This is a genomic window from Blastococcus sp. SYSU DS1024, from assembly GCF_054050795.1.
On the sequence record NZ_JBJHAA010000012.1, the window covers coordinates 57,546 to 111,745 of the forward strand.

General features: G+C 74.6%; 62 protein-coding genes and 1 pseudogene (1 of these 63 only partly in view). 38 read left to right on the forward strand and 25 right to left on the reverse strand.

The window, feature by feature from the left end; all coding sequences use genetic code 11:
• The 7 genes from dop to pafA all read left to right on the forward strand — a co-directional run.
• Positions 1 to 125, forward strand: the end of a protein-coding gene (gene dop / locus ACI79S_RS12585) for a depupylase/deamidase Dop (protein WP_456593775.1). It extends 1,381 nt beyond the left edge of the window; only the last 125 of its 1,506 coding nucleotides appear in the window; its start codon lies beyond the left edge, outside the window; it ends in the stop codon at positions 123 to 125.
• Between the two features lie 115 nt (positions 126 to 240).
• Positions 241 to 450, forward strand: coding sequence for a ubiquitin-like protein Pup (locus tag ACI79S_RS12590; protein ID WP_456593776.1), 210 nt, complete (start codon positions 241 to 243; stop codon positions 448 to 450).
• 205 nt (positions 451 to 655) lie between these two features.
• Positions 656 to 1,120, forward strand: coding sequence for an endonuclease VII domain-containing protein (locus tag ACI79S_RS12595; RefSeq protein ID WP_456593777.1), 465 nt, complete (start codon positions 656 to 658; stop codon positions 1,118 to 1,120).
• 152 nt (positions 1,121 to 1,272) lie between these two features.
• Positions 1,273 to 2,076, forward strand: a complete 804-nt coding sequence (gene prcB, locus ACI79S_RS12600; RefSeq protein WP_456593778.1) for a proteasome subunit beta — start codon at positions 1,273 to 1,275, stop codon at positions 2,074 to 2,076.
• A 3-nt stretch (positions 2,077 to 2,079) separates the two neighbouring features.
• Positions 2,080 to 2,949, forward strand: a complete 870-nt coding sequence (gene prcA, locus ACI79S_RS12605; protein ID WP_456593779.1) for a proteasome subunit alpha — start codon at positions 2,080 to 2,082, stop codon at positions 2,947 to 2,949.
• A gap of 28 nt (positions 2,950 to 2,977) precedes the next feature.
• On the forward strand, positions 2,978 to 3,325 hold the full coding sequence (locus tag ACI79S_RS12610) for a hypothetical protein (RefSeq protein WP_456593780.1): 348 nt from the start codon (positions 2,978 to 2,980) through the stop codon (positions 3,323 to 3,325).
• Positions 3,326 to 3,380: 55 nt separating this feature from the next.
• The gene (pafA, locus tag ACI79S_RS12615) at positions 3,381 to 4,739 is read left to right on the forward strand and encodes a Pup--protein ligase (protein WP_456593781.1); all 1,359 of its coding nucleotides are present in this window, start codon (positions 3,381 to 3,383) and stop codon (positions 4,737 to 4,739) included.
• Between the two features lie 126 nt (positions 4,740 to 4,865).
• On the opposite strand, the gene ACI79S_RS12620 is transcribed toward pafA, so the two are convergent.
• The gene (locus ACI79S_RS12620) at positions 4,866 to 5,996 is read right to left on the reverse strand and encodes a DUF3866 family protein (RefSeq protein WP_456593782.1); all 1,131 of its coding nucleotides are present in this window, start codon (positions 5,994 to 5,996) and stop codon (positions 4,866 to 4,868) included.
• A 76-nt stretch (positions 5,997 to 6,072) separates the two neighbouring features.
• Here ACI79S_RS12620 and ACI79S_RS12625 point away from each other — a divergent pair, with 76 nt between their 5' ends.
• From ACI79S_RS12625 to ACI79S_RS12660, 8 genes are all read left to right on the forward strand, one after another.
• Entirely contained in the window at positions 6,073 to 7,062 is a 990-nt protein-coding gene (locus tag ACI79S_RS12625) for a helix-turn-helix transcriptional regulator (protein ID WP_456593783.1), read from the forward strand.
• A gap of 23 nt (positions 7,063 to 7,085) precedes the next feature.
• Entirely contained in the window at positions 7,086 to 8,042 is a 957-nt protein-coding gene (locus tag ACI79S_RS12630) for a helix-turn-helix transcriptional regulator (protein ID WP_456593784.1), read from the forward strand.
• A gap of 9 nt (positions 8,043 to 8,051) precedes the next feature.
• A complete protein-coding gene (locus tag ACI79S_RS12635) occupies positions 8,052 to 8,258 on the forward strand; it encodes a hypothetical protein (RefSeq protein WP_456593785.1) in 207 nt (68 codons plus the stop codon).
• A gap of 112 nt (positions 8,259 to 8,370) precedes the next feature.
• Complete coding sequence (tatA, locus tag ACI79S_RS12640) at positions 8,371 to 8,703, forward strand: Sec-independent protein translocase subunit TatA (protein WP_456593786.1); 333 nt, start codon at positions 8,371 to 8,373, stop codon at positions 8,701 to 8,703.
• A 25-nt stretch (positions 8,704 to 8,728) separates the two neighbouring features.
• A complete protein-coding gene (gene tatC, locus ACI79S_RS12645; protein WP_456593787.1) occupies positions 8,729 to 9,643 on the forward strand; it encodes a twin-arginine translocase subunit TatC in 915 nt (304 codons plus the stop codon).
• Between the two features lie 5 nt (positions 9,644 to 9,648).
• Positions 9,649 to 10,545, forward strand: a complete 897-nt coding sequence (locus tag ACI79S_RS12650) for a diacylglycerol/lipid kinase family protein (RefSeq protein ID WP_456593788.1) — start codon at positions 9,649 to 9,651, stop codon at positions 10,543 to 10,545.
• A 113-nt stretch (positions 10,546 to 10,658) separates the two neighbouring features.
• Positions 10,659 to 13,496 carry a DEAD/DEAH box helicase gene (locus ACI79S_RS12655; RefSeq protein WP_456593789.1) on the forward strand — a complete coding sequence of 946 codons (2,838 nt, stop codon included), beginning with the start codon at positions 10,659 to 10,661 and terminating at the stop codon, positions 13,494 to 13,496.
• Between the two features lie 92 nt (positions 13,497 to 13,588).
• Positions 13,589 to 14,230 (forward strand): DUF4333 domain-containing protein, encoded by a 642-nt coding sequence (locus ACI79S_RS12660; protein WP_456593790.1) that lies wholly within the window; start codon positions 13,589 to 13,591, stop codon positions 14,228 to 14,230.
• Between the two features lie 18 nt (positions 14,231 to 14,248).
• Here the strand turns inward: ACI79S_RS12660 and ACI79S_RS12665 are convergent, their stop codons facing one another.
• The gene (locus ACI79S_RS12665; protein WP_456593860.1) at positions 14,249 to 15,166 is read right to left on the reverse strand and encodes a 5'-3' exonuclease; all 918 of its coding nucleotides are present in this window, start codon (positions 15,164 to 15,166) and stop codon (positions 14,249 to 14,251) included.
• Positions 15,167 to 15,299: 133 nt separating this feature from the next.
• On the opposite strand from ACI79S_RS12665, the gene ACI79S_RS12670 reads away from it, so the two are divergent.
• From ACI79S_RS12670 to ACI79S_RS12680, 3 genes are read left to right on the forward strand one after another with little or no spacing between them, the layout of a single operon-like run.
• Positions 15,300 to 16,454 (forward strand): M24 family metallopeptidase, encoded by a 1,155-nt coding sequence (locus ACI79S_RS12670; protein ID WP_456593791.1) that lies wholly within the window; start codon positions 15,300 to 15,302, stop codon positions 16,452 to 16,454.
• On the forward strand, positions 16,429 to 16,902 hold the full coding sequence (locus tag ACI79S_RS12675) for an Lrp/AsnC family transcriptional regulator (protein WP_456593792.1): 474 nt from the start codon (positions 16,429 to 16,431) through the stop codon (positions 16,900 to 16,902). Before ACI79S_RS12670 ends, ACI79S_RS12675 begins: the two co-directional genes overlap by 26 nt.
• Positions 16,903 to 16,933: 31 nt before the next feature.
• Positions 16,934 to 18,070 (forward strand): Rv2578c family radical SAM protein, encoded by a 1,137-nt coding sequence (locus ACI79S_RS12680; RefSeq protein ID WP_456593793.1) that lies wholly within the window; start codon positions 16,934 to 16,936, stop codon positions 18,068 to 18,070.
• Between the two features lie 5 nt (positions 18,071 to 18,075).
• Here ACI79S_RS12680 and ACI79S_RS12685 read toward each other — a convergent pair whose 3' ends face one another.
• Complete coding sequence (locus tag ACI79S_RS12685) at positions 18,076 to 18,921, reverse strand: hypothetical protein (protein ID WP_456593794.1); 846 nt, start codon at positions 18,919 to 18,921, stop codon at positions 18,076 to 18,078.
• Positions 18,922 to 19,078: 157 nt separating this feature from the next.
• Here ACI79S_RS12685 and ACI79S_RS12690 point away from each other — a divergent pair, with 157 nt between their 5' ends.
• Positions 19,079 to 20,257, forward strand: a complete 1,179-nt coding sequence (locus tag ACI79S_RS12690) for a carboxylate-amine ligase (protein ID WP_456593795.1) — start codon at positions 19,079 to 19,081, stop codon at positions 20,255 to 20,257.
• Between the two features lie 9 nt (positions 20,258 to 20,266).
• Positions 20,267 to 21,127, forward strand: a complete 861-nt coding sequence (locus ACI79S_RS12695; RefSeq protein WP_456593796.1) for a lysophospholipid acyltransferase family protein — start codon at positions 20,267 to 20,269, stop codon at positions 21,125 to 21,127.
• A gap of 9 nt (positions 21,128 to 21,136) precedes the next feature.
• Here ACI79S_RS12695 and ACI79S_RS12700 read toward each other — a convergent pair whose 3' ends face one another.
• Positions 21,137 to 21,664, reverse strand: a complete 528-nt coding sequence (locus tag ACI79S_RS12700; protein WP_456593797.1) for a GNAT family N-acetyltransferase — start codon at positions 21,662 to 21,664, stop codon at positions 21,137 to 21,139.
• A gap of 119 nt (positions 21,665 to 21,783) precedes the next feature.
• On the opposite strand from ACI79S_RS12700, the gene ACI79S_RS12705 reads away from it, so the two are divergent.
• From ACI79S_RS12705 to ACI79S_RS12720, 4 genes are all read left to right on the forward strand, one after another.
• The gene (locus ACI79S_RS12705) at positions 21,784 to 23,298 is read left to right on the forward strand and encodes an amidohydrolase (protein ID WP_456593798.1); all 1,515 of its coding nucleotides are present in this window, start codon (positions 21,784 to 21,786) and stop codon (positions 23,296 to 23,298) included.
• Positions 23,299 to 23,815: 517 nt separating this feature from the next.
• The gene (lnt, locus tag ACI79S_RS12710; RefSeq protein WP_456593799.1) at positions 23,816 to 25,465 is read left to right on the forward strand and encodes an apolipoprotein N-acyltransferase; all 1,650 of its coding nucleotides are present in this window, start codon (positions 23,816 to 23,818) and stop codon (positions 25,463 to 25,465) included.
• Positions 25,462 to 26,247 (forward strand): polyprenol monophosphomannose synthase, encoded by a 786-nt coding sequence (locus ACI79S_RS12715; RefSeq protein ID WP_456593800.1) that lies wholly within the window; start codon positions 25,462 to 25,464, stop codon positions 26,245 to 26,247. The genes lnt and ACI79S_RS12715 overlap by 4 nt, the downstream gene beginning before the upstream one ends.
• Positions 26,248 to 26,298: 51 nt before the next feature.
• Entirely contained in the window at positions 26,299 to 26,805 is a 507-nt protein-coding gene (locus ACI79S_RS12720; protein WP_456593801.1) for an FxsA family protein, read from the forward strand.
• Positions 26,806 to 26,908: 103 nt separating this feature from the next.
• Here ACI79S_RS12720 and ACI79S_RS12725 read toward each other — a convergent pair whose 3' ends face one another.
• From ACI79S_RS12725 to ACI79S_RS12745, 5 genes are all read right to left on the reverse strand, one after another.
• The gene (locus tag ACI79S_RS12725; RefSeq protein ID WP_456587822.1) at positions 26,909 to 27,253 is read right to left on the reverse strand and encodes an RNA polymerase-binding protein RbpA; all 345 of its coding nucleotides are present in this window, start codon (positions 27,251 to 27,253) and stop codon (positions 26,909 to 26,911) included.
• Between the two features lie 192 nt (positions 27,254 to 27,445).
• Positions 27,446 to 28,195, reverse strand: a complete 750-nt coding sequence (locus ACI79S_RS12730) for a thymidine kinase (RefSeq protein WP_456593802.1) — start codon at positions 28,193 to 28,195, stop codon at positions 27,446 to 27,448.
• On the reverse strand, positions 28,192 to 29,547 hold the full coding sequence (locus tag ACI79S_RS12735) for an MFS transporter (RefSeq protein WP_456593803.1): 1,356 nt from the start codon (positions 29,545 to 29,547) through the stop codon (positions 28,192 to 28,194). The genes ACI79S_RS12730 and ACI79S_RS12735 overlap by 4 nt, the downstream gene beginning before the upstream one ends.
• Before the next feature lie 52 nt (positions 29,548 to 29,599).
• Entirely contained in the window at positions 29,600 to 30,496 is an 897-nt protein-coding gene (locus ACI79S_RS12740) for a lysophospholipid acyltransferase family protein (protein ID WP_456593804.1), read from the reverse strand.
• Positions 30,478 to 31,257 carry a glycerophosphodiester phosphodiesterase gene (locus tag ACI79S_RS12745; protein ID WP_456593805.1) on the reverse strand — a complete coding sequence of 260 codons (780 nt, stop codon included), beginning with the start codon at positions 31,255 to 31,257 and terminating at the stop codon, positions 30,478 to 30,480. Before ACI79S_RS12745 ends, ACI79S_RS12740 begins: the two co-directional genes overlap by 19 nt.
• 262 nt (positions 31,258 to 31,519) lie before the next feature.
• Here ACI79S_RS12745 and ACI79S_RS12750 point away from each other — a divergent pair, with 262 nt between their 5' ends.
• Complete coding sequence (locus ACI79S_RS12750; protein WP_456593806.1) at positions 31,520 to 31,825, forward strand: hypothetical protein; 306 nt, start codon at positions 31,520 to 31,522, stop codon at positions 31,823 to 31,825.
• 6 nt (positions 31,826 to 31,831) lie between these two features.
• Here the strand turns inward: ACI79S_RS12750 and ACI79S_RS12755 are convergent, their stop codons facing one another.
• Positions 31,832 to 32,062: a hypothetical protein gene (locus tag ACI79S_RS12755; protein ID WP_456593807.1), complete on the reverse strand. Its 231-nt coding sequence runs from the start codon at positions 32,060 to 32,062 to the stop codon at positions 31,832 to 31,834.
• A 471-nt stretch (positions 32,063 to 32,533) separates the two neighbouring features.
• Positions 32,534 to 32,896 carry a type II toxin-antitoxin system prevent-host-death family antitoxin gene (locus tag ACI79S_RS12760; protein WP_456593808.1) on the reverse strand — a complete coding sequence of 121 codons (363 nt, stop codon included), beginning with the start codon at positions 32,894 to 32,896 and terminating at the stop codon, positions 32,534 to 32,536.
• A gap of 136 nt (positions 32,897 to 33,032) precedes the next feature.
• Here ACI79S_RS12760 and ACI79S_RS12765 point away from each other — a divergent pair, with 136 nt between their 5' ends.
• The gene (locus ACI79S_RS12765; protein ID WP_456593809.1) at positions 33,033 to 33,473 is read left to right on the forward strand and encodes a hypothetical protein; all 441 of its coding nucleotides are present in this window, start codon (positions 33,033 to 33,035) and stop codon (positions 33,471 to 33,473) included.
• Complete coding sequence (locus tag ACI79S_RS12770; RefSeq protein ID WP_456593810.1) at positions 33,463 to 33,765, forward strand: transcriptional regulator; 303 nt, start codon at positions 33,463 to 33,465, stop codon at positions 33,763 to 33,765. The genes ACI79S_RS12765 and ACI79S_RS12770 overlap by 11 nt, the downstream gene beginning before the upstream one ends.
• A 2-nt stretch (positions 33,766 to 33,767) precedes the next feature.
• Here the strand turns inward: ACI79S_RS12770 and ACI79S_RS12775 are convergent, their stop codons facing one another.
• Positions 33,768 to 34,856 (reverse strand): DNA glycosylase AlkZ-like family protein, encoded by a 1,089-nt coding sequence (locus ACI79S_RS12775; protein WP_456593811.1) that lies wholly within the window; start codon positions 34,854 to 34,856, stop codon positions 33,768 to 33,770.
• A gap of 52 nt (positions 34,857 to 34,908) precedes the next feature.
• Here ACI79S_RS12775 and ACI79S_RS12780 point away from each other — a divergent pair, with 52 nt between their 5' ends.
• Positions 34,909 to 35,499 carry a hypothetical protein gene (locus ACI79S_RS12780; protein ID WP_456593812.1) on the forward strand — a complete coding sequence of 197 codons (591 nt, stop codon included), beginning with the start codon at positions 34,909 to 34,911 and terminating at the stop codon, positions 35,497 to 35,499.
• Positions 35,500 to 35,601: 102 nt separating this feature from the next.
• Here ACI79S_RS12780 and ACI79S_RS12785 read toward each other — a convergent pair whose 3' ends face one another.
• The 4 genes and pseudogenes from ACI79S_RS12785 to ACI79S_RS12800 all read right to left on the reverse strand — a co-directional run.
• Complete coding sequence (locus tag ACI79S_RS12785; protein ID WP_456593813.1) at positions 35,602 to 35,787, reverse strand: hypothetical protein; 186 nt, start codon at positions 35,785 to 35,787, stop codon at positions 35,602 to 35,604.
• The gene (locus tag ACI79S_RS12790; RefSeq protein ID WP_456593814.1) at positions 35,753 to 36,385 is read right to left on the reverse strand and encodes a hypothetical protein; all 633 of its coding nucleotides are present in this window, start codon (positions 36,383 to 36,385) and stop codon (positions 35,753 to 35,755) included. The genes ACI79S_RS12785 and ACI79S_RS12790 overlap by 35 nt, the downstream gene beginning before the upstream one ends.
• Positions 36,382 to 36,882, reverse strand: a complete 501-nt coding sequence (locus tag ACI79S_RS12795) for a hypothetical protein (RefSeq protein ID WP_456593815.1) — start codon at positions 36,880 to 36,882, stop codon at positions 36,382 to 36,384. The genes ACI79S_RS12790 and ACI79S_RS12795 overlap by 4 nt, the downstream gene beginning before the upstream one ends.
• 50 nt (positions 36,883 to 36,932) lie before the next feature.
• Positions 36,933 to 37,346 (reverse strand): annotated as a pseudogene (locus tag ACI79S_RS12800) (ATP-binding cassette domain-containing protein); the annotation flags it as partial.
• A gap of 103 nt (positions 37,347 to 37,449) precedes the next feature.
• Here ACI79S_RS12800 and ACI79S_RS12805 point away from each other — a divergent pair.
• The 4 genes from ACI79S_RS12805 to ACI79S_RS12820 are packed head-to-tail and all read left to right on the forward strand — an operon-like array spanning position 37,450 to position 39,252.
• Complete coding sequence (locus ACI79S_RS12805; protein WP_456593816.1) at positions 37,450 to 38,073, forward strand: DUF7134 domain-containing protein; 624 nt, start codon at positions 37,450 to 37,452, stop codon at positions 38,071 to 38,073.
• Positions 38,070 to 38,531: a sensor histidine kinase gene (locus tag ACI79S_RS12810; protein WP_456593817.1), complete on the forward strand. Its 462-nt coding sequence runs from the start codon at positions 38,070 to 38,072 to the stop codon at positions 38,529 to 38,531. The genes ACI79S_RS12805 and ACI79S_RS12810 overlap by 4 nt, the downstream gene beginning before the upstream one ends.
• Positions 38,528 to 39,070, forward strand: coding sequence for a response regulator (locus ACI79S_RS12815; protein ID WP_456593818.1), 543 nt, complete (start codon positions 38,528 to 38,530; stop codon positions 39,068 to 39,070). Before ACI79S_RS12810 ends, ACI79S_RS12815 begins: the two co-directional genes overlap by 4 nt.
• 17 nt (positions 39,071 to 39,087) lie before the next feature.
• Positions 39,088 to 39,252: a response regulator transcription factor gene (locus ACI79S_RS12820; protein WP_456593819.1), complete on the forward strand. Its 165-nt coding sequence runs from the start codon at positions 39,088 to 39,090 to the stop codon at positions 39,250 to 39,252.
• Between the two features lie 19 nt (positions 39,253 to 39,271).
• Here the strand turns inward: ACI79S_RS12820 and ACI79S_RS12825 are convergent, their stop codons facing one another.
• Positions 39,272 to 39,700, reverse strand: coding sequence for an iron chaperone (locus ACI79S_RS12825; protein ID WP_456593820.1), 429 nt, complete (start codon positions 39,698 to 39,700; stop codon positions 39,272 to 39,274).
• Positions 39,701 to 39,869: 169 nt separating this feature from the next.
• Here ACI79S_RS12825 and ACI79S_RS12830 point away from each other — a divergent pair, with 169 nt between their 5' ends.
• Complete coding sequence (locus tag ACI79S_RS12830) at positions 39,870 to 40,064, forward strand: hypothetical protein (RefSeq protein WP_456593821.1); 195 nt, start codon at positions 39,870 to 39,872, stop codon at positions 40,062 to 40,064.
• Positions 40,065 to 40,087: 23 nt separating this feature from the next.
• On the opposite strand, the gene ACI79S_RS12835 is transcribed toward ACI79S_RS12830, so the two are convergent.
• Entirely contained in the window at positions 40,088 to 40,684 is a 597-nt protein-coding gene (locus ACI79S_RS12835) for an antibiotic biosynthesis monooxygenase (protein ID WP_456593822.1), read from the reverse strand.
• A gap of 120 nt (positions 40,685 to 40,804) precedes the next feature.
• On the opposite strand from ACI79S_RS12835, the gene ACI79S_RS12840 reads away from it, so the two are divergent.
• Positions 40,805 to 41,509, forward strand: a complete 705-nt coding sequence (locus tag ACI79S_RS12840) for a M50 family metallopeptidase (protein WP_456593823.1) — start codon at positions 40,805 to 40,807, stop codon at positions 41,507 to 41,509.
• A gap of 88 nt (positions 41,510 to 41,597) precedes the next feature.
• Here the strand turns inward: ACI79S_RS12840 and ACI79S_RS12845 are convergent, their stop codons facing one another.
• Together ACI79S_RS12845 and ACI79S_RS12850 are read right to left on the reverse strand one after the other, a co-directional pair.
• Positions 41,598 to 43,958: a glycoside hydrolase family 65 protein gene (locus ACI79S_RS12845; protein WP_456593824.1), complete on the reverse strand. Its 2,361-nt coding sequence runs from the start codon at positions 43,956 to 43,958 to the stop codon at positions 41,598 to 41,600.
• A gap of 58 nt (positions 43,959 to 44,016) precedes the next feature.
• Positions 44,017 to 44,760: an HAD family hydrolase gene (locus ACI79S_RS12850; protein WP_456593825.1), complete on the reverse strand. Its 744-nt coding sequence runs from the start codon at positions 44,758 to 44,760 to the stop codon at positions 44,017 to 44,019.
• A gap of 168 nt (positions 44,761 to 44,928) precedes the next feature.
• Between ACI79S_RS12850 and ACI79S_RS12855 the strand changes: the two genes are divergently transcribed.
• Positions 44,929 to 45,474 (forward strand): YbhB/YbcL family Raf kinase inhibitor-like protein, encoded by a 546-nt coding sequence (locus ACI79S_RS12855; RefSeq protein ID WP_456593826.1) that lies wholly within the window; start codon positions 44,929 to 44,931, stop codon positions 45,472 to 45,474.
• Positions 45,475 to 45,569: 95 nt separating this feature from the next.
• Positions 45,570 to 46,502, forward strand: coding sequence for a serine hydrolase (locus ACI79S_RS12860; protein WP_456593827.1), 933 nt, complete (start codon positions 45,570 to 45,572; stop codon positions 46,500 to 46,502).
• A 10-nt stretch (positions 46,503 to 46,512) separates the two neighbouring features.
• On the opposite strand, the gene ACI79S_RS12865 is transcribed toward ACI79S_RS12860, so the two are convergent.
• Positions 46,513 to 47,322: a GNAT family N-acetyltransferase gene (locus tag ACI79S_RS12865; RefSeq protein ID WP_456593828.1), complete on the reverse strand. Its 810-nt coding sequence runs from the start codon at positions 47,320 to 47,322 to the stop codon at positions 46,513 to 46,515.
• 101 nt (positions 47,323 to 47,423) lie between these two features.
• On the opposite strand from ACI79S_RS12865, the gene coaA reads away from it, so the two are divergent.
• Positions 47,424 to 48,386 (forward strand): type I pantothenate kinase, encoded by a 963-nt coding sequence (coaA, locus tag ACI79S_RS12870; protein ID WP_456593861.1) that lies wholly within the window; start codon positions 47,424 to 47,426, stop codon positions 48,384 to 48,386.
• Between the two features lie 201 nt (positions 48,387 to 48,587).
• Complete coding sequence (locus ACI79S_RS12875; RefSeq protein WP_456593829.1) at positions 48,588 to 48,791, forward strand: DUF5999 family protein; 204 nt, start codon at positions 48,588 to 48,590, stop codon at positions 48,789 to 48,791.
• 71 nt (positions 48,792 to 48,862) lie between these two features.
• Here ACI79S_RS12875 and gcvP read toward each other — a convergent pair whose 3' ends face one another.
• The 4 genes from gcvP to ftsR form a co-directional block, all read right to left on the reverse strand.
• Entirely contained in the window at positions 48,863 to 51,895 is a 3,033-nt protein-coding gene (gcvP, locus tag ACI79S_RS12880; protein ID WP_456593830.1) for an aminomethyl-transferring glycine dehydrogenase, read from the reverse strand.
• A gap of 105 nt (positions 51,896 to 52,000) precedes the next feature.
• Entirely contained in the window at positions 52,001 to 52,576 is a 576-nt protein-coding gene (locus ACI79S_RS12885; RefSeq protein WP_456593831.1) for a MerR family transcriptional regulator, read from the reverse strand.
• Positions 52,577 to 52,822: 246 nt separating this feature from the next.
• Positions 52,823 to 53,311, reverse strand: coding sequence for a bifunctional nuclease family protein (locus tag ACI79S_RS12890; RefSeq protein WP_456593832.1), 489 nt, complete (start codon positions 53,309 to 53,311; stop codon positions 52,823 to 52,825).
• Positions 53,312 to 53,421: 110 nt separating this feature from the next.
• Positions 53,422 to 54,156 (reverse strand): transcriptional regulator FtsR, encoded by a 735-nt coding sequence (gene ftsR / locus ACI79S_RS12895; RefSeq protein WP_456593833.1) that lies wholly within the window; start codon positions 54,154 to 54,156, stop codon positions 53,422 to 53,424.
• Between the last annotated feature and the right edge of the window lie 44 nt (positions 54,157 to 54,200).

Below are 54,200 nucleotides of genomic sequence, written 5' to 3' on the forward strand. Positions count from 1 at the left end.
GCCGGGAGAACCTGGTGCGTATCCCGACGCTCGAGCCACTGCGGGGCACGCGGGAGCACGTGGGCGCGCTGTTCGAGGCGTCGGCGACGGCCCAGGAGCTCGTCGACACGATCACCGGCCCCTGACCGGTCGTCCACAGACCGGGAGGCATCCACCGCACCCGGTCGGCGGACGCCACATGTCGGTGGCTGCGGGTACTTTCCTGAGCAGCAGCAGCCACTTGAAGGACCGGAGGGCAGCATGGCCACCAGGGACACCGGCGGGCAGCAGAAGGCGACGCGGTCGCGCGAGGAGAACGAGGAGATCGAGGCGTCGGTCGACTCGGAGGTGGCCGAGCGCCACAAGGAGATGACCGAGGACGTCGATTCCCTCCTCGACGAGATCGACGACGTCCTCGAGGAGAACAGCGAGGAATTCGTCCGCTCTTATGTGCAGAAAGGGGGCCAATAGTCCATTCCTTGCGGAAATCGGAATGGTCACGGAAAAGTATTGCCGGGACTGTGGTGAACTGAGGCCGGTCGCCGAGTTCTCCCGCGACCGCCGGAGGGTGGATGGCCTCAGCTTCTACTGCAAGCTCCATGCCAGGCGCCGGCTCCTGTCTTCGAAGGACGCCCGTCAAGGACCACCGAAGCGTCGTCACCGCCGGGAAGTGGTAGTGCCGGAGGGGTCCAGGTGGTGCCCGGACTGCGGATCGGTCAAGCCGCTCGATGACTTCGTCCGCAATGCCGGCCAGCCGTCCGGGCGGGCGCCCTACTGCAAGCCTTGCCACAACGAGCGCGGCAAACGCTCGAAGGAGAAGCTGGAAGGCTCCCGGACTTATCACCTGAAGCGGCGGTACGGCATCACCGCCGAGCGGGCGGACGTCATGCTCGAAGCCCAGGGCGGGCTGTGCGCCATCTGCCGTGCGGCGCCGGCCCAGCACGTCGACCACGACCACGCGACCGGCGCGGTCCGGGCGCTGCTGTGCTTCAACTGCAACGGCGGTCTGGGTCAGTTCCGGGACGACCCGTACCTGCTCCACGTGGCCGCCTTCTACCTCGAGCACCACGCCCAGCGGCAGGCCATCGACTCCCTGGTCGCGGCCACCCAGGCAGGGCCAGCCGCGCCACCCCGCCGGTAGGGTCGCAGCGGGCCCCTGGAACACGCGTCTCACGAGCACGTGCGCCCGGGCAGCAGCAGAAGAGAACGCCGGCACAGGCAGGCGGGAGAGGCGGATGGGTGAACGAGTCGTCAGCTGGCCGGAGCGGGTTCCCCCCCGCGTACCTGGACCGGGTGGGTTCCTCGTTCACCGACTTCCTCGGGTCCACCGCGCCCGACCTGCTCCCAGGCCGGCGCCCGGTCCCGCAGCTGCCCGTGGGTGACATCGCCCCGCACGGCACCACGATCGTCGCCGCCACCTACGCCGGTGGCGTCCTCATGGGCGGCGACCGGCGCGCCACCATGGGCAACCTGATCTCCAGCCGCGACATCGAGAAGGTGTACCCGGCCGACTCCTACAGCGTCATCGGCATCGCCGGCGCCGCGGGCATCGCCATCGAGATGGTGAAGCTCTACCAGGTCGAGCTCGAGCACTACGAGAAGATCGAGGGCCTCACGCTCTCCCTCGACGGCAAGGCCAACCGCCTGGCGCAGATGATCCGCGGAAACCTCGGTGCGGCGCTGCAGGGCCTGGCCGTCGTCCCGCTGTTCGCCGGGTTCGACCTCGACGCCGCCCCCGGCGAGCTCCCGGGCCGGATCTTCAGCTACGACGTCACCGGCGGGAACTACGAGGAGCGCGGCTACGCCACGGTCGGCTCCGGCTCGCTGTTCGCCCGGAACAGCCTCAAGAAGACGTGGCGGCAGGGGCTGGACGCCGCAGCCGCCACCCGCACCGTGGTCGAGGCCCTCTACGACGCCGCCGACGACGACTCCGCCACCGGCGGCCCCGACCCGGTCCGGCGGCTGTACCCGATCGTCTACCGGGTCGACGCCGAGGGCGCCGTGCGGCTCACCGACGCCGAGATCGCCGCCGTCGCCGACGCCATCGTGACCGAGCGCGCGGCCGCCGAGCGCCAGAACGCGGCCGGGGAGGCCTGAGCCATGACCATGCCCTACTACGCCTCGGCCGAGCAGGTCATGCGCGACCGCTCGGAGTACGCCCGCAAGGGCATCTCGCGCGGTCGCAGCGTCGCCGTCCTCACCTACGTCGACGGCGTGCTGCTGATCGCCGAGAACCCCAGCTCGACCCTGCACAAGATCGGCGAGATCTACGACCGCATCGGCTTCGCCGCGGTCGGTCGCTACAGCGAGTTCGAGAGCCTGCGCGTCGCCGGCGTCCGGCTGGCCGATGTCCGCGGCTACTCCTACAACCGGCGCGACGTCACCGGCCGGGTGATCGCCAACGCCTACGCGCAGACCCTCGGCGCCATCTTCACCGAGCAGATGAAGCCCTACGAGGTCGAGCTGTGCGTCGCCGAGGTGGGGGAGACCCCCGACCGCGACCAGCTGTACCGGCTCACCTTCGACGGCTCGGTGGTCGACGAGCCCGACTTCGTGGTCATGGGCGGCCAGGCCGACGCCGTCACCGGGCACCTGCGCGACCACTTCCACGCCGGCATGGGGCTCGCCGACGCGCTCAAGGTCGGCGTCGACGCGCTCTCCGCGGTCAGCCCCGCGACGGCGGGGAGCGGCGACGGCGGGCCGTCGCGGCTGACCGCCCAGCAGCTGGAGGTCGCCGTCCTGGACAGGCGGCGCCCCAAGCGTGCGTTCCGCCGCGTCGTGGGCGCCGCCCTGCACACCCTCCTCGGTGACGGCGAGACCGGCGCCGAAGGGGCGCAGCGTCCGACGTCGGCCCACGTGCCCAGCCACCCTGCCCCGGGCACGCCGGCCGGGCTCGGTGACCCCGCCGCTCCCGACACCGCCGGGGGCACCACGGACAGCGGCGAGGGGCACCCGCAGTCGGGCGAATGACACGCGCGTGCCGGGTAGGGGAGCGAGCATGCCGAACTACGAGCTCAACGACGACGCCCTCGCGCAGGCGAGGAAGCTGATCGACGACGGGAAGTACGACGACGAGACCGAGTGGTCCGACGCCGCACCGTCCGCCGACGACGGCAACGCCGAGATCGACGCGCACGGCTGGGACGGCTACGCCGCCTGGCACCTCGCCGTCGATCCGGACGCCGGCGAGGAGACGAAGAAGCGCTACCACTTCCCGTACGGCGACTTCTCGAAGGTCAACCGGGCCGCGCTGATCCACGGCAAGCAGCGGGCGTCGCAGAACGGGCACGACGAGATCGAGCAGGCGTTCGACGACCTGCTGCAGCGGCTCGACGCGAAGCGGTAGCGCCCCGCCGGTCCGGCGGTGGGCTGGTGTGGCTCCCGGCGCCTAGTCTCGAAGCGTGGACCGACGGATCTTCGGGATCGAGACCGAGTACGGCGTCACGTGCACCTTCAAGGGGCAGCGCCGGCTGTCACCGGACGAGGTGGCCCGGTACCTGTTCCGGCGGGTGGTGTCGTGGGGGCGCAGCTCCAACGTCTTCCTGCGCAACGGCTCTCGGCTCTACCTCGACGTCGGCAGCCACCCCGAGTACGCGACGGCCGAGTGCGACGACCTCTCCGAGCTCGTCGCCCACGACAAGGCCGGTGAGCGGATCCTCGAGGGCCTGCTGGTCGATGCCGAGCAGCGCCTCGCCGAGGAGGGCGTGACCGGCGACATCTACCTGTTCAAGAACAACACCGACTCGGCCGGCAACAGCTACGGCTGCCACGAGAACTACCTGGTCGGCCGGCACGGTGAGTTCGGCCGGCTCGCCGACGTCCTGATCCCGTTCCTCGTCAGCCGGCAGATCGTCGTGGGCGCCGGCAAGGTCCTGCAGACGCCGCGCGGCGCGCTGTACTGCGTCAGCCAGCGGGCCGAGCACATCTGGGAGGGCGTCTCCAGCGCGACCACCCGGTCCCGGCCGATCATCAACACCCGCGACGAGCCGCACGCCGACGCCGAGCGCTACCGGCGGCTGCACGTCATCGTCGGTGACTCGAACATGAGCGAGACGACGACGCTGCTCAAGGTCAGCATGACCGACCTCGTGCTGCGCATGATCGAGGCGGGCACCCCGATCCGCGACATGACGCTGGAGAACCCGATCCGGGCGATCCGCGAGATCAGCCACGACATGACCGGCCGCCGGAAGGTGCGGCTGGCCGGCGGCCGCGAGATGTCGGCGCTGGAGATCCAGGCCGAGTACCACAGCCGCGCCACCGAGTTCGCCGACCGCGAGGGCTGCACCCCGGTGCACCGGCAGATGCTCGAGCTCTGGGGGCGGGTGCTCAAGGCCGTCGACAGCGAGGACCTCAGCCTGATCGACCGCGAGATCGACTGGGCCATCAAGTACAACCTGCTCGAGCGCTACCGCGCCAAGCGCGACCTGCCGCTGTCCTCGCCGCGCATCGCCCAGATGGACCTCGCCTACCACGACATCAGCCGCACCCGAGGGCTGTACTACCTGCTCGAGCGCAACGGCCAGGTCGACCGGGTCGCCCACGAGCCGCGGGTCTTCGAGGCGAAGAACGTGCCCCCGCAGACCACCCGCGCCAAGCTCCGCGGCGAGTTCATCCGCAAGGCGCAGGAGAAGCGGCGCGACTTCACCGTCGACTGGGTGCACCTCAAGCTCAACGACCAGGCCCAGCGCACCGTGCTGTGCAAGGACCCGTTCAAGTCCGTCGACGAGCGCGTCGAGAAGCTCATCGCGTCCATGTGATCCATGCCCCTGGTCGGCCTCCGGCCTCCACCGCGGCCGGGTGCCGTCCCCCGGCTGCGGTGAGCCGTTGCGTCGCGCCTGCGCGGACCCCTCCGGGGCCCACTCGGCACGACAGCGCTGGGTGCGTCAGGTGACCGGCTCGACCTCCGCGACAGGCTCCACCGGCACCTGGAGGGCGGCGTAGCGGCCGGCCGCGGCGGCGGCGAGGAAGTAGGCACGTTCCTCGGGGTAGCCGCGGCCCATCGTGCTCAACGGCACGGGCGAGAGCCCCAGCGCCGCGTCCAGCCCGTCGGTGTCCACCCAGACGACGGTGTTCCGCTCCGGCTGGCTCGCGAGGTCCTCGTCCACCTGCCCGCCGAGCTCGGACGAGAGCCCGCGCGGCGCCACCAGCGCCACGCCGCCCAGTGCCACCCGCCCGAACGCGGTCAGCGAGTGGTGGGAGACCCCCCGGTGCCGCGGCCGGGGATCGGCGTCGGAGATGCGCAGCGCCCCGACCGGCAGGCCGCCCAGCACGCTCACGGCGTTGCACGCCTCGCCCGCGGCCACGCCCGAGAAACCCCACGGCGTCCCCGTGCCCAGGTTGCCGGGCCCCTGGGTGACGATCGCGAGATCCGCGCCGAGCACGTGCCGGGCCGCCAGCAGACCGGTGTGCAGGGTGACCGCCTCCAGGTCACCCCCGTAGGCCTGGCCCACGGTCACCACGCCGGCCAGCGAGCTCTTGAGCGCGCCCACCGTGCGGGAGAACGCCGCCGGCAGCGCCCCGCCGTCGGTCATCACGTAGGCGACCTTGAGGTCGGGGTCGGTGGCGAGCATCCCGATCAGGACGGCCGGCAGCGCCGAGTGCAGGTCGGCCACGACGACCGGCATCCCGCCGAGGTCGTCGGCGGCCGCGATCGTCGCGTGGTGCTCGGTCTCCTGCTCGTCGACGCCCTGCACGATCACCTGCAGCGGCGTGTACCGGGCCTTGACCAGGTGCCCGGGGCCCTCCGGGTCCGGCGGCAGCCGGTCGGGGACGGCGACCACGAGCGCGTATCCGCCGGTGCCCAGCCCCTGCGCCAGCGCGGTGGTGTTCAGCAGCACCTCGTCACCCACCTCGGGGACGCCGACGAGCGACGGGTAGGCCAGCGCCCGCAGCTCGCCGTCGCCGGCCACCTCGGCGGTCAGCTCCAGCGCATCGCGCCAGGCACGGCCGGTGGCGGTGACCCGCCCGCGCCGCCAGCGGATCCGGGACGCGGGCGCAGGGGGAGCAGAACTCATACCCGCAGGCTATCCAGCGGGCCGGCGCACGGCCGGGCGACGACGGGCCGGCGGCGGGCTGACTAGCCTGAGGGCCATGGCGGCCAAGCGGGCGGAGCGACTGGTCAACCTGGTCATCGCGCTGCTCAGCACCCGGCAGTACGTGACGGCGGCGCGCATCCGCGCCACCGTGCCCGGGTACGAGCCCGACGACGGCAGCGACCGGGCCGACGAGGCGTTCAAGCGCATGTTCGAGCGGGACAAGGCCGAGCTGCGCGAGATGGGCGTGCCCCTGGAGACCGGCCGCACCAGCGCCTTCGACACCGAGGACGGGTACCGCATCGCCCGCGCGGACTACGAGCTGCCCGAGATCCACCTCACCGGGGAGGAGGCGGCGGCCGTGGGCCTGGCGCTGCGGCTGTGGGAGTCCGCGCAGCTGGCCGGCACCGCGCAGAGCGCCCTGGTGAAGCTGAAGGCCGCCGGCGTCGACGTCGACTCCTCCCGTGCGCTGCCGATCAAGCCCCGCCTGGACCGCGGTGAGGCGGCGTTCGAACCCTGCTACGCCGCGGCCCGCGACCGGCGCCGGCTGCAGTTCGACTACCGCCGCCCCGACGAGGACACCGCGGCCCGCCGGGACGTCCAGCCGTGGGGGGTCGTGGCCTGGCACGGGCGCTGGTACCTGGTCGGGCACGACCTGGACCGGCGAGCGCCGCGGGTCTTCCGGCTCTCGCGCGTGGTCGGCACGCCGAAGGCCGTGGGCCCGGCCGGGGCGTTCGAGCCGCCGCCCGACCTCGATCTGACCGCGGTCGTCGCCGGGCAGGTGCAGGGGGAGGAGCACCTCGTCGTGGTGCGGGCGCGGCCGGGCACCGCCGTGGGGTTGCGCCGGCACGCCACCTCGCTCGGCCCCGCCGACGACGGCACCGGTCAGGTGGAGGACCGGCTGCAGCTGCGCACCACCGAGCCGTGGGCCCTGGCCGACCAGATCGCCGCCTACGGCGCCGACGTCGTGGTGGAGGCGCCGACCGACATGCGGGAGGCCGTGATCGCCCGGTTGACCCGCCTGGCGGCGATGGGGGCGCGGCCGTGAGCGCCGGCGGAGGGACCGACCGGATGACCCGGTTGCTGGCCCTGATCCCGTACCTGACCGCCCGCCCCGAGGGCGTGGCGCTGGCCGAGGCGGCCCGCGACTTCGGCGTCCCGGAGCGGCAGTTGCAGCGCGACCTGGAGCTGCTGTGGATGTGCGGGCTGCCCGGCTACGGCCCCGGCGACCTGATCGACGTCGCCTTCGAGGGTGACCGGGTCCGGGTCACGTTCAGCGCGGGGATGGTGCGGCCGTTGCGCCTGACCACCGACGAGGCGGTCGCGCTGGTCGTGGCGCTGCGCACGCTGCTGGAGCTGCCCGGCCTGGCCGAGCGCGACGCCGTGAGCCGGGCCCTGGCCAAGGTCTCGGCGGCCACCGGCGACGCGGCGGCCCGGATCGCGCCGCTGGCCGTGAGCGTCGACGCCCGGGAGGAGACCCTGGCCGTCGCCCGGCGCGCCCTCCAGGACGGGCGCGCGGTGCACCTGCACTACTACGTGCCCGCCCGCGACGAGCGCACCGAGCGCACCGTCGACCCGATGCAGCTGCTGTACGTCGACGGTCACTGGTACCTCGAGGCGTGGTGCCGCCGGGCGGAGGGCGTCCGGCTGTTCCGGCTGGACCGGGTGGACGAGGCCACGGTGCTGGACGAGCCCGCCGCGGCGCCGCCGCAGGCGACCAGCCGCAGCATCGACGACGGGCTCTACCAGCCCGGCCCCGACACCCCTGCCGTGCGCCTGCGGCTGGCCCGCAGCGCCCGGTGGGTCGCCGACTACTACCCGACCGAGGACGTGACGCCGGTCGACGACCCGCCCGGTGGCCTGGCCGTCACGGTCCGCACGGCGGACCTGGCCTGGGCCCGTCGGCTGGTCGCCATCCTGGGCGGCAACGCGGTGGTCGAGGAACCGGCCGAGATCGGCGCGCAGGTCGCCGCCGAGGCCCGGGCCGCCCTGGACCGGTACGGGGTGGCGCCCGACGGCGCGGGCTAGGGTTCGGCCGTGGTGTTCTGGATCGTGCTCGCCGTCGTGGTCGTCCTGGCCCTCGCCGTGCTCGGGGTGCTGGCGCACGGCGTGCTCGGGGCCTTCGGCCGGCTGGCCCGCGAGCTGACCGCGGCCGAGGCCGACGTCGCGCCGGTGCGCGCCGGGCTGCAGGATGCCGCCGACCGGGCCGCGGGGCTGCGCGACGCCCGGTCGTCCGCCGGCTGAACGGCCGGCGAACTCCCGCCCGTGCCACGCATTCCCGCCCCCTCACCCGTCGGGGAACGGCCGGGAGCGGCGTAGCATCGCCCCAGCCACCACACCATTCGGAGGACGCGCCATGGGGTCACTGGGCCCGCTGGAGATCGGCCTGATCATCCTGGCCATCCTGTTGCTCTTCGGCTACAAGAAGCTGCCCGATGCCTCGCGCTCGCTGGGTCGTTCGCTGCGCATCTTCAAGGGCGAGATGAAGGGCATGAAGGACGACGACGTCCGCACCCGCGACGCGGCAAAGACCACGCCGGTGCGCGGCGAGATCGTCGCGCCCGCGTCCTCCGCGGCGGACGACCGGTCCGCGCAGCTGCAGGAGGAGGCGCGGCAGGCCGAGGCTCGGGCCGCGGAGCTGCGCGCCCAGGCCGACCAGGCCCGCGCCGCGGCCGACGGCCCCCGCTGACCGCTCAGCACCCGGGGGAACGGCGGTGAGCGAGGCGGCCCGCGGGGCGCGCCGGCGTCGGCGGCAGCCCCGCGATGCCCAGGCCACCATGAGCCTGATCGCCCACCTCACCGAGCTCCGCAACCGCATCGCCAAGTCCCTGCTGGCGCTGGCGCTCACCACGGTGCTCGCGTTCTGGTGGTACGAGCACGGGCTGGGCGAGTTCATCCGCGCCCCGTACTGCGGGCTGCCGGAGGAGCTGCGCTACGCCGGGGACGACGCCGGTGGCTGCGGGCTGCTCGTCACCAACGTCTTCGGCGGTGTCTTCATCCGCCTCAAGGTGGCCTTCCTCGCCGGCGTCGTCCTCGCGGCACCGGTGTGGCTCTACCAGCTGTGGGCCTTCATCACCCCCGGCCTCAAGCGCAACGAGAAGCGCTACGGCGTCGGCTTCGTCGCCGTCTCCACGCTGCTGTTCGTGCTCGGCGCGGTGCTGGCCTACGTGTCGCTGTCCGCGGGCCTGGAGCTGCTGCTGAGTCTCGCCGGCGACGGGGTCGTGGTGGCGCTGACGGCCCAGGACTACATCGGCTTCGTCCTGTCGCTGCTGGTCGCGTTCGGGGTGAGCTTCGAGGTGCCGCTGATCGCCATCGCGCTCAACCTGGTCGGCGTCGTGAGCTACGAGGCGCTGCGGAGCAGCCGCCGCTGGATCTTCTTCCTCACCGTCGTCTTCGCCGCGTTCGTGACGCCGACGCAGGACCCGTTCACCATGCTGCTCATGGCCGGGCCGATGATCGTGCTGTTCGAGCTGGCGATCCAGACCGCCCGCCTGGTCGACCGTCGCCGGGCCCGGCGCGCGGCCGCCGAGCACTTCCACGGGCTGGACGACGACGAGGCCTCACCGCTGGACGCCCGGCCGTCGGTGCTGGAGGAGCCGGTCGAGCCCTCGCCGTCGGCCCGCGGCTGACCGGCGTGGACGTCGCGGTCCTGGTCAGCCCGGCCGCCGGGCGGGGCCGCGCCCGCGCCGTGGCCCGGGCGGTCCTCGACGCCCTGCGCGAGGAGGGCCTGGCGCCCCGGGTGCTCGCCGCGACCACCCGCCCCGACGCGGAGCGGCAGGCGGCGGACGCGGTCGCCGACGGCGCCCGCGCCGTCGTCGCGATCGGGGGCGACGGCGCCGCCCACGCGGGGCTGCAGGCGGTCGCCGGCACGCCCGTGCCGCTCGCCGTGGTCCCGGCCGGCACCGGCAACGACCTGGCGCTGGCCCTCGCCGTACCGACCGATCCGGTGGCCGCCGCCCGCGCCGCCGCCGCCGATCTGCTGGCCGGCCGCGCCCGGGCGATCGACGCCGGCCGGACGGCCGACCGGTGGTGGGCCACGGTCCTGTGCTGCGGCTTCGACTCCGCGGTCACCGACCGGGCCAACCGGCTGCGCTGGCCACGCGGCCGGCGCCGGTACGACGTCGCGGTCCTGGCGGAGCTCGCCCGGCTGCGGCCCTACGAGGTGACGCTGACCCTGGACGGGGTGGCGCGCACCCTGCCGGCCACCATGGTCGCCGTCGGCAACACGGCCTGGTACGGGGGCGGGCTGCGGATGTGCCCGGGGGCCGACGCCGCCGACGGGCTCCTCGACGTGACCGTCGTGGGGGCCGTCTCCCGGCGCGAGCTGGTCCGCACCAAGCCGCGGCTGGCCGACGGCACCCACGTCGACCACCCCGCGGTGACGGTGTACCGGGCGACCCGGGTGGAGCTGTCCTGCGCCGGCGTCAGCACCTACGCCGACGGCGAGCTCGTCGCGCCGCTGCCCGCGGTCACCGAGTGCGTCCCGGGCGCGGTCACCGTCCTCGGCACCGGCCGCGCGACGATCAGCTGACCTGATCATCGAGCGTCCTCCCTCACCGCAGAACGTGAGGGAGGACGCGCCATGATCAGGGAACCTGATCGTGGCGGCGCGCCGTCGCGGGGGCGCGCGCCTAACGTGGGGGCATGTCCAGCCCCGCCGAGCGGTACGCCGCTGCCCGGAGACGGACCTCCCACCCGACGCTCGCCGAGTTCACCACCGAGCTCGGCTTCTCCCTGGACCCGTTCCAGGTGGAGGCCTGCGAAGCGCTGGAGGACGGCTCCGGCGTCCTGGTCTGCGCCCCGACCGGCGCCGGCAAGACCGTGGTGGGCGAGTTCGCCGTGCACAAGGCTCTCGCCGAGGGTCGCAAGGCGTTCTACACGACGCCGATCAAGGCGCTGTCGAACCAGAAGTACAACGACCTGGTGGAGCGCTACGGCGCCGACCGGGTCGGGTTGCTGACCGGCGACAACGCCGTCAACGGCGACGCCCCGGTGATCGTGATGACCACCGAGGTCCTGCGCAACATGCTCTACGCCGAGTCGCCGGCGCTGGCCGGGCTGGGCTACGTGGTCATGGACGAGGTCCACTACCTCGCCGACCGGTTCCGCGGCGCCGTGTGGGAGGAGGTGATCATCCACCTGCCGCAGTCGGTCACCCTGATCTCCCTGTCGGCGACGGTGAGCAACGCGGAGGAGTTCGCCGACTGGCTGGTCACCGTGCGCGGCGACACCGCGGTCGTGGTCAGCGAGGTGCGGCCGATCCCGCTCTGGCAGCACATGCTGGTCGGCAACCGGGTGTTCGACCTGTTCTCCCTGCGCCCAGCGGCGCACGCGGGGGAGCAGGGCGAGGGGCCACGGTCGCTGTCCACGCGCGAGCGCGGCGCCTCCGTGGTCGACCCCGAACTGGTCCGCTACGTGCGCGAGCACGAGCGTCGCATCGACACCTGGGGCGGCTCGGGGCGTCGCGAGGGTCACCACCGGCCCCGGTACCGGCCGCCCGCCCGGTCCGACGTCGTCGAGCGGCTCGACCGGGCCGGCCTGCTCCCCGCGATCACGTTCGTCTTCAGCCGCAACGGGTGCGACGCCGCCGTGCACCAGTGCCTGCTCAGCGGGCTGCGCCTCACCGACGAGGCCGAGCGGGCCGAGATCGCCGCGATCATCGACGAGCGCACCGGCTCGCTGCCGGAGGAGGACCTGCACGTCCTCGGCTTCTGGGAGTGGCGTGAGGGCCTCCTCGCCGGGCTCGCCGCCCACCACGCGGGGTTGGTGCCGGCGTTCAAGGAGACCGTCGAGGAGTGCTTCGTACGCGGCCTGGTCAAGGCCGTCTTCGCCACCGAGACCCTGGCGCTGGGCATCAACATGCCGGCGCGCACCGTCGTCCTCGAGCGGCTGGTGAAGTGGAACGGCGAGGCGCACGTCGACATCACGCCGGGGGAGTACACGCAGCTGACCGGTCGCGCCGGCCGCCGCGGCATCGACGTGGAGGGGCACGCCGTCGTCATCTGGGCGCCGGGGATGGACCCGAGCGTGGTCGCCGGGCTGGCCAGCACCCGCACCTACCCGCTGAAGTCGTCGTTCCGGCCGAGCTACAACATGGCGGTCAACCTGGTGAGCTCGTTCGGGCGGGCCCGCGCCCGTGAGCTGCTGGCGAGCTCGTTCGCGCAGTTCCAGGCCGACCGCTCGGTGGTCGGCCTGGCGCGGGCGGCGGCCCGCCACGAGCGGGACGCCGCGCAGTTCGCCGCCGAGATGCGCTCCGACCGCGGTGACGTCGGTGCCTACGCGCAGCTGCGCCGGGAGATCGCCGACCGGGAGAAGGAGCTCTCCCGCGACTCGCAGGCCAAGCGCCGGATGGAGGCTGCCGACGCGCTGGCCGCGCTGCGCCCGGGCGACGTCATCCGCGTGCCCACGGGCCGCCGCCAGGGGCTGGCCGTCGTCCTCGACCCAGGCGTCACCGACCTGGCCGATCCGCGCCCCCTGGTGCTGACCGAGGACAAGTGGGCGGGCCGGCTGGGGTCGGTGGACTTCCCGACGCCGGTGCAGGCGCTGGCCCGGGTACGGGTGCCCAAGAACTTCAACCACCGCAGCCCGCACGCCCGCCGCGACCTCGCCTCGACCCTGCGCAACGCGCGGGTGGAGCACGACCTGGGGGCGCGCCGGGTGAAGAAGGGGCGCTCGGCGGCGGCGGACGACCCGGTCCTCGCCGACCTGCGGCAGGCGCTGCGCAACCACCCGGTGCACCAGCTACCCGACCGCGAGGAGCGGGTGCGGATGGCCGAGCGCTGGCTGCGCGCGGTGCACGAGGCGGAGTCGCTGCAGCGGAAGATGGCCGAGCGCACCGGCTCCCTGACCCGCCAGTTCGACCGCACCTGCGACGTCCTGGAGGAGCTGGGCTACCTGGTGCCGGAGGTCGAGCCGCTGGTGCCGGCCGACACCGAGGTGGTCGGTGCGGTCGACGACGTGCCGGTGGTCACGGACGACGGCCGCCGGCTGGCCCGCATCTGGTCGGAGTCGGACCTGCTCGCCGCCGAGTGCCTGCGGGCGGGCGTCTGGCGCAGCCTGACGCCCGCCGAGCTGGCGGCCGCGGTCTCCACGCTGGTCTTCGAGGCCCGGCGGGACAACCCGGCCCTGCCCGCCGTCCCGGCCGGCAAGGTCGCCGCGGCGATCGGCGAGATGCGCGCCATCCGCTCCCGGCTGCAGGACGTCGAGCTGGACCACGGCGTGCCGGCCGGTCGCGACCTCGATCTCGGCTTCGCCTGGGCCGCCTACCGCTGGGCCGACGGGCAGAGCCTGGACCGGGTGCTCGCGGGGGCCGAGCAGGCCGGCACCGAGCTCTCCGGAGGGGACTTCGTCCGCTGGGCGCGGCAGCTGATCGACCTCCTGGACCAGCTCGGCAAGGTCGCCGACGACCCCGTGGCCCGGACCGCTCGGGCCGCGGTGGAGCGGGTGCGCCGGGGGGTCGTCGCGGTCGCCGTCGGCGGCTGATCAGCGATGCGCTGACGTCGGCCCGGTGCCCGGGTACGGCACAATCCCCGGCGCCCCGGTCGCCGGCCGGACGCAGGTAGTCGGGAGCGACGATGACCCATCCGCCGCACAGCGAGCACTCCTCCGGCGACGCACCGGGCGGGGACCGTCCCGCCGGCCCGCAGCAGCCGTGGGGGCCGCCGTCCTGGCCCCACGGGCACCCCCCGGCCGGCTACGGCGGGCCCGGTGACACCCGGCCCTACGGCGCCCCACCGTTCGCGCAGGCCCCGTCCGGCCAGCCGCCGCAGTACGGCCACCCGGGCGCCGGCGGGTACGGCCCACCCCGGTACGGGCAGGGGCAGCCGCAGTACGGCCGGCCGCCGCAGTACGGGTACCCGGGCGCGGGCGGTCACGGAGCGCCGCAGTACGCGCCCGCTCGACCGCCGGCCCGCAGGAAGCGGACCGGGCTGCTCGTGGGGCTGCTCGTGCTGGCGGCCCTCCTCGTCGGCGGCGTCGTCCTGGCGACCACCGCCGGCCCGACGGTGCTCTCGCGCTCCGCGGTCGAGCGTGACGTCGCCGAGCAGTTCGAGCAGCGCGAGGGCGTCGCCGTCGACCTGCGCTGCGACCAGGAGATGCGCGTGGAGGAGGGCGCCACCTACGAGTGCACCGGGGTGACGGCCGACGACGAGCAGGTCACGCTGCAGATCGAGATCACCGACGCCGACAGCGCCCGGTACACCTGGAGCGAGCCCTGACCCGCGGCTGAGCTGGGGTCAGGCGAGCGCGTCCGCCGGCCAGCCGAGAGCCGTGCCCAGCCGGCCGACGGAGGACTGCAGGCCGTGCCGCTCGGCCAGTGCGGCCAGGGCGCCGGGGTCGGCGGGGGAGCGGGGGAGGGTGCCCTCGACGGCGGGCAGATCGATGTCCCGCGCCACGGCGACCACCACCGGTGCGGCATCGAGGTAGTCGGCGGCCGCGTGCAGCTTCTTCAGCACGGCCGCGGTCAGCGGCGGCGCCGGGACGACCGTGCGGGCCACCGCCGCCCGGATGCCGGCCAGGTCGCCGAACTCGTTGATGAGGGCGGCCGCGGTCTTGGCCCCGACGCCGGCCACGCCGGGCAGCCCGTCGCTCGGGTCCCCGCGCAGCACCGCGAAGTCGGCGTAGGCCCGCCCGGGGATGCCGTACTTGGCGGCGACGGCGGCCTCGTCGACGAACTCCAGATCGGCGATGCCCCGCGCCGTGTACAGGACCCGCACGCCGCGGGCGTCGTCGACCAGCTGGAACAGGTCCCGGTCGCCGGTGACGACGTCGACCGCGCCGCGGGCCCGGGTGGCGAGCGTGCCGATCACGTCGTCGGCCTCATAGCCCGGCGCGCCGACGCGGGCGATCCCGGCCGCGGCGAGCACCTCGACCAGGATCGGCACCTGCGGAGCGAGCTCGTCGGGGGTCTCCTCGCCACCCTGGGGCGCCACCCGGTGCGCCTTGTACGAGGGCAGCGCCGCCACCCGGAACGCCGGCCGCCAGTCGTCGTCCCAGCAGACGACCAGCCGGTCCGGCGCGTGCGCGGTCACCAGGCGCGCCGTCATGTCCAGGAAACCCCGGACGGCGTTGATCGGCCGCCCGTCCGGGGTGGTGACGCTGGTCGGGACGCCGTAGAAGGCGCGGAAGTACAGCGATGCGGCGTCCAGGAGCATGGTGGTCACGCGGCCACCCTGCCGCCGGGTGCCGTCGTCCGCTCGGACTTCGCGTGCTGGTCCACGTCCGCGGACGGTAGCGGTCTGGCAACGATTGCGGGGAAGGGAGGTCCGGCGTGGCTACTCTGCGCCGGTGGCAACCGTGACAGAACCGGCCGGAACAGGCCCGCTCGTGACCGTCGACCGGGTGCACGCCGCCCGGGCGATCGCCGGCGAGCTGGGCGTGGACCTCCTCGTGCTCACCCCCGGCGCCGACCTCCGCTACCTCTGCGGCTACGCCGCACACGCGATGGAGCGGCTGACCGCCCTCGCGGTGCCCCGCTCGGGCGAGGCGTTCCTCGTCGTGCCCCGCCTGGAGGCGCCCATGGTCGACGCCAGCCCGGCCGGAGCGCTCGGCCTGGAGGTGCTCGCCTGGGACGAGACCGACGACGCGTTCGCGGTGCTGGCCGGGGCGGCGACCGCCCGGCTCGGCTCCGCCCCCGCCCGGGTCGCGGTCGGGTCGCGCACGTGGGCCGAGCACGCGCTGGGGGTGCAGCGGGCGCTGCCCGGGTCGGTGCTGGAGCTCGCGAGCCCGGTCGTGGACCGGCTGCGCATGGTGAAGACGCCCGCCGAGGTCGAGGAGCTGGCCCGGGCCGGCGCGGCGATCGACCGGGTGCACGCCCGCATGGGGGAGTGGCTGCGGGTCGGCCGCACCGAGGCAGAGGTCGGCGCCGACATCGCGGCGGCCATCCTGGCCGAGGGCCACGTCGGGGTCGACTTCACCATCGTCGGCTCGGGGCCGAACGGCGCCAGTCCCCACCACGAGCTCTCCGGCCGCACGGTGGAGGCCGGGGACGTCGTCGTCGTGGACATCGGCGGGGAGACGTCGACCGGCTACCGCTCCGACTGCACCAGGACCTACGTCGTCGGCGGGAGCGCGCCGGCCGACGTGGCGGAGTGGTACGAGGTGCTGCACGCCGCGCAGCAGGCGGCGACGGCGGCGGTGCGCCCCGGCGTGACCGCCGAGCAGATCGACGCGGCGGCCCGCACCGTGATCGCCGACGCCGGCTGGGGCGAGTACTTCATCCACCGCACCGGGCACGGCATCGGGCTGGACACCCACGAGGCGCCCTACATCGTGGCCGGCAACCGGCTCCCGCTGGAGCCGGGCATGGCGTTCTCCGTGGAGCCGGGGATCTACCTGCCCGGTCGCCACGGAGCGCGCATCGAGGACATCGTCGTCTGCACCGACGACGGCGTCCGCGTCCTCAACAACGGTCCCCGTGAGCTCGTCGAACTCCCCGGCTGAGGCCGGCGGCGTCCCGCTGGACGTCGACCGGGCGTTGATGGCGGCGCTCGCCCGCGACGGCCGGGCCAGCTTCACCGAGCTCGCCGAGCGGGTGGGGCTGTCGGTGTCGGCCGTGCACCAGCGGGTGCGGCGGCTCGAGCAGCGCGGGCTGATCACCGGGTACCGGGCGACGCTCGACGCCACGCAGATCGGGCTCCCGCTGACGGCGTTCGTCTCGATCACGCCGACCGACGCGCAGACCGACGACGCGCCGGCCCTGCTGGCCCATCTGGAGGCGATCGAGGAGTGCCACGCGGTCGCAGGGGTGGAGAGCTACATCCTCAAGGTGCGGGTGGCCTCGCCGGACGCGCTGGAGAACCTGCTCAAGGAGATCCGCGCCACCGCGAACGTCCGCACCCGGACGACGGTCGTCCTCTCCACCTCGTTCGAGGCCCGGCCGCCCCTCTGACCGCTGGACACCCGTTCGAACGTGTGTTCGGATGGTGGGCATGCGGTGGGACGCGCAGCGACTCGACCTCGACGAGCCCGGGGCCCTGCCCGGCATGCCGAGCATCCGCGGGCTCCTGCGCAGCGTGCAGGTGCCCGAGTTCCCGGGGCTCACCTTCCACGAGGTGCGGTCCAAGAGCGCGCTGAACCGCGTGCCGGGGGAGTCGGCGATGCCCTTCCCGTGGACCGTCAACCCGTACCGGGGCTGCTCCCATTCGTGCGTGTACTGCTATGCCCGCCGGACGCACGAATGGCTGGAGCTCGACTCCGGCCGGGACTTCGACACCCAGGTGGTCGTCAAGACGAACCTCGTCGAGGTGCTCCGCAGGGAGCTGGCCCGGCCGTCGTGGCAGCGCGAGCACGTGGCGCTGGGCACGAACACCGATCCCTACCAGCGCGCGGAAGGGCGGTACCGGCTCATGCCCGGGGTCGTCACGGCGCTGGCCGGCTCCGGCACCCCGTTCTCCATCCTGACCAAGGGCACGCTGCTGCGGCGCGACGTCCCCCTGCTGGCCGCCGCCGCCCGCGACGTCCCCGTGGGCCTGGGGGTCTCCGTCGCCATCTGGGACGACGATCTGCACGCCGCCCTCGAGCCCGGCGTCCCCAGCCCGCGCGCACGGCTGGAGTTGGTCCGCAGCCTCGCCGACGCGGGGCTGCCGTGCGGGGTCTTCCTCGCCCCGGTGCTCCCCGGCCTCACCGATTCACCCGAGCACCTGGACGCCGCCCTGGGCGCGGTCGCCGCCGCCGGCGCCACGGGGGTGACCGTGATCCCGCTGCACCTGCGCCCCGGGGCTCGGGAGTGGTTCATGGCCTGGCTGGGCCGGGTCCACCCCCAGCTGGTCCCGCGGTACGAACGCCTCTACGCCCGCCGGGCCTACGTGCCGGCCGAGTACCGGGCCTGGCTGGCCGGTCGGGTGGCGCCCCTGCTGGTCCGGCACGGGCTCGATCGGCGTTCCGGCGGGGCGGCCCGCCGGGTGGAGGCGGCGGGCGTACCCGGCGACGAGGAGATCGGCTTCCCCGCCGGCAGCCTGCCCTCCACGGTGCTCCCCGGCACCGGCCCCGGTCCCGCACCCGCCCGGGCGCAGGCCCCGGCCACCGGCGGCGCGGGCGAGCAGCTGTCGCTGCTCTGAGGAGCTCAGCCGGCCAGCCGGGACGCCCGGGCCACCGCACGGCTCGCGCGCACCACCCCGCGGGCCCCCACCGGTGGAGCGCCGGCGGCGAGCGCCAGCCGGCGGAAGGTGTCGTAGGAGAGCTGGCGGTAGTCGGCGGCGAGTTGCTCGACGAGCTCACGGCGGGACGGCGTCGCGGTGGCCCGCAGATGCCCCACCGTCGCCCGCACGTGCTTGGTGAAGGTCGCCTGCAGGGCCTGGTTGGAGAGCCGGCCGCCGACCCGGGAATCCAGGCCCGGGCCCCGGCGCAGCGCGGGGAGCACCCAGGGGCTGGCGGCCAGCGCCGGGAACGCCGCCCGCGCGGCCTCCCAGGCATGCCAGGCGGTCAGCGCCCCCGGAACGGCCCACTCGCCGTCGTCGGTGGTGATCAGCAGCCGGCGCGCCGTCGCCCTCACCTGGTCGCGGCGCAGCGAGCGGAACGTGCCCACCGGGGCCGGCCAGCTCAGGGCCAGGGCGCACCAGGCCACCGAACGCAGGTGCTCGGGGTCCTCGGCACGGATCCGGGTCAGCGGGCGGAGGTCGAGCTGCGGCGGGTCGGGCTCGGGGGTCGCGGGCTGCGGCAGGCCCAGCCCGCCGTAACGGGCGACCTTGCCGTAGAGCGCCACGGTGGCCGGCTTCCACCCGCGCGCGGCGGCCAGCTCGGAGAGCCCCCCGGCCGCCAGCTCCTCGGGCCCGAGACCGAGCTCCACCGCTGCATCGGCGAGCCGGCGCCACTGGTCCTCGTACCCGAGCGGCGGCCGCAGCCGCGCCCAGGCACGCGCCGGTGGCAGGGCGGGCATGTCGGGCAACGGCTGCTGCCAGGCACGTGGCATGGCGCGAGTCTACCGTTATCCCCAACAAACATACACAAAATTGTTGTCGTCCCCTGCCCACGATCGCGACCCCGGTGCCCTCCGGGCACCGCAGCACCAACGGACCACCCCACGGGTTGGACCTGCGCTCGCCCGTATCCCTCCCGATCATGGAGCCGTGCGAACGGTGGGCGTCGAGGAGGAACTGCTGGTCGTCGACCCCGACGGCGTTCCCGTTCCCCGGGCCCCGGAGGCCCTGGCGGTCGCGTCGCGCCGCGGCGAGGGCGAGGACGTCCACCAGCACGACCTCGAGGAGCGGGGGGAGGACGTCGCCGTCCCGGAGACCGCTCGCCTCGTCCCCGAACTGAAGGCCCACCAGATGGAACTGGGGACGCCGGTCTGCAGCACGCTCACCGAGGTGGGCGCCCAGCTGCGGCACTGGCGGGAGCGGGCCGACGCCGCCGCGGCGGACGTGGGTGGTCGCATCGCCGCCCTGGCCACCTCGCCGGTCGAGGTGGACCCCGTCCCCACGGAGGGGGAGCGGTACGGGCGCCTGATGGATGCCTTCGGGCGCACCGCCGAGGAGGTGCTCACCTGCGGCTGCCACGTGCACGTCTCGGTGGCCGATGACGAGGAAGGGGTGGCGGTCCTCAACCGCATCCGGATCTGGCTGCCGGTGCTGACCGCGCTGAGCGCCAACTCGCCGTTCTGGCAGGGCCGGGACACCTCCTACGCCAGCTTCCGGTCGCAGGTGTGGCACCGGTGGCCGTCGGCGGGCCCGACCGAGCCCTTCCGCGACGCGGCGGGCTACCACCGGCTCGTCGAGGCGGTGCTCGCCACCGGGACCGTGCTGGACGACGGGATGATCTACTTCGACGCCCGCCTGTCGGCCACGTGGCCCACCGTCGAGGTGCGCACAGCCGACGTCCTGCTGAGCGTGGAGGACGCCGTCACCCTCACCGGTCTCGTGCGCGGCCTGGTCGAGACAGCCGCCCGGGAGGCCCGCGCCGGGGGAGCGGTACCGGAGACGCGCGCCGAGGTGCTCCGCCTGGCGTCCTGGCGCGCCTCCCGCTCGGGGCTCTCCGGAGACCTGGTGCACCCGCGGACCGGCCGCCCGGTCCCGGCCGCCGACGTCCTGGCCGATCTGCTGGAGCACGTCCGGCCGGCGCTCGCCGACGCCGGCGACGAGCCCGTGGTCAGCACCGGCCTGGACGCTCTGCTGACCCGCGGGACGGGCGCGGACCTCCAGCGTCGCGTGCACCGCGAGACCGGCGACCTCGCCGCCGTCGTCCGGGCGGCCGTCGCCGTCACGGCGGGGGAGGAGACCCCCCGGGCGACAGCCGGTACGAGCCGTTAGATTCCCGCCATGTACACCGCGAGCTGGCGCGACGTCGTCCGTCCGGGGCTGTTCGGCACCTCGCCCGACCGGCGGGACAAGCCGTACCGCCTGGTCATCCGACTGGCGCTGATCGTCTTCCGGCTGTTCCGCTTCCGCTTCGACGTCCGCGGGTCGCAGCACGTCCCGCCCACCGGCGGGGCGATCATCTGCAGCAACCACGTCAGCTTCTTCGACTTCACCTTCCTCGGCCTGGGCGCGCTGCCGCAGCACCGCCTCGTCCGGTTCATGGCGAAGTCGGCGGTGTTCGAGAACTGGTTCGCCGGCCCGTTCATGCGGGCCATGAAGCACATCCCCGTCGACCGGAAGGCGGGCTCGGCGGCGTTCGACGCCGCCGTCCGCGCCCTCAAGGACGGTGAGGTGGTCGGCGTCTTCCCCGAGGCGACGATCAGCACGAGCTTCACGGTCAAGGAGCTCAAGGCAGGCGCGGCCCGGATGGCTGTCGACGCCGGCGTGCCGATCATCCCGGCCGCGGTGTGGGGCGGGCACCGGGTCGCGACGAAGAACCACAAGGTGGAGCTCCGCCGAGGTGTCGCGGTGACGGTGATCCTGGGCGACCCGATCACTCCGGAGCCGGGAGAGCAGATCGCCACGCTGCTGGGCCGCACGCGCACCGCCATGGAGGCGCTCCTCGACGAGGCGCAGCGCAGCTACCCCGACCGTCCCGCCGGGGACAACGACCGCTGGTGGCTCCCCGCCCACCTGGGGGGCACCGCCCCCACGCCGTCGGAGGCCGCGGCCGCCGACGCGGTCCGCGCCGCCGGACGGGCGACCAAGCCGGTGAAGAAGTCGCCGGCCCGCCGCCTCGCCGGGCTGCTCCGCCGCCGCTGAGCGGGCGGCTCACTCGACGACGGCCGGCGCCATGAGTCGGAAGGCCTCGAGCTCGACGTCGTACCAGCGCCGCATCCTGCCCAGCGGCGTCATGCCCAGCCGGCGGCACACCGCCACCGACCGCTCGTTGCCGGGCCGGACGACGGCGTAGACCTCGGGGAGGCCACGGGCGAACGCCCGGTCGATCACCGCCCGCGCCGCCTCGGTGGCGTAGCCGTGCCCCCACGAGTCGGGGTGCAGGTGCCACCCGACCTCCACCTCGCCCACCCCGTTCGGCAGCGGCTTGAGCAGCACCGTGCCCGCCGGGACGCCGTCGGGTCGCTCGATCGCCCAGCACAGGAACCGCTCGTCCCGGCGGTGCACCTCGGCCCAGCGCTCGACCAGCTCGACCGGGGGCACCGACGGCGTCCCGCCCAGCCAGCGGGTCACCTCCTCCCGGCCGTAGACGTCACAGAGCCGGGCCAGGTCCGCCGGGTCGGTGGTCCAGGGGCGCAGCCGCAGCCTCTCGGTGCGCAGATCCTCCCCCTCGCCGCCCATCGCTCCTGCCTACCGTCGGGTGGGGCGCCCGGCCACCGCAGGGACGGCGGAGGCGGCGTGATCTGCTACTCGTCGCCTCGCCGTCGGACGCGAGCGCGGGGACGAGAGGTGGACGCCACATGAGCCTGCTGCTCACCGACGTGCGGGTCGGTGACCGCCCCGGGCGCGCGGTGCACGTCGTCGACGGTCGGATCGCCTGGACCGGCGCAGCCGCGGAGGCCCCGCGGGCCGATCGCGTGGTCGCGGGGGAGGGGGCGCTGCTGACGCCTGCCTTCGTCGATGCGCACGTGCACGCCACGGCGACCGGTCTGGCGCTGAGCGGTCTCGACCTGCACTCGAGCCCCAGCCTTGCCCACGCGATGGCGTCCATCCGCGCCCACGTCGCGGCGGAGCCGGACGGGATCGTCCTCGGCACCGGGTGGGACGAGACCGACTGGCCCGAGCGGCGGGGCCCGACGCGTGCCGACGTCGACGCCGTGGCCGCCGGGCGGCCGGTCTACCTGGCCCGTGTCGACGTCCACTCCGCAACGGTCTCCACCGCGCTGCTCGACCTCGTCCCGGGCATCGCCGGGCTCCCGGGGTTCTCGCCGGACGGACGGCTGCGCCTGGACGCCCACCACGCCGCCCGCCAGGCCGCCTACGGTGCGGTGGGGCCCGCGCAGCGCCGCGCCGCGCAGCGCGCCACCAGGTCGCAGGCTGCCACCCTGGGGATCGGCAGCCTGCACGAGATGGCCGGGCCGGAGGTCTCCTCCGCCGACGACCTCAGGGAGCTGCTGGCCCTGGCCGCCGAGGTGCCCGGCCCTCGCGTCGTGGGGTACTGGGGCGAACTGTCCGAGCGCGGCGGCCTCGAGCTGGTGCGGGAACTCGGTCTCGCCGGCGCCGGGGGAGACCTGTTCTGCGACGGCGCCCTCGGCTCGCACACGGCCGCCCTGAGCGCTCCTTACAGCGACCGGCCCGAGACCTCGGGCGCCCTCCGGTTCGAGTCCGCCTCGCTGGTGGAGCACGTGCGCGCCTGCACGGCGGCGGGGGTCCAGGCCGGCTTCCACGTGATCGGGGACGCCGCCGTCGCGCAGGTCCTGGACGCCGTGGGCGTCGTCGTCGCGGAGCTGGGCGTCGCGGCCGTCCGCGCCTGCCGCCACCGCCTCGAGCACCTGGAGATGCCCTCCGCCTCGGTCATCGACCGCATGCAGGACTGGCAGATGGTGGCGAGCGTGCAGCCGGCCTTCGACGCCGCATGGGGCGGCGATGCGGGCATGTACGCCGAGCGGCTCGGCGTCGAGCGGGCCCTGGCCACCAACCCGCTGGCCGAGCTCGCGGACGCGGGGGTCGCCCTGGCTCTCGGCAGCGACGCCCCGGTGACGCCGCTGGACCCCTGGGGGGCCGTGCACGCGGCCGTCGACCACCGGACGCCGGATTCCGGGCTGCGCCCCTTCGACGCCTTCGACGCCGCCACGCACGGCGGCTGGTTCGCCGCCCGTGCCGAGCACCCGGCCGGACCGCTGGCCGTCGGGGCACCGGCGGATCTCGCGCTGTGGGCCACCGACCAGGGGCTCTCCGGGGTGCTCGGCAACCGGCTCCGACCCGGCTGCGGCGCTCTGCTCGTCGACGGCCGGCTGGTGGTCGGCGCCGAGTGATCGCCACCAGCGTCAACGATCAGTAACGATTCGATCACACTGCGGCGCAGAGCTCGCCAGGGTCTCGATCCGGCGCGGTGCAGTTCTTACAGTCCCTGCAGTTCCTGACCGGGAGCACCGCGCGCACGTTCCCCGGCAGGCGCGTCCGTCTCCTTCGGCCGGCGCTCCCACCTCGGGGTGCGCTGCCGGGCCGTGGGGAGCGGGCGGGCCGCCGGGTCCGGCGCGCGGACACCCCGGCGGAGCCCCCGTGGAGCCGTGCCATCAGACAACGGTCGCGCCGATCGCCGCCAGCGACCGGCCGTCCGGCCCGAAGGCGCGCCGACCGCGGAGGGCGGTCGCCGGCGCCTCCGGGGCAGGGGTCCGGGGGTTCGGACGGGTGATCCCGGCGCACACGCGCTCACCCGCTCCGCCGGGATGGGATGCTGGGTCGGGGCCGCGGACACCGCGGCCCGGACCCCGCCCGAACGGCGCGGGGACGTCCCGCCCCGGGTGGGCGGCTGCACCGGGGAGGCGCTGCGTGCCCGCAGGCGATGGCGGGCCGGGAACCTGGACGCTCGCGCGCCCGGCCGGCCCCAGCGCTGCCGGGCCGCCCGTGCAGCGGGCGGCCGCTCCGAGCTCGCGCTGGTCGCGCACCCCCTGGCGCACCGTCCTGGCCGCGTGCGGCGGGCTGGCGATGTTCCTGGCCTTCCCCGGGTACGACCTGACCGCGCTGGCGGTCCTCGGCCCGGCCGCGCTCGCCGTCGCCGTCCACGGGCGCAGCGTCCGCACCGGTCTCTGGCTGGGGCTGGTCACCGGGCTCACCTTCTTCGTCGCCCTGCTCTCCTGGACCGGGATCTACGTCGGCGCCGTCCCGTGGCTGGCCCTCGCGATCAGCCAGGCGCTGTTCGTCGCCGTGCTCGGAGGCCTGACCGCGCTCACGTCCCGGCTCCCCGCCTGGCCGCTGTGGGCCGCCGCCCTGTGGGTGGCCGTCGAGGCGGGCCGCGGCCGGTTCCCCTTCGGCGGGTTCCCGTGGGGCCGGCTGGGCCTGTCCCAGACCGAGGGCCCGTTCCTGGCGTTCGCCGCGTACGGCGGTGTCCCACTGGTCGGCTTCGCCGTCGCGCTCACCGGCACCCTGCTGGCCGCGGCGGCCCTGGCGCTGGCGCGGGCGCGCAGCACGGCAGGGACGACGGCCCGGGGCCGGCGCAGGGCGGCGGCCGCGCTGGCCGGCGCGCTGACGGTCCCGCTGGTGGGTGGGTTGGCCTGGCTGCCGTTGCCCGGGGGCTCCCTCACCGCGGGCGGCCCCACCGCCACCGTCGCGGTGATCCAGGGCGACGTGCCGCGCGCCGGCCTGGACTTCAACGCCCAGCGGCGGGCGGTGCTCGACAACCACGTCGAGCAGACCCTGCGCCTGGCCGAGGACGTGGCGGCCGGCCGGGAGCCACGACCGGACGTCGTCCTGTGGCCGGAGAACAGCTCGGACATCGACCCGTACCGCAACGCCGACGCCGCCGCGCAGATCCAGCGCGCGGCCGACGCGGTGGGCGCTCCGGTGCTGGTCGGCGCGGTCGTGAACGGCCCGGGGGAGTTCATCAGCAACACCGCGATCGTCTGGTCCCCGGAGGGCGGTCCCGGCGACACGTACGTCAAGCGGCATCCGGTGCCCTTCGCCGAGTACGTGCCGGCCCGTGACTTCTTCCGCTTCTTCAGCGACAAGGTCGACCTCGTCCGGCGGGACTTCGCCGCGGGGGACGAGGTGGGCGTCCTCGACATCGGTGGTGTGCGGCTCGGCGACCTCATCTGCTTCGAGGTGGTGTACGACGGCCTCGTGCGCGACGTCGTCGACGGTGGTGCGGGCATGCTCGTCGTCCAGACCAACAACGCCACGTTCGGCTACACCGACGAGAGCGCCCAGCAGCTGGCGATGAGCCGGGTGCGCGCGGTCGAGTTCGGTCGCACCGTCGCGGTGGCGGCGACCAGCGGCATCTCCGCGATCGTGGCGCCGGACGGCTCCGTCGTGCGCTCCTCCGAGCTGTTCGAGCCCGCGGTGTTCGTGGCGGAGGTGGCCCAGCGGGACGGCCGGACGGTCGCCCAGCGGCTGGGCGCCGCGCCGGAGGCGCTGCTCACCGCCCTGGGGCTCGGCGCGGTCCTGGTCGCCGCCCTCCGGCGGCGGGCCGGGGGCCGGGCGTGAACGAGCGCGTCCTGGTGGTCGTCCCGACCTACAACGAGGCCGAGAACCTCGAGCGGGTGCTCCGCAGGCTGCACGCCAGCGTCCCGGAGGCGCACGCCCTGGTCGTCGACGACGGCTCACCCGACGGCACGGGGCGGATCGCCGACTCGCTGGCGGCGGCCGACCCCCGCGTCCACGTCCTGCACCGCGCCGCGAAGGCCGGCCTGGGGCGCGCGTACGTCGCCGGTTTCCGCTGGGCCCAGGAGCGCGGCTACGACGTCCTGGTCGAGATGGACGCCGACGGCTCGCACGCCCCCGAGCAGCTGCCCGCCCTGCTCGCCGCCCTGGCCGACGCCGACCTGGTGCTGGGGTCCCGCTACGTCGACGGCGGCCGGGTCGAGGACTGGCCGCTGCACCGGTTGCTGCTGTCCCGCCTCGGCAACCGCTACACCCGGTGGGCGCTGCGACTGCCGCTGCGCGACGCCACCGGGGGCTTCCGGGCGGCCCGCGCCGAGCTGATCGACCGGCTCCCGTTCGACGAGGTGGCGAGCGAGGGCTACTGCTTCCAGGTCGACTGGGCCTGGCGAGCCCTGCGGGCAGGGGCCCGCGTCACCGAGGTGCCGATCACCTTCACCGAACGTGCGTTCGGCCGGAGCAAGATGAGCGGCTCGATCGTTGGTGAGGCGTGGGCGCGCGTGACCGTGTGGGGCGTGCAGGACCGGCTGGCCGACTGGCTGCCGGGGCGCGTGCGGCCACCCGTGACCAGCCCGGCCCGCGAAGCCGGGCAGGAAGGGCGCGGGTGACCCACGCCGGCGGGGGAACGCGAACGGCACGACCGGGAGAGGGGAGGCGACGTGGCTGACGTGGTGCGTCGGAGACTGCGCACGGTGGTGGGGCTGACCGCGCTGGCGGAGCTGGTGGTCTTCGTGCTGGTCGCCGCCTGGATCGGGCTCGGGTGGACGATCCTGGCCACCCTCGTGACCAGTGCGCTCGGATGGGTGCTGCTGGCCAGCCAGGGCCGCCGGGCGCTCGCCGACCTGCGGCAGCGGGCGCGGTCACGCGAGGCCGCGGGCCGCGAACTCGGTGACGCCGGGCTGGTCGCCGTCGGCGGTCTGCTGATGGTGCTGCCGGGCTTCATCGGTGACCTGGTCGGGCTGCTGTGCCTGCTGCCGGGCACGCGGGGGCTGGTGCGCCGCGCGCTCCGGCGGCTGGTGCTCGCCCGGCTGCCCGAGCACCTGCGTGGACCGGTGCGCGTGGGCAGCACCCGCGCCGCCCCGGTGGACGCCACCCGGCCCCACGGCGGGGAAGAGCCCCTCGTGATCGAGGGAGAGGTCGTGCGGGACCCCGACCAGAAGCCCTGACCCGCTCTCCGGGACGCCCGCCGGCACGGCGGGGCCCCGGACGCGGAACGGCCCCGGTGGATCTCTCCACCGGGGCCGTCCGCTCACTGCGGTGGGGCTGGGGTCAGCTGGCGCGGGTCCGCCGGCCCCGGAGCACCTCGAGGCGCTCGGCGAGGACCTCCTCGAGGTCCTCGACGCTGCGCCGCTCCAGGAGCATGTCCCAGTGCGTCCGCGGGGGCTTCACCTTCTTGGGAGCCGGCTCGGTCCCACCGACCAGCTTCGCCGCGGAACCGTCGAACTTGCACTCCCAGGTGTCGGGGAGCTCCGCGTCGTCGGCGAAGGGCACCGTGAACAGGTGGCCCGAGGCGCACCGGTACTCGGCGTACTGCCGCTCGATGGGCGCGGTGTTCCGCTCGGTCTCATAGCTGACGCTGCCCAGTCGGCTGCCGCGCAGGGAACGCTCACCCATGGCACACCGTCCTCTCGTGCTCGTGTCGGTCGGGACTCGACGTCCGGTGGCCAGGGCAGTACCCAGACGACCGGGGAGTCAGAGAGATGAACGACCGAAAAGGCGGAGAGATTCCGCCGAATCGGCTGCTCATCATCGCATGGGGTGGGATCCGCGGCGCAGGCGCCCCCCGCAGGGGTGAGGAGCCGCCGCTCAGGGCAGGGCGAGCTGACCCGGCCCCGCGGCCGTGGGGCCCAGCTCGCCGCGCACGTAGTGCCGTCGGCAGAGCACCTGGTACCGGACGGCGGGGGCGCCGGCCCCCTCTCCGGGCAGCTCGGGGGGCGCGGTGTCGGCGACGACGACGGTCGCGCCGGAGCGGACCATGACGCCGTCGACGACCCGGGCGTTGAGCAGCCCCGGGAGGCCGCACCAGCAGAGCACCTCCACCTGGATGCGCTGCACCTCGTCGGCCAGCTCCAGCAGGCGCCGGGTGCCGGGGAACAGCTGGGCGCGGAAGTCGGTGGTGAGCCCGAAGGCGTAGACGTCGACGTGCGACTCGTCGACGAGCTCGGCGAGCTGGTCCACCTGGGCGGGGAGGAGGAACTGCGCCTCGTCGACGATCAGGTAGTCGACCCGGTGACCGTCGGCCCAGCGCGCCCGGACCAGCAGCCGCAGGTCGGTGCCCGCGTCCACCTCGGTCGCCGCCCGGCAGAGCCCGACGCGGGAGCTGATCCGGGGCGCCGCGGACCGGTCGCCCTGGGTGACCAGCAGCCCGTGCCGGCCCTGCCGGCTGTGGTTGTGGTCGACCTGCAGCGCCAGCGTGGACTTCCCGCAGTCCATGGGGCCGTGGAAGAACCGCAGGTGGGCCGGGGCGGGGTGCCGTCGCCGGTCACCGGAGGCGGGGACCGCCGGCTGCGGCAGCGGGGGAGCGGGCCGCTCGCCACCGGGCGCGGACGAGGTCACAGCTTCTCCGGCGGTGTGTTGCCGGCGGCGACGACGGCGCGGCGCATCGGCAACGCGGCCAACGCGACGAAGCCGGCCACGAAGAAGACCACCAGGCTGACGATGGCCAGCCGGTAGGAACCGGTCAGCTGGTAGGTGAGGCCGAATGCGAGCGGCCCGAGCCAGCTGGTGCCGCGGTCGCTGATCTCGTAGAAGCCGTAGTACTCGGCCTCCTTGCCCGCCGGGATGAGCTGGCTGAACAGGGAGCGGGAGAGGGCCTGCGTGCCGCCCTGCACGAGCCCGATGACGGCCGCCAGGGCGTAGAACTGCGCGACCGCACCGGTCTGCAGGAAGAACGCGGCGAACAGCACGCCGATCCAGGCCACCAGGGCGCCCAGGACCACCCGCTTGGCGCCGTAGCGGACGGCCAGGCGGCCGAGCCCCAGCGCGCCGAAGACGGCCACCACCTGCACCATCAGGATCGCGCCGGTGAGCACGTCCTGCGCCAGGTCCAGCTCCTCGGTGGCGTACGTGGCCGACAGGGAGATGACCGTCTGCACGCCGTCGTTGAACAGCAGGTAGGCGCCGAGGAACCACAGCGTCAGCGGGAAGGCCCGCATCTCGCGGAAGGTGGTGGCCAGCTGCCGGAAACTGCTGCCCGATCGCACGGCGGACGGCGCGACCGGGCGATTGCGCAGCCGGCTCACCGAGAAGAGCGTGAAGGCACCCCACCACAGCCCCGCCGTCGCCAGGCAGATCCGCACGGCCTCGCCGGTCGTCAGGCCGAGGTCCTCGGCGGCGACGACCAGCCCGAGGTGGACGGCGAGCAGCAGCGCCCCGCCGACGTAGCCGAACGCCCACCCGCGGCTGGAGACCAGGTCGCGCTCGTTCGGCCCGGCCAGGTCGGGCAGCCAGGAGTAGTACACGACGGTGGCTGCACCGAACGCGATGTTGGCCAGGACGAACAGACCCGCACCCAGCAGCCACCGGCCGTCACCGGCGAAGAACAGGCCGGTCGTCGCCAGCGCCCCGAGGATCGCGAAGCCGGCGAGCATCTCCCGCTTGCGGCCGGTGCGGTCGGCGACGGCGCCGGCGAGGGGCAGCACGAGCACCTGCAGGACGACCGACGCCGACAGCACGTAGGAGAACCAGCTGCCGGCCGCCAGCGACAGCCCGAGGAAGGAGAGCCGCTCGTCCGGACCGGCGGCGTCGCGCGCGATGGCGGTCAGGTAAGGACCGAGGAAGACGGTCGTCACCGAGGTGTTGAAGACCGACATCGCCCAGTCGTAGGAGTACCAGCCGAACCGTTCGCGCCGGAGCGCGAGATCGGCCGACGGCACCGACGGGTCGGCGGCGGGCACGGCGGTGGTCACCGCGGCAGGGTGCCAGGCAGGCCGCGGCCGGTCCAGCACCGGCCCGCGCCGGTCACGGGATCTCCTCCGGCACGACGCCGCCGGGGAACGCGGCGACGGCGGTCGTGGGCCGCGTCGGGTCGACGAACGCCGGGCCGTCGAGCTCGTCGGCCCGCAGCGGACGCAGGCCCCGGGTGAGCGCGGCGGCGATGCGGCTGCGCGCCCGGTTCGCGTCACCGACGCGGCCCATCTCCAGGTCGTCGAAGACGACCGGCGGGCCGACGTGCACCCGCAACGCGGGGCGGCGCAGCACGGCCCGCAGCAGCGTGCGCAGCTTGCCGAGGTCGTTGCCGTACTGGAGCACCTCGTGCGCCCCCCACTGGCTGACCGGGAGCACGGGCACCCGCAGCCCCAGTGCGAGCCGCGCCATGCCGGTGCGGCCCCGTTCCGGCCACAGGTCCGGCGCCAGGCCCACCCGGCCTTCGGGATAGGCGACGACGTGGCCTCCGTGCACCAGGGCCACCTCGGTGACGCGGACCGCGTGCCGGGCCAGCTCGGTGCCACGCTCCACCCGGATGGCCCCGGCCCGCTCCAGCAGGGGACCGGCGACCGGTGCGGAGACGATGCCTCCGGTGGTCATGATCCGGGGCGTGACGCCCAGCCGGTGCAGCGCGACGGCGATGACGAAGGGGTCGAAGTCGCCGATGTGGTTGGCGGCCAGCAGCAGGGGCCCCCGACGCAGCTCCTCGGGGATCCCGCCGGTGACCTCCACCCGGCCGAAGACGCTCACCAGCCAGGAGAGCCGACGCAGCACGAACTGCCAGAGCCACCACGGCGGGGCGACGGCGATGGCCAGCTCACGGGCGAACCACTCGGGGTCGTCGCGCCGGACGAGCGCCGCCAGGTCCTCCGGCAGCGGGGGCGTGCGCGGCCGCCAGTCCCGGAACCGGATCACGACGGTGGCGCCCACTGGCCGCGCTTCTCCAGCACCTCGCGCAGCATCGCCGGCCGATCGGTCATGATGCCGTCCACCCCGAGATCGAGCAGCGCCGCGGCCTCGGCGGGGTCGTCGACGGTCCACACGTGCACCTGCAGCCCGCGCGCGTGGGCCGCGGCGAGGAAGCGCTCGTCCACCAGGGCTCGGCCGCCGAGCTGCAGCGGCACCTGCGCGCAGCCGGCCGGGATGCGGACCAGCCCGGCGGCACGAGGGGAGTAGGAGGACAACCGCAGCGCCGCGACCCCCCGCGGCCCCAGCGAGGTGCAGAGCATCGGTCCGAACAGCCGCCGGGCCGCGGCGACGCGGGCGTCGGAGAACGAGCCCAGGCAGATGCGGTCGAGCACCTTCATGCGCCGCACCAGCCGCACCAGCGGCGCCAGCACCCCGGCGGCCTTGATGTCGAGGTTGAACCGGACGTCGGGCCACGCACCCAGCAGGTCCTCGAGGCGCACGATCGGCTCCCGGCCGCCGATGCGTGCCTCGGAGATCTGGGCCCACGTGAGGCCGTCGACACGACCGCTCCGGTCGGTGATCCGCTCCAGGGTGGGATCGTGGAAGGCGACGAGGACGCCGTCGGCGGTCACCTGCACGTCCGTCTCGAGGTACCGGTAGCCCAGGTCCACGCAGGCCTGGAAGGCCGGCATGCTGTTCTCCAGGTGCTCGATCGCCCCGCCGCGGTGCGCCATGGCCAACGGCGTCGGCGCGTCCAGGAAGGCGAAGCGCGCGGCAGGCACGCGTCCACGCTAGTGGCACCGCTCGGGCCACCAGCGAGGCCCCGTCGGTGCGGGCGGAGGCGGTGACCGGCCCGCCTCCGACCCCAGCTCAGCAGCCAGTCCACCACCGTTCTGGCGTGTCATGCGGGACTGTCAGCAGCGGCGTCTACCGTGCGCAGGCGTGGCACAGCAACACGCGTCCGGCAGCACCGCACCCCTCCCTGTCGCACCACTCCCCAGCCGGGGGAGCGGCGAGGAGCGCCGGTGCGGCTGGTGCCGCCGGGTGCTACCGCAGCAGGGGTCGGTCGGGCGGCCACGGCTGTACTGCGGCCAGGCCTGCCGCCAGCGCGCCTACGAGCAGCGCTCGGCGACGGCGAAGGCAGGGTTGCCCGGCGACGTCGTGCTCGTGTCGCGGGCGGAGCTGGACGGTCTGCAGGACCGGCTGTTCCAGCTGCGCTGCGCCCTGGAGGACGTGCAGACGCTGCTGCAGGAGCGGCCGACGAAGGCCGAGCTGGAGCGCTCCCTGGCCGACCTGGTCCACTCGACGGGTCGGCTGGACCGGCTCTGGGTCACCGAACGCTCCAGCTGACCGGCCTCAGTCAGGGTCCTGCGTGTCGTCGTCGGTGTTCTGGTCGGTCTCCGGGTTGCTGACGTCCGGCAGGTTCTCGCGGTCGGCGTCCTCGGGGTCGACCGTCTCGACCACCTCGTCGGTGGTGCCGTCATTGCGATCCAGCCCGGCCGGATCCCCGCACCCCGTCAGCGTCGCTGCTCCGCCGAACAGCGCCAGCGAAGTCATCAGTGCGGCGAACGGTCGTCGGATTCTCATGTGCCCGACCCTACGAAGCCCGACCGTCGGCCGCCTGTCGAACCCACCGACACCACAGTCAATACGTCACAGTGACGCAATATCGGTGGTGTCAGCGGACGGGGAGGGTGGTGGGGGGGGTGATCGAACGTCGGGCTGTCGACGCGTCGCCGGAGCACCCGGCGGGCAGAGCGCGACCCGCGTGCAAGATCAACATCGGCAAGATCAACATCGGGGGAGCCGGACGGACTCGAGGTGGCACCGAGCGCCGGCCCGCACAGGCGGCCGACCGACCGATTCCAGGATCCACCGCAGTGCCGCCGGTGCACCGACTTCGCCGCGCCGGCCTCTGGCCGCCGGTCCTGGACTCGGGCGATACGGCAGCGACACCCAGCGGCGGACGCGCCACCACATCGGCCGACCGGGGCGGCTGCGCCGGCTCGCCGACCCCTCTCGCAGCTGGCTTCTATCGCGCCGATAATCGACGTTATGTCAACTAGTCGGCACGACGGCCACTACCCGAGCACCATCGCGCCGTAGTCCGGCCTCGCGCATGGTCGCGGTGAGCCGCGGGTCGTCGGGCAGCGACCACAGCAGGACGTGGGTGTCGAGCCGCAGCGTCACGGTCCGCCGTCGCCACGGCATGCGGCGAGCACCGCCTCGGGTGCCTCGTCGAAGTCGTCCGCGATCCACATCCGCCCCCGCAGAAAGCCCGGTGCGTGCCGATCGGTGCGCACGCCGGCCGCGGACCAGGCGGGCAACCGGCGTGCCAGCGCGGGCGATGACGACGTCCTCCCCCGCCTCGACCGCCTCCAGCAGCCGGGGCAGGTGCGTCTTCGCCTCGTGCACGTCCACCGCCCTCGCCACCGGTCCAGTGTCATGACCGAGGCGGACCGAGTCGATGGCGGGCCGCCGCTACGCCTGATGCTGACGCGGGTCGACGCAGGAGCCGGTGTTGCCATCAAGGAAACTCTGCCCTATTGTTTCCTATATGGAAACACCGAATGGTCGGACGCCGTCGCCCCAGGAGGCCCGGGACACCCTCGCCCAGCTGGCGAAGGACGAGGAAGCCGTCCGATACCCGCCCATCCCCCGGTGGTTCTTCGTCGTGATGGCCACCGTCGTCGCCGGGGTCGCCCTGGCGCAGCTGCTGCCTCCGAAGACCGCCGCCCTCGTGATCCCCCTCGTGGTCGTCAGCGCCCTGCTCGCCCACCGGTACTGGTTCAACCCGGAGGGGGTGTCCGGCGCCTCGGTGAAGCTGCGCGACATGGTCGCGTACCTGACCGTCGTCCTGGGCACCTTCGTGGCCTGCTGGCTGGTGGAGGCGTTCACGGACGCCTGGTGGATCTGGTTCCCCGGCGCCGCGGTCGTCGCCGGCGCCGTCCTCGTCACCGGGTACCGCTACGTCCGCGAGTACGGGCATGAGCGCTGACGCCCCGGCCTTCGACGAGGTGATCCACGCTCCGCACCGGCTACGGATCTGCGCGATGCTCAGCGCGGCCCAGAAGGTCGAGTTCGCCGTGCTGCAGGAGAAGCTGGGGCTCTCGAAGTCCGCACTCAGCAAGCACCTGGGGCAGCTCGCCGACGCTGGTTACGTCACACAGGAAAAGGCTGTCCGCGATGCTCGGAGCCGGCTGTGGCTGGCGTTGACCACCGAGGGCAGCCGCGCCTACCGGGGTCACGTCCGGGCGTTGCAGGAGATCGTCGCGGCCGACGGCGCCTGACCTCAGGAGCCGCGAGCGGCCACGGCCAACCCGAGCCAGCCGGCGAGCGCCTCGATCTCGGCCCGCACCGCGTCCCTGACCGCAGGGGTGAGCGTGACGTCCTCGTGGAGCTCGTTCACCACGAGCCGCCCTGCCGACCGCTCGGCGACCACGTCCAGCTTCCCGACGAGCCGGTCGTGGTGCAGGACCGGGAGGGCGAAGTAGCCCCAGCGCCGACGGGCCTTCGGCTTGTACATCTCCAGCACGTACTCGAAGCCGAAGATCTCCTGCGTGCGCACCCGGTCGTGCACGAGGCGGTCGAACGGGGAGAGCAGCGCGGTGCGGCCCCGGAACGGGCGCCCGACGGCCTCGGGGTCGACCCGCCACGCGCCCGGGACCCCCTCCACCACGGCCGGCTCCCCCGCGTCCCCGACGTCCACCGGCTCACCCGGCACCGAGGCGCCCTTCCCGCGTGCGATGCCCAGGGCCCGCAGCCGCCGTTCGGCCCGGATGCGCCGGGCCTCGCCCTCCGGGACGACGGGCGTCCCCGCCGGGTAGACCCGGTCCGCGACGTCCCACAGGCGCTGCCGGCCGCGCCGCCCCGCGATCGCGACCTCGCCGCGCATCATGAGGAACTCGAGCATCTGGGTGACGTTGCGGTCGTGGGTCCACCCCGTGGAGGCCCACGGCACCGAGCTCGTGTCGGGGATCTCCCGGGAGAGCAGCGGCCCCGACGAGCGCAATCGCTCGACGACGTCGCGCCGGAACGACTCGTTGGCGCGGAGCCACGCACGCGGCGCCTCCCGGCTGGGCCAACGGGCCATGCCGGCCAGCAGCAGCGCGATGTCCTCCATCGGCCGGATCAGCGCGTTGTGCTCCACGAGGCTGCGGTCCTCGAGCGCCCGGGTCAGCTGCTCCGGGTGATACCCGCTCCCGAGCCGGCTCCAGGCCACCAGGTCGGCGCTGGGCGCGACCGCCGCTGTGGGGTCGACCTGGAGCAGCGTCAGGTGCCGGACCGTCGCCAGCAGGCTCTCGGGGCGGCGGCCGTCCAGCAGCTGGGCGCGCACGGCGATCGCGCGCGCCTCGTCCCGGTCCAGCCTGTGCGCCGACATCTGCCGAACCGTAGCGGCGGCCGCACGCGCGCACGAGGACGATGATCGGGCCATGCCTCGCACCTGGACCCACGTCGGCCGCTGCTGGACCGACGGCGAACCCTTCCTCGCCCTCGACAGCGACCTGCTGCCGCACTGGCGCGGCCTCAGCGAGCAGGGTTACGAGGCGCTGGCGCCGCAGCTGGACTACCAGCTGACCGGTGTCCGGCTGGGTGGGAGCACCGCGGCGCTGGTACTGACCGATCCCGAGGTCGGCGACGAGGGCTGGCTGGAGGTGTTCCGCGCCGACGACGGCAGCATCGCCGTCGTCCAGGCGGCCGCGAGCGACTACCGGGGCACCCTGGACGCCGCGCTGGGCTTCCCCGAGGCCGGTGACCAGGTCGGCGACGTGGTGTCCGTCCCCAGCGGCCGGCTGGCCTTCATCAGCGCGGCGCTGGACGGAACGGGTGAGGACGGCGCGTTCCTCCTGCCCGAGTCCCCCGGCCCGACCCCGGACTCCGGCGAGCTGGCCGACGACGCCGCCACCGACGCGAGCCCGCTGCTGGTCGTGCCGCCGGGGGCCTTCCGGCTGTCGGTGCGCTGGCGGACGGAGCTGCACGAGGATGCGGCGTTCGCCCGCTGGCTGCTCACCCGCGAGAGCTGACCGCGCAGGACCCGCTCCACCATCCGAGCCACGTGTCCCCCCGTGGTCGCCGCGACCGGCACGCCGGGGGTGCTGCCGAGCAGCGCCCCCGGCACCGGTGCATCAGGCGATCTCGCTGCGCAGCACGCGGAGCCACCCGGCCACCAGGGGCGCGAGCAGCCACAGCACCGCCGAGGTGCCGACCTGCAGCCAGCCCTGCCCGTCGAGCTCGCCCACGTACATGGGGCCCGTGGTCGTCGACAGGTCCAGCCAGTCACGCACCCAGTCCAGCGCCCCCACCGTGGTCACCAGCACGGTGAACGCCGTCGGCAGGGCGAAGTAGAGGACGATCGCCAGCGGCGAGCTGAGCAGGAGCAGGCCGAACGCGACGCCCGACGAGGACGTTGAGCACCTGCACCAGGAGCACCTGGACCACCTGGTCCGCCCCGAGCGACCACGAGGTCGGGTCGTCCGTGAGCACCGGGGTGAGCGCTGCGGCGAGGGCCGCGGCCGCAACGCCGGCCAGCACGCCGAGGACCGCCAGCAGGACCGCCGCCCCCATCTTGGCGACCAGCACGCGGGAGCGCTGCGGCACCAGTGCGAAGGTGGTCAGGGCGGTGCGCTGCGACCACTCGCCGGTGACCAGCAGGATGCCGACGACCGGCAGCAGGACGGCCACCGGCAGGTGGGCGGCGCCCAGGTACTCGGTGAACGTCTTCTCCGGCGCCTCCCCGAAGAACAGGATCAGGGCGGGGACGGCGAGGGCCAGGGCCACGATGCCCACGAGGAGCCAGGCACCGGCGCGGGTGTCCGTGGCCTTGCGCAGCTCGACGGCGACCAGCGTGGGCAGCGACGGGGCCGGCACGTCGACGGCCGGCACGGCGGGAGCGGGAGCGGTGGTGGTCACGGGTGGGCCTCCTGCACCGGGGCGGGGGTCGAGACGGCGCCGGCGGGCTCGCCGGCGTGGGTGAGCGAGCGGAAGAGCTCTTCGAGCCCCGCGCCGGAGGCCGGCCGCAGCTCCAGGAGGGGGACCCCGGCGCGGGCGGCCGCCAGGCCGACGGCCTCGGGGTCGGCGCCGGCCAGGAGAGCGCCGTCCTCGGCCGGGTCGACGTCGATCCCCGACGAGGCGAGGGCCTGCTGGAGCGCCCCCCGTTCGCGAGCCCGGACGACGGTGCCCGCACCGGCCAGCAGCTCCTCCTTGGTCCCCGAGGCGACCAGCCGGCCACCGGCGATGACCACCAGCCGGTCGGCGACCGCCTCCACCTCGCGCAGCAGGTGCGAGGAGAGCAGCACCGTGCCGCCGCGGTCGGCGAACCCGCGCAGCAGCCCGCGCATCCAGAAGATGCCCTCCGGGTCGAGCCCGTTGGCCGGCTCGTCGAGCACCAGGACCTGCGGGTCGCCCACAGCGCCCCGGCCAGCCCCAACCGCTGCCGCATGCCCAGCGAGTACTTCCCCACCCGCTTTCCGGCCGCCGGCCCGGCGAGCCCGACCAGCTCCAGCACCTCGCCGACCCGGGACCGCGGCACGCCGAGGACCATGGCCGAGAGGGTGAGCACCTCGCGCCCGGTCCGCCCGGAGTGCTGCGCTCCGGCGTCGAGCAGGACCCCGACGTGCCGCCCGGCGTTGGGCAGCTCCCGGTAGCGGCGGCCGGCGATGGTGGCGGAGCCGGCGGTGGGCTCGGCCAGCCCGCACAGCGCGCGCAGCGTGGTGCTCTTGCCCGCCCCGTTGGGGCCGAGGAACCCGGTGACGGTGCCGGGTGGGCAGCTGAAGGACACGTCGGAGACGGCCAGCTGCGTGCCGTACCTCCGGGTCAGGTGCTGGATCTCGATCACCGGTTCACCCTGTCGCCCGGGCCGTCCCACCGGCATCGGCCGCCGGTCGGCGATCCCCCGACCTAGGTCTGCCCCCGGCGAGCGGGACGTCGACCTTCGTCGGTGCCGCGACGGGCCTTTCCGCCCGTAGCCTGACGCCGTGAGCGCGGTGACCGACCGGGAGGGGATGCGGCCCCCCGGCGTGGACCACCCGTCACTGGTGCCGGCCCTCCTCCTCGCCGACTCCCTCTCCTCCAGCACGGGGACCGCGCCGTCGCACCGCCGGGTACGACGCTCGGTGCGCGACTGGGTCGTCGACATCTCGCTGTTCCTGCTCTCGCTGGGCCTGGGGCTGATCTTCCTCGCCGAGGCCGCGAACCGCCGGGACCCGCCCCCGGACGCGCTCCTGCTCGCCGACCTGGTCGCAGGGACGCTGGCCTGCCTGCTGCTGTGGGGCCGGCGCCGGTGGCCCGTCGGCGTCGCGCTGGTCCTCGCCGCGATCGGGACGTTCTCCGACATGGCGGCCATCGCGGTCCTGACCGGCCTGTTCACCGTGGCCGTCCACCGCACCTGGCAGACCGTGGTGGTCGTCGCCGCGGCGAACTTCGCCGCGCTGTCGGTCTACGTGCGGCTGCGCCCCGACCCGGAGATCCCCTGGCCGGTGTTCACGGCGCTGTGCGTCGTCGTGACCGCCGCCGCCATCGCCTGGGGCATGTTCGTGCGGGCGCGGCCGGGGTGGTCCGCGCCAGTGCCCGACAGGCCCTGGAGGACCTGCGCGAGGTGATCGGGGTCCTGCGCGAGGAGGCCGAGCCCGGAGCGGTGGAACGCCCCCAGCCGACGCTGGGTGACCTCCCGGCGCTGGTCGAGGAGTGCCGGCGGGCGGGTCTGCGGGTGCGAGCGCGGTACCGGGTCCCCGACCTCGCGGCGGTCCCCGCGGCGGCCGGGCGCGCCGCCTACCGCGTGGTGCAGGAGGGCCTGACCAACGTCCGCAAGCACGCACCCGGCGCCGTCGCCGACGTCCTCGTCGACGGCTCCCCGGCGGACGGGCTCACCGTGGAGGTGGGCAACCCGCTGAGCGTGGGCGGGGAGGCACCACCGCTCCCGGGCAGCGGCACGGGGCTGGTCGGCCTGCTCGAGCGCGTCAGCCTGGCCGGGGGCACCCTCGAGCACGGCTGGACGCCCGAGGGCGGGTTCCGCCTGTGCGCCCGGCTCCCCTGGCCGACGCCGGCGGGTGTCGCGTGACCGACGGGGCCCCCGACGTCCGGGTGCTCGTCGTGGACGACGATCCGCTGGTGCGCGCGGCGCTGGCGATGGTCCTGGGCGGCGCCCCGGGCCTGCGGCTGGTCGGCGAGGCGGCCGACGGCGACGAGGTGCCGGCCGCGGTCGCGGCGGCCGCCGCCGACGTCGTCCTCATGGACATCCGGATGCCCCGCGTGGACGGGCTGACCGCCACCGAGCAGCTGCAGGCCCGTGGCGGGGGTCCGCACGTGATCGTGCTGACCACCTTCGACGCCGACGACCACGTGCTGCGCGCGCTGCGGGCGGGCGCCAGCGGGTTCCTGCTCAAGGACACGCCGCCGGCGGCGATCGTCGACGCCGTCCGCCGCGTCGCCGACGGCGAGCCGATGCTCTCCCCCACCGTGACCCGGCAGCTGATGGCCCACGTCGCGGGGGGGGGGCCCCCCCCCCCCCCCCCCCGGGCCCCCCCCCCCCCCCCCCCCCCCCCCCCCCCCCCCCCCCCCACGCCGGGGACCGCGCCCGTGCGCTGCTGGGCCGGCTGAGCGAGCGGGAGCACGAGGTGGCGCTGGCGGTCGGGAGGGGGCTCTCCAACGCCGACATCGCCGCCGAGCTCTACATGAGCGTGGCGACGGTCAAGGCGCACGTCTCCCGGCTGCTGACCAAGCTGAAGGTGGCCAACCGGGTCCAGGTCGCGCTCGTGGTGCACGACGCCGGGCTGCTCTGAGCCTCGCCGCCGGCGACGATCAGCCCACGGCCCGCTTCACGAGCGCGGTGATCTCCGCCTCGGCGGCCTCGTCCAGCGCGGTCAGCGCCCAGGAGGTCGGCCACATGCCGCCGTCATCGAGCGTCGCGGTGTCGTTGAAGCCGAACACCGAGTACCGCGTGCCGTCCATCTGCCCGCTGCGGAAGAAGCACACCACCTTCCCGCCCCGGGCGTACGCAGGCATGCCGTACCAGAGCTTCGGAGCCACCTCCGGCACGGCTGCGGTGACGACGACGTGCACCCGCTCGGCGAGCGCACGGTCGGGCGCCGGCATCTCGGCGATCTTGTCCAGCACGTCCTGCGCGTCGGCGGCGGCCTTCCCCTCGCCGGTCCCGCGCCGACGGTCGTTCTTCACCTCTGCCGCGCGCTGCTTGAGCGCCGCGCGCTCCTCCGTGGACAGCGTGGCCATGGCCCGGCTCCCTCCTGGTCGTCGCGGCGAGCGAGCTGCCCGCACCCAGCACGCGAGCGACGGCCCCGGGACCCGGGCTTCTCGATTCCTGACCGTTCGGGCCGGGTTCCCCGGGGCCCGCGTCGGGGTAGGCGTCCGCGGACCGTGCTGCCGAGCCCTGGAGGATGCCGTGACCGAGGAACGACCCGACACCGACGAGCAGCGCGAGCCGGGTGGCACCCCCTCCCCCGGGCCGGCGAACCTCACCGATCGGCCCTTGACGCCGGGTACGGGCGACGACGGCGGTGCGCGGGCGGTCCCCGGCGCCTACGAGGCCGACGAGGCCGAGCAGGAACGCGGCAAGGCGGTCAAGCCGGGCAACTGACGGCTCGTGACGGCGCGCAGCCCCTACCGCTCCCGCCAGCGCCGGCCCTGCAGCCACCACTGCAGCCGGGCGGTGATCCAGGGCAGCAGCAGGTAGGTCATGACCGGCGTGAGCGCGAGGGTCACGACGAGCACCCGCAGCACCACGTGGGCCTCCGCCAGCGCCGCTCCCAGCGTCACGGTGGCCAGCAGGTTCACCGGGAAGAAGACCAGCCAGATGGTCACCGCCTGCTTCCACCGCGGTGGGGCAGCCGGCGCCGGTGCGGGACGCACCTCCTCCGCGACCGGCGAGTCGAACCAGCCCTCGATGCCGGTGCGCCGCTCGGTGCGGGTGACCTCGGCCAGGCCCTGGGCGGACCGCAGCCACCACTGGCGTTCCGAGGATGCCTCCCAGGCGGCCAGCGCGGGCTGGTCGGCGAACCGGGCGAGCATGTGCCACTCGTCGGCGTCACGCCGGGAGCGGACCCAGCCGCCACCGAGGAAGCCGGGGAAGCTCTCCGCCATGCTGAGACCGGCGCGGATCCACGCCGTCATCTCGCGCGCGTGCGCCGGGTCGGCGCGCCGCGTGAAGGACACCGTCACCGGGAGGTCGTCCCGGGTGACGGCGGTGGTCGTCGTCATGCACCCAGCATCGCCCGGGAGCGGGGCCGACGGGTCCCCCGTGGCGGTGTGAGCCCTGCCTCGCCCGACACCTCGGCCGCTCCCCCGGCTCCGGCAGGTCCGTGCGGTTGACTCCCGGGCGTGGAGGTCCTCGCCCGCTTCTGGGCCCGCGTGACGGCGACGGTCCCGGACCTCTCGACGACCGTGCTGCTCGCCACCGCCGCGGTCGCTGCGCTGCTCGTGCTCTCCCCCGCCCTCTGGCGGCCCGCCCGCAACGTGGTGACGATCGCCCACGAGGGCGCCCACGGCCTGGTGGCCCTGGCGGCCGGACGGCGGCTCGCCGGCATCCGGCTCCACTCGGACACCTCCGGCCTGACCGTCTCCGCGGGTCGGCCCACGGGGCTGGGCATGGTCCTCACCTGCGCCGCCGGCTACACCGGGCCGGCCCTCTTCGGGCTCGGCGCGGCCGCCCTGCTCTCCACCGGGCACGCCGTCGGGCTGCTCTGGGCGCTCCTCCTGCTGCTGGCCCTGCTGCTGGTCCAGATCCGCAACTGGTTCGGGCTGTGGTCGGTGCTCGTCACCGGCGCGATCGTCTTCGCCGCGACGTGGTGGCTGCCGCCGGCGGGCCAGGCGGCGTTCGCGGCGGTCGCCACGTGGTTCCTCCTGCTGGCCGCGCCCCGCGCCGTGCTCGAGCTCCAGCGTGCCCGGCGCCGGCGCGGTGCACCGGACTCCGACGCCGACCAGCTCGCCCGGCTGACCCCGTTGCCCGCGGTCGTCTGGGTGGGCGTCTTCCTGCTCGTCGACGTCGGTGCTCTCGTCGTGGGCGCGAGGTGGCTGCTCGGCTGAACCACGGTGTCAACCGGTGCTGTGTTGGGGATAACGGTCGAACCGGGTGCAGCGCAGGCTCGATCGGGATCGGCGGCGTGCGGTGCCGTCAGCCGCGCGCGCGGCGGCGTGGCTCGCAGCCCGGCGGCTGGTGCACCGGGGCGACCTCGGGGGCGGGCGGGAGCTCGAGCACCACGTCGTCGTGGTCGATGCGGATCTGCCGCCCGTGGTGCCTGATCTCCAGCGGGTCCCCGTCGACCAGCCGGTAGGTGGCCCGCTCGCGCTCCACCGTGACGGTGAGCTTGCGGCCGCGGTAGACGACGCGGAACCGCAGCCGGGTGATCCCCTCCGGCAGCCGTGGCGCGAAGGAGAGCTGGCCGCCGTGGTCGCGCAGCCCGCCGAACCCGGCGACCGCGACGGTCCATCCACCCGCGAGCGAGGCGATGTGCAGCCCGTGGCCGGAGTTGTGGTGCAGGTTCTGGATGTCGGTGAGCGCCGCCTCGGCCCAGTACTGGTGGGCGAGCTCCAGGTGTCCGGTCTCGGCGGCGACGACGGCCTGCTGGGTGGCCGACAGCGACGAGTCGCGGGTGGTGCGCGGCTCGTAGTAGGCGAAGTCCGCGATCTTCTCCTCGAGGGTGAACGCGTCACCCCGCAGGTGCAGGGCCATCACCAGGTCCGCCTGCTTGACCACCTGCTTCCGGTACAGCTCGAAGTAGGGGTAGTGCAGCAGCAGCGGGTAGTGCTCCTGCGGCGTGGCCGGGAAGTTCCACTCCTCGTGGTGGGTGAACCCGTCGGACTGCATGTGGACGCCGCGCTGGGTGTCGTAGGGCACCGCCATCAACGACGCCGCCCGCAGCCACTCCGCCACCTCCTCGTCGGTCACCGAGAGCTGGTCGGCCACCGCCGGCTGCCGGCGCACCGCGGCGGCGGCCTCACGCAGGTTCCGCTGCGCCATGAGGTTCGTGTAGACGTTGTTGTCCACGACGGCGGTGTACTCGTCCGGCCCGGTCACCCCGTCGATCCGGAAACCGTGCTCGGCGTCGAAGTGCCCCAGCGACGCCCAGAGCCGGGCGGTCTCGACGAGCAGCTCGGTGCCGTAGTCCCGGTCGAACGCGTCGTCGAGGGTCGCGTGGTGGTACCGGACGACGGCGTCGGCGATGTCGGCGTTGATGTGGAAGGCCGCCGTGCCGGCCGGCCAGTAGCCCGAGGTCTCCTCGCCCCGGATCGTCCGCCACGGGAACGCGGCCCCGCGCAGACCGAGCACCCGGGCCCGTTCCCGGGCGAGTCCGAGCGTGGTGTGCCGCCAGATGAGCGCATCCCGGGCCGCGTGCGGCGCGGTGTAGGTGAGCACGGGCAGCACGTAGGTCTCGGTGTCCCAGAACGTGTGCCCGTCGTAGCCCGGGCCGGTGAGCCCCTTGGCGGGGATGGCCTGCCGCTCGCCGCGCAGCCCGGCCTGCAGGACGTGGAACATGCCCACCCGCACCGCCTGCTGCAGCTCGTCGTCCCCCTCGATCTCGACGTCGGCCTCGTCCCAGTGCTGCGCCAGCAGTTCGCGCTGCTCCCGCAGGAGGCGTTCGAAGCCGCCGAGCTTGGCCGTCGCCAGCGCTCCCTCCACCTGGTCGCGCAGCGCGGCGCTGGAGCGGCGCGACGACCAGCCGTAGGCGAGGAACTTGACCAGCTTCAGCGACCCGCCGGGCGGGATGCGGGCGGCCAGGGTGTACCGGGCCAGGTCCCCGACGGCCTCGACGTCCTCGGTGCAGCTGTCGGGCACCTCGATGAGGTGGTCCATGCCGGCGGCCATGCGCAGCCGGCTGCGGCGGGTGCGGTGGACCAGCACGGCCCGGCGGCCGCGAGCGGCGGCGAGCTCGCACTCCAGCGGGTGGGCGAGGGCCGCGGCTGCGCGCGGATCGCCGTCGCCGTGGGACGGGCCCTCCTCGTTGGCCAGCAGGTCGGACTGCAGCGCGACGTAGAGGTCGCCGAGGTCGTCGGTGACCTCCACCTGGTACTCGATGGCGGCGATCGAGCGCCGGACCAGGGAGACCAGGCGGGTGCTGGTGATCCGCACGGTCCGGCCGCTGGGCGCACGCCACTCGGTCGACCGGCGGAGGACCCCGGCGCGCAGGTCGAGGGTGCGCCGGTGGTCGATGATCTCGCCGTAGTTCAGGTCCAGTGGCGAGTCCTTCACCAGGAGCCGGATCAGCTTGCCGTCGGTCACGTTGACCACGGTCTGCCCCATCTCCGGGAAGCCGTAGCCGGCCTCGGCGTAGGGCAGCGGCCGCTCCTCGAAGAAGCCGTTGAGGTAGGTGCCCGGGACGACGACCGGCTCGCCCTCCTCTAGCGAACCGCGCAGCCCCAGGTGCCCGTTCGCCAGGGCGAACACCGACTCGTGCACCCCGAGGCTGTCGTGGTCCAGCCCGACCTCGGTGAGCGCCCACGGTTCGACCGGGAAGACTCCCCGCCCCTCCGTCACTTCTGCTCCTCACCGGCGCTCGCCGCCGTCCTGACCGGTGCCGCGCCTCCGCGTGGGCTCACGTCCGCTCCAGCAGCTCGGCGAGGTCGGCGACGACCACGTGCGCCCCGGCGGCGCGGAGGCCGTCGGCGTGCCCGACGCGGTCGACGCCGACGACGTAGCCGAACCCACCCGCCCGGCCGGCGGCCACCCCCGCCAGGGCGTCCTCGAACACGACGGCCTCCTCCGGGGGGACCTCGAGGGCGCGGGCAGCGGCGAGGAAGGTGTCCGGGGCCGGCTTGCCCGGAAGCCCCCGCTCCCGCGCGACGACGCCGTCGATCCGGGTGTCGATCAGGTCGGCGAACCCGCCGGCGGCGACCACCTGCTCGCCGTTGGCCGAGGCGGTGACCACCGCGGTGACCAGGCCCGCCTCCTTCACCGCGCGCAGGTAGCGCACCGATCCCTCGTACACCTCGACACCGTGCTCGGCCAGCTCCGCGAGGATCAGTTCGTTCTTCCGCCCGGCCACTCCCTGCACGGTCGCCACGTCCCAGGCGTCTCCCCGCTCGCCCTCGGGCAGGACGATGCCGCGGCTGGCGAGGAAGTCGCGGACCCCGTCGGCGCGGGGCTTGCCGTCGACGTACCGGTTGTAGTCGTCCTGCGTGAACTCGGGGGCCGCGGGGTCACGCGCCCGCAGGAAGTCGTCGAAGGTCCGCTTCCAGGCCGCCATGTGCACCGTCGCGGTCCGGGTGAGGACCCCGTCGAGGTCGAACAGGCAGGCCCGGACGCCATCCGGGAGACCGACCGATCGTGAGGTGGACACGCCGGCGACGCTACCGGCGACCGGCGTCGCGCACGTGTCGGGACGACGACGGCTGCGTGCCGGCACCGGTCCGACGGGCGCCGCGAGGCGTGGCTGCCTAGGGTCCGACGGGGGGACGCTCCGGCGGACCCGCCAGCCGTCGCACCGCTACCGAGGGAGAGGACCACCATGGCCGACCGGCCCACCCCGCCCAACCCCTACGACTTCCTGCCGCAGGTGCCGGGCTTCACCGTGACCAGCAGCGACGTGTCCGACGGGCAGACGATGCCGATGCCCCACGTCAGCGGTGTCATGGGCGCCGGCGGCGAGGACCGCTCCCCCCAGCTGTCGTGGTCGGGCTTCCCCGACGGCACCCGCAGCTTCGCCGTCACCGTCTTCGACCCCGATGCGCCGACGGCCAGCGGTTTCTGGCACTGGGCGGTGGCGAACATCCCGGCGTCGGTGACGGAGCTGCCCTCGGGCGCCGGCGACAAGGACGCCCCGCAGCTCCCCGACGGCGCGGTGCAGCTGCGCAACGACGGCGGCTTCGCCGGGTACGTGGGTGCGGCTCCCCCGGCCGGGCACGGGCCGCACCGCTACTTCGTGGTGGTGCACGCCGTCGACACCGACCAGCTGGACGTCGACGGTGACACCACCCCGGCGGTGCTCGGGTTCAACCTCTTCTTCCACACGCTCGCACGGGCCACTCTGGTCGTCACCTACGAGCAGAGCTGACCGGTCCGCACCCGGGTACCTCCGCACCGCGAGGACGCACCACCACCAGGTGGTCGAACGTTGAACGACCGTCGCCCGGTGGGTACCGCACCCGCATGTCGACGACGTCCTCCGGCCACCCGGGCGCGACCGGCCTGCCGCGTGCGCACCGCTTCCCCCGCGCCGGGCTCCTGGTCAGCGTGTTCCCGGCGCTCCTGGTCGCCGCGCTCGTGGCCGCCGTGCTCGCCCCGGCCCCCGCCGGGGCGCGGGGGGCGTCGCCGGAGGAGGTCGTCTCCGCCGTGGTCGACGCCTACGGGGTGCCCGGGGGGACGCTCGCCGTGGCGGTGGCACGGCAGCCGGAGCTACCGGGCGACCGCTCCCCCCGCTCGGCCGAGGCGGCCGCGGCCAGGGTGGCCGCCCACCGCGCGGACAACGGGGAGGTGGCGCAGCGCCCGATCCCCGGGGCGTCGATGGTGAAGCTCTTCATGGCCGCCGACATCCTGCACCGCGCGCGGGCGGGTCGCCTCGCGCTGGACCGCGAGGACTTCGCCCTGCTGCAGGCGATGATCCGGCGGTCCGACGATCCCGCCGCCTCGCAGCTGTGGGTGCGCTACGGCGGGCCGCGGATGGTGGTGGACGTCGCCGAGCGGTACGGCCTGACCGCCACCAGCCCCCCAGCGGTGCCCGGGCAGTGGGGCCAGACGCTGACCAGCGCACGCGACCTGGCCCGGTTCCTGTCGCTGCTCCCCACGCTCGCCCACCCTGCCGACGCGTCGGCGTTGCTGGCGTGGATGCGGCTGGCCACACCCACGGCGGCCGACGGCTTCGACCAGGAGTTCGGCATCTTCGGGACCGTCCCCGGGCGCCCGGCGGTCAAGCAGGGCTGGATGTGCTGCGTCGACGGCAACCGCCACCTGCACTCGGTCGGGGTGATCGGGCGGAAGGTGGTGGTCCTGCTCAGCGAGGTACCGGCGTCGGTGGGCTACGACGAAGCCCGCGCCGCCCTGGACGCCGCGGCGGCCCGGCTGCCCTCGGCGCGCGACTCGTGAGCCGAGGGCCTCAGTCCTGCGGCAGCTCGGCCACGGCCGTGGTCGCGACGCGGGCGAACCCGATGCGCTCGTACACTCGGGCCACGTCGTCGTCACCGGCGGCCAGGAAGACCAGCTCCGCCGTCTCCCGGGCGTGCGCGGCCAGCGCCGAGGCGACGCCGGCGCCCAGCCCGCGGCCGCGCAACCGCGGCACCGTCGCCACCCCGACGATCTCGCTGACCTCGGTGCCGTCGACGTCGACGGGCTGGTGGGAGCCGACCGCGACCGGCTGGCCGTGGTCGATGGCGACCATCATCACCGTCCGACCGTCGGCGATCCGCTCGCGCAGGACGTCGGTACGCCGCTGCGCCTCCGCCGACGACTCCAGTGGCACCTCCGGCACCTCGGCGGCGCCGCCGGGATGGGCGAACGCGAGCGCGGCGACGTGCTGGTAGTGCGCCAGCTCGGGGTCGTCGGCACCGACGAGGAAGAGCCGGACCCCGGTCGGGAGGACGACGTCGACGGGGTCGGCAGCCACGAGCAGCGGCAGTTCCTCGACGGTCATCCCGGCGGCGCGGACGGCGACGACGACCTCCGGCGAGCACTCCGGGATCCACTCCAGCGCCGCCGGCACGCCCGCGGCCTGCTGCAGCGCGATCGCGGCGCGCACGTCCTCGACGGTCACCTCGCCGGCGTCACGGCGCGGGCGGGCCGGGTAGGGCCAGGCGGGATCGGCGAGCGGGACCTCCAGCGCCCCGGCGGCCTCGATCCGCGCCTCCCGCTGGGGCGCGACGGCGAAGTAGCGCTCGATGCACTCGAGCACTCCCGGACGGGTGGGCACGCGAGAACACTAGACCGAGCCCGGGCCGGCGGGCCCCTGCCGGCCCCCGGGCACCCGCCCGGGTGACCCGCGCGCACGCCGCCTCCGGGGCGGGCGGCACGATGGGGCGCGTGACGGCTGGGACTCGAGGCTCCATCTCGCCCTATGCGGTGTTCGACCGCGACTCGTGGCGGGCGCTCGCGGCGGGCTCGAGCCTGCCGCTGGACGCGGCCGAGCTGGAGGACCTGGCCTCGCTGGGTGACCGCATCGACCTGGACGAGGTGGCCACCGTCTACCTGCCGCTGGCCCGGCTGCTGAGCCTGCACGTGACGGCCAGCCGCCGGCTGTGGGCCGCGCAGAGCGAGTTCCTCGGCGACACCACCGCCAAGGTGCCGTTCGTCATCGCCGTCGCCGGCAGCGTCGCCGTCGGCAAGAGCACCACCGCCCGGTTGCTGCAGACGCTGCTCGCCGCCACGCCCGGCGCCCCCCGGGTCGACCTCGTGACCACCGACGGCTTCCTCCTCCCCAACGCGGTCCTGCAGGAGCGGGGCCTGCTCGGTCGCAAGGGGTTCCCGGAGAGCTACGACCGCCGGGCGCTGCTGCGCTTCCTGGCCGACGTGAAGTCCGGCCGCGAGGAGGTGTTCGCGCCGGTGTACGACCACCAGTCCTACGACATCGTGCCCGGGCGGGTGCAGGCGGTCGACCGACCGGACATCCTCGTGCTCGAGGGGCTCAACGTGCTGCAGGCCGGACGCCGCACGGACGGTTCCGCACCGGACATCTTCCTGTCGGACTTCTTCGACTTCTCCGTCTACGTCGACGCCGCCGAGGCCGACATCCAGCGCTGGTACGTCGAGCGGTTCCTGGCGTTGCGCCGGACGGCGTTCCGCGACGCCACCGCCTACTTCCACCGCTTCGCCGATCTCACCGACGACCAGGCGCGGGAGACCGCCCTGGGCATCTGGTCGGCGGTGAACGGCCCGAACCTGCGGGACAACATCGCGCCCACGCGGTCCCGCGCCCGCCTGGTGCTGCAGAAGTCCGCCGACCACTCGGTCCGCCGGGTCCTGCTCCGCAAGCTCTGACCACCCGTCACGCCGCCGGCACCGGCGCACCCACCCGCACCCGGCAACCGCCATGGCAGGAAGTGCCCACCCGGACGGGTGAGGTTGTGACGTGCCTCACGTGACCTGGGGCCACCGACGTGCCGACACTGTCAGTGTCCGGTGATCGGACGAGTACCGCCAGTGACTGCCGGCTTCCCCGGCGAACGGATGTGAGCTCCCATGTGCACCCACCGCACCCCGTGCCCCGAGCCCGCCAGCGAGGCGCGCGACCTCGCCGCCGTCGTGCGCAGCCACCCCGAGCAGGGGTGGCGGCTGCTCTGCAACGGCGTCGTCCTGTTCGACGACGACGGCGAGCTGCTGCCCGACGGCCAGGCCGTTCCCGACCACCACGTCTGGCTGGCGCCGGAGCTCGTGGGCGCATAGCGGGCCGCCCGCCCTCGCGCGCCCCGCGGCACCACCCGAGCCCCCGCCCGTCCGGCGGGGGGCTCGGCGTCTCAGCGGGCGGCGCCCACGACGTCGGCGGTGGTCCCCAGGTCGTCGGGCGCCCCCTGGCCCCGGCCGGGCGCGGCGCCGGGCACCTCCCGCGGCTCCGGCTCGGCGAACGCCTCCGGCGGCGGGCACGAGCAGACCAGGTTCCGGTCACCGTAGGCCTGGTCGATGCGGCGCACCGGGCTGAGGTAGCCGCGGCCCCGCAGCGCCGGCACCGGGAACACCGCCTCGCTGCGCGGGTACGGCCGGCCCCACTCCCCCGCGACCATCTGGAGGGTGTGCGGGGCGTTGCGCAGCGGGTTGTCCTCCCGGTCGTACTCGCCGGTGGCGACCTTCTCGATCTCTCCGCGGATGTGCACCATCGCGTCGACGAACCGGTCCAGCTCCGCCTTGTCCTCGCTCTCGGTGGGCTCGACCATGAGCGTGCCGGCGACGGGGAAGCTCATCGTCGGCGCGTGGAAGCCGAAGTCGATCAGCCGCTTGGCGATGTCGTCGTTGGTGACGCCGGTGGCCTTGGTCAGCGGGCGGATGTCGAGGATGCACTCGTGGGCCACCAGCCCGTTCCTCCCGGTGTAGAGCACCGGGTAGTGCTCGCGCAGCCGGGCCGCCAGGTAGTTGGCGGCCAGGATCGCGTGCTGGGTCGCCCGGGTCAGGCCGTCCGGGCCCATCAGCCGCATGTAGGCCCAGGAGATCGGGAGGATGTCCGCCGAGCCCCAGGGGGCGGCGGAGACGACCGGACCGGAGGTGCCGGTGTCCACCACCGGGTGCCCGGGCAGGAACGGCACCAGGTGCTCGCGGACGCCGATGGGCCCGACGCCGGGGCCGCCGCCGCCGTGCGGGATGCAGAAGGTCTTGTGCAGGTTCAGGTGGCTGACGTCGGAGCCGAACCGACCGGGCCGCGCGAGCCCCACCATGGCGTTGAGGTTCGCGCCGTCGACGTAGACCTGGCCGCCGGCGTCGTGCACGGCGGCGCAGATCTCCCGGATCTCGGTCTCGAAGACGCCGTGGGTCGAGGGGTAGGTGATCATGATCGCCGCCAGCCGCTCGGCGTGCTGGTCCAGCTTGGCCCGCAGATCGGCCAGGTCCACGTTGCCCGCCTCGTCGCAGGCCACCACGACCACCCGCATGCCCGCCATCACGGCGCTGGCCGCGTTCGTGCCGTGCGCCGAGCTGGGGATCAGGCAGACGTCGCGCAGCTCCTCGCCCCGGCTGCGGTGGTAACCGCGGATGGCCAGCAGCCCGGCGAACTCGCCCTGCGACCCGGCGTTCGGCTGCACGCTCACCGCGGCGTACCCGGTGACCTCGGCCAGGCCGGCGCACAGCTCCTCGATCAGCCGGGCGTAGCCGCGGGCCTGGTCGGCAGGCACGAACGGGTGCAGGTTCGCGAACTCCGGCCAGGTGATCGCGGCCATCTCGGTGGCGGCGTTGAGCTTCATCGTGCACGAGCCCAGCGGGATCATCGTGCGGTCCAGCGCCAGGTCCTTGTCGCTGAGCCGGCGCAGGTACCGCAGCATCGCGGTCTCCGAGCGGTGCGTGGAGAAGACCGGGTGGGTGAGGAACGGCGTCCGGCGACGCAGCTGCGGCGGCAGCGCGTCGATGCCGTCGTCGGCCAGGCCCGCGTCGTCCGCGGGCACGCCGAACGCCGCGGCGACGTCGCGCAGGGTCGCCGGCGTCGTCGTCTCGTCGCAGGCGACGGCGACCGTGTCCGCGTCGACCAGGCGCAGGTTGATCCGGCGCTGCGCGGCGGCCGCGACCACCTCCGCCGCCCGGCCGGGCACGGAGACGCAGACGGTGTCGAAGAAGGACTCGTGCACCAGGCGCAGGCCGCCGGCGGTCAGCCAGCCGGCCAGCACGGTGGCGCTGCGGTGCACCCGCGCCGCGATCGCGGCCAGCCCCTCGGGGCCGTGGTAGACCGCGTACGCGCCGGCCATCACGGCCAGCAGCACCTGGGCGGTGCAGATGTTGCTGGTCGCCTTCTCACGGCGGATGTGCTGCTCGCGGGTCTGCAGCGCGAGCCGGTAGGCGACGTCGCCGTCGGCGTCCACCGAGACGCCCACCAGGCGGCCGGGCAGCTGCCGGGCCAGGCCCTCGCGCACCGACAGGTAGCCGGCGTGCGGGCCCCCGTAGCCCATCGGGACGCCGAAGCGCTGGGTCGTCCCGCAGGCGACGTCGGCCCCCCACTCCCCCGGCGCCTCCAGCAGCGTCAGCGCGAGCAGGTCGGCGGCGACGACCACCGCGGCCCCCGCCTCGTGCGCGGCCGCGGCGAGCGCCCGGTGGTCGCGGACCGCGCCGCTGGCCCCCGGATAGGACAGCAGCACGCCGAACGCCCCCGCCTCGGGGAGATCCGTGGGCCAGCCGTCCGACAGGTCGGTGACGTGCAGCCGGATGCCCAGCGGCTCGGCACGGGTCCGCAGCACGCCCAGGGTCTGCGGCAGCGTGTCGGCGTCGACCACGAACACCGCGTCGGCCTTCGCGCGGCCGGCGCGGCGGACCAGGGTCATCGCCTCGGCCGCGGCGGTGGCCTCGTCGAGCATCGAGGCGCCGGCGACCGGCAGGCCGGTGAGGTCGGCGACCGTCGTCTGGAAGTTGATCAGCGCCTCCAGCCGCCCCTGGCTGATCTCCGGCTGGTACGGCGTGTAGGCGGTGTACCAGGCAGGGTTCTCCAGCACCGTCCGCTGGATCACCGGCGGGGTGACCGTGCCGTGGTACCCCAGGCCGATCATCGAGGTGAAGACCTCGTTGGCCGCCGCCCGCTCGCGCAGCAGGCCCAGCACCGCGGCCTCGTCCTCGGCCGGCGGGAGAGCGAGCGGTTCACGGTCGCGCACCCCCTCGGGCACGCAGGCGTCGACCAGCGACTCCAGTGACGGGTGCCCGACGACCTCGAGCATCGCGGCGGTGTCGCCCGGGCGTGGCCCGATGTGGCGGCCGGCGAACGAACCAGCGACGTCCAGGGCGGTCAGGGCGGGCAGCGGCCCGGCGAGCGGCGCGAGGGTCTCCCCCGACGGCTCGTCCACGGCACCGGCAGCGCAGTCGGTCACTGCCGCGACGCTACCAGCGGCAGACCGTTTCCCGACCGGACGCCCGGCCCGGCAAGGCTGTGCGCTGATGCGCAGTTCCGGGCCTCGGAACCGCGCACCGGCGATCTAGGCGGTGGCGGCCCGGCGCCGGCGGCGCATCGAGAGCTCGTCGTCGGTCGGCACGACCTGGCCGCCGTCGATCCGCTCGGCCGGCAGCTCCGCCAGCTCACCGGAGAGCTCCCGCAGCGCACCGGAGACGGCGATCCCGAAGACGCCCTGACCGCCGGCCAGCAGGTCGACGACCTCCTCCGCGGAGGTGCACTCGTACACCGTCGCACCGTCGGAGAACAGCGTGACGTTGGCCAGCTCCTTCACCCCGCGCTGGCGCAGGTGGTCGACGGCCTTGCGGATGTTCTGCAGCGAGACGCCGGTGTCGAGCAGCCGCTTGACGACCTTGAGCACCAGGATGTCGCGGAAGGAGTACAGCCGCTGGGTCCCCGACCCGGTGGCGCTGCGCACCGACGGGGAGACCAGGCCGGTGCGGGCCCAGTAGTCCAGCTGGCGGTAGGTGATGCCGGCAGCGGCACAGGCGGTCGGGCCGCGGTAACCGACCAGGTCGGTGTCGACCTGGTCGTACTGCGGCGCCCCGACGGCGGCGTCGCTGAACAGCTGACCCTGCGAGCCGTTGCCCTGGTCGCTCACGTCCAGCGTCCTCCTCTGTCCCGCCACCTGAGCGGCAGGTCGACGGCTTCGCACCCGGACCTCAGATGTCACACCGTTGTCGTTCGCTGACGGTAGGCCGGGCCCGGAGGCCGGTCAACTGAGCGGGGCGGCGTGTCGTCACACCAGCACCATTTCGGGTGATGGTCGGGCACCGGCCTGCCGATAGGTCCCGAAGGCCCACGTGGCGCCCACCCCCCGCGCGGGTGCCGGGTCGGGGTCGACCGGCTAGGCCGACCCGCCGGACCCGGAGCCGGCGCCGAAGTCCTCCGGCGAGATCTGGTCGAGGAACTCGCGGAACTTCTCGACCTCGTCCTCCTGCTCGTCGGGGATCTCGATGCCCACCTCGTCCAGCAGGTCCTCGGCACCGAAGATCGGCGCCCCGGTCCGGACGGCGAGCGCCACGGCGTCCGAGGGGCGGGCGCTGACCACCCGGTCGTCGCCGAAGACCAGCTCGGCGATGTAGATGCCGTCGCGCATCTCGGTGATGTTGACCGCCTCCAGCTCGGCGCCGAGGGCCCGCACCACCTCCCGGAGCAGGTCGTGGGTCATCGGCCGGGCGGGACGCACGCCCTGCTGCTCGAAGGCGATCGCCGCTGCCTCGACCGCGCCGATCCAGATCGGCAGGTAGCGCTCGCCCTGCGTCTCCTTCAACAGCAGGATCGGCTGGTTGCCGGGCAGTTCGACGCGGACACCGACGACTCGAAGCTCCTGCACGATGGCTGCTCCCTCGGCTGCGGCCCGCGGTCGGGCGGGCGGAACGGACAGGCGGCCGGCGACTGCCGGGACGTCGGTCGGGCGCGGACGGCGTCCACGGTACGCCGCCCTCAGGGGCGCAGGAGGTCGCGCAGGCGCGTCTCGAGCAGGGCCGTGTGCAGCTGCGCGGAGAGCGCGGCGAGCTCCTGGAGCTTCTCGGTGGCCCGCGTCCGGGCCTCCTCCGACCGCGCCCGCAGGACGGGGGCCACGAGCTGCTCGACGAGCCCGGCCTCGCGCTCCACGGCGCTGCGGTAGACGCGCAGGTGCCGCGGCTCGATGCCGTGCCGGGCCAGCCCCGCCGCCGCCCGGGCGATGGGGAGGTCCGCGGCGGGGTGCCGCCCGTCGGCGTCGGTGCTCAGCAAGCCGAACTGCACGCAGTCGGCGAGCTGCTCGGGCTCCAGCCCGGCGGCCCGGGCGAACTGCTCGGCGGTCAACGGCGCCGTCGCCCCCTCCTCGGTCGAGGCAGGGGGCAGCGGCGCCGACGCGCCACCGGTGCCGGGCAGCGGCTCACCGCGGTCCAGCGCGTCCAGGTGGTCCTTGATCACCCGCAGCGGCAGGTAGTGGTCGCGCTGCGCGGTCAGCACGTACCGCAGCCGGCTGACGTCCGCCCGCGAGAACTTGCGGTACCCCGACGGCGTCCGCTGCGGGTGGACCAGGTCCTCGGACTCGAGGTAGCGGATCTTGCTGATCGTCACGTCGGGGAAGTCGTCGCGCAGCACCGCCAGCACCTCGCCGATGGTCAGGCGTGGCGCGTGCTGGTCGCCGGCGTCCCCGAGCGCACGTTCACGCTCGGGCACGGCGGTCACGCCCCTCTCTCCCCGGGACACCGTGTCGGAGTCCCGGTCCGCGG

Bases quoted from the DNA above. Each gene is read 5' to 3' on its own strand.
- coaA (WP_456593861.1), top strand. From the start codon at position 47,424: ATGGGGCGCGTGACGGCTGGGACTCGAGGCTCCATCTCGCCCTATGCG.
- ACI79S_RS12620 (WP_456593782.1), bottom strand. From the start codon at position 5,996: ATGAGTTCTGCTCCCCCTGCGCCCGCGTCCCGGATCCGCTGGCGGCGC.
- ACI79S_RS12660 (WP_456593790.1), top strand. From the start codon at position 13,589: ATGACCCATCCGCCGCACAGCGAGCACTCCTCCGGCGACGCACCGGGC.
- ACI79S_RS12755 (WP_456593807.1), bottom strand. From the start codon at position 32,062: ATGAGAATCCGACGACCGTTCGCCGCACTGATGACTTCGCTGGCGCTG.
- ACI79S_RS12630 (WP_456593784.1), top strand. From the start codon at position 7,086: ATGACCCGGTTGCTGGCCCTGATCCCGTACCTGACCGCCCGCCCCGAG.
- ACI79S_RS12680 (WP_456593793.1), top strand. From the start codon at position 16,934: ATGGTGGGCATGCGGTGGGACGCGCAGCGACTCGACCTCGACGAGCCC.
- ACI79S_RS12875 (WP_456593829.1), top strand. From the start codon at position 48,588: ATGTGCACCCACCGCACCCCGTGCCCCGAGCCCGCCAGCGAGGCGCGC.
- ACI79S_RS12590 (WP_456593776.1), top strand. From the start codon at position 241: ATGGCCACCAGGGACACCGGCGGGCAGCAGAAGGCGACGCGGTCGCGC.
- ACI79S_RS12855 (WP_456593826.1), top strand. From the start codon at position 44,929: ATGGCCGACCGGCCCACCCCGCCCAACCCCTACGACTTCCTGCCGCAG.
- ACI79S_RS12700 (WP_456593797.1), bottom strand. From the start codon at position 21,664: ATGGGCGGCGAGGGGGAGGATCTGCGCACCGAGAGGCTGCGGCTGCGC.
- ACI79S_RS12705 (WP_456593798.1), top strand. From the start codon at position 21,784: ATGAGCCTGCTGCTCACCGACGTGCGGGTCGGTGACCGCCCCGGGCGC.
- ACI79S_RS12685 (WP_456593794.1), bottom strand. From the start codon at position 18,921: ATGCCACGTGCCTGGCAGCAGCCGTTGCCCGACATGCCCGCCCTGCCA.
- ACI79S_RS12765 (WP_456593809.1), top strand. From the start codon at position 33,033: ATGGAAACACCGAATGGTCGGACGCCGTCGCCCCAGGAGGCCCGGGAC.
- ACI79S_RS12835 (WP_456593822.1), bottom strand. From the start codon at position 40,684: ATGACGACGACCACCGCCGTCACCCGGGACGACCTCCCGGTGACGGTG.
- ACI79S_RS12695 (WP_456593796.1), top strand. From the start codon at position 20,267: ATGTACACCGCGAGCTGGCGCGACGTCGTCCGTCCGGGGCTGTTCGGC.
- ACI79S_RS12860 (WP_456593827.1), top strand. From the start codon at position 45,570: ATGTCGACGACGTCCTCCGGCCACCCGGGCGCGACCGGCCTGCCGCGT.
- ACI79S_RS12775 (WP_456593811.1), bottom strand. From the start codon at position 34,856: ATGTCGGCGCACAGGCTGGACCGGGACGAGGCGCGCGCGATCGCCGTG.
- ACI79S_RS12825 (WP_456593820.1), bottom strand. From the start codon at position 39,700: ATGGCCACGCTGTCCACGGAGGAGCGCGCGGCGCTCAAGCAGCGCGCG.
- ACI79S_RS12780 (WP_456593812.1), top strand. From the start codon at position 34,909: ATGCCTCGCACCTGGACCCACGTCGGCCGCTGCTGGACCGACGGCGAA.
- ACI79S_RS12725 (WP_456587822.1), bottom strand. From the start codon at position 27,253: ATGGGTGAGCGTTCCCTGCGCGGCAGCCGACTGGGCAGCGTCAGCTAT.
- ACI79S_RS12770 (WP_456593810.1), top strand. From the start codon at position 33,463: ATGAGCGCTGACGCCCCGGCCTTCGACGAGGTGATCCACGCTCCGCAC.
- tatA (WP_456593786.1), top strand. From the start codon at position 8,371: ATGGGGTCACTGGGCCCGCTGGAGATCGGCCTGATCATCCTGGCCATC.
- ACI79S_RS12665 (WP_456593860.1), bottom strand. From the start codon at position 15,166: ATGCTCCTGGACGCCGCATCGCTGTACTTCCGCGCCTTCTACGGCGTC.
- ACI79S_RS12625 (WP_456593783.1), top strand. From the start codon at position 6,073: ATGGCGGCCAAGCGGGCGGAGCGACTGGTCAACCTGGTCATCGCGCTG.
- prcA (WP_456593779.1), top strand. From the start codon at position 2,080: ATGACCATGCCCTACTACGCCTCGGCCGAGCAGGTCATGCGCGACCGC.
- ACI79S_RS12610 (WP_456593780.1), top strand. From the start codon at position 2,978: ATGCCGAACTACGAGCTCAACGACGACGCCCTCGCGCAGGCGAGGAAG.
- ACI79S_RS12655 (WP_456593789.1), top strand. From the start codon at position 10,659: ATGTCCAGCCCCGCCGAGCGGTACGCCGCTGCCCGGAGACGGACCTCC.